The sequence below is a fragment of the Pseudomonas sp. B6(2017) genome, from assembly GCF_002112765.1.
In the GTDB taxonomy this organism is placed as follows: domain Bacteria; phylum Pseudomonadota; class Gammaproteobacteria; order Pseudomonadales; family Pseudomonadaceae; genus Aquipseudomonas; species Aquipseudomonas piscis.
Map to the genome: position 1 here is coordinate 275994 of NZ_NEIQ01000002.1, position 56579 is coordinate 332572.

A 56579-nucleotide genomic window follows, 5' to 3' on the forward strand; every position below is an offset into this window, starting at 1 on the left:
CTGAGTATAATGGCGCGCTTCCATTTTCCCGCCCGGGAGCCCCCGCGATGCTGCGTATCAGCCAAGAAGCCCTCACCTTCGACGACATCCTCTTAGTGCCCGGTTATTCCGAAGTACTGCCTAACGAAGTCAGTCTAAAGACCCGTTTGACCCGTGGCATCGAGCTGAATATCCCACTGGTTTCCGCCGCCATGGACACCGTCACTGAAGCCCGTCTGGCGATCGCCATGGCTCAGGAAGGCGGCATCGGCATCATCCACAAGAACATGACCATCGAGCAGCAAGCTGCCGAAGTGCGCAAGGTCAAGCGTTTCGAGGCCGGTGTGGTCAAGGACCCCATCACCATCGAAGCCGACGCCACTGTGCGCGACCTGCTCGACCTGACCAAGACCCACAACATCTCCGGCGTGCCGGTGCTGCACAACGGTGACCTGGTGGGCATCGTGACTTCCCGTGACGTGCGTTTCGAAAGCCGCCTGGAAGTCAGCGTCCGCGAAGTGATGACGCCTAAAGAGCGCCTGGTCACCGTCAAGGATGGGGCCGTCGCCGACAAGTCCGCCGTTCGCGAGCTGCTGCACAAGCACCGCATCGAGCGCGTGCTGATCGTCGATGATGCCTTCGTCCTCAAGGGCATGATGACCGTCAACGACATCGAGAAGGCCAAGGCCTACCCGCTGGCCAGCAAGGACGACCAGGGCCGCCTGCGCGTCGGTGCTGCCGTCGGTACCGGCAAGGACACCGGCGAGCGCGTTGCCGCCCTGGTGGCTGCCGGTGTCGACGTGGTGGTAGTGGATACCGCCCACGGCCATTCCAAGGGCGTGATCGATCGCGTTCGCTGGGTGAAAGAGAACTACCCGCAAGTGCAGGTGATCGGTGGCAACATCGCCACCGGTGCCGCCGCCAAGGCCCTGGCCGACGCTGGCGCCGACGCGGTCAAGGTTGGTATCGGCCCAGGCTCGATCTGCACCACCCGTATCGTTGCCGGTGTCGGCGTGCCGCAGATCAGCGCCATCGCCAACGTCGCAGCGGCACTGGAAGGCACGGGTGTGCCACTGATCGCCGACGGCGGTATCCGCTTCTCCGGCGACCTATCCAAGGCCATCGTCGCCGGCGCTTCCTGCGTGATGATGGGTTCGATGTTCGCCGGTACCGAAGAGGCTCCAGGTGAGGTCGAACTGTTCCAGGGCCGCTCCTACAAGGCTTACCGCGGCATGGGCTCGCTGGGTGCCATGGCACAGGCGCAAGGCTCTTCGGACCGCTACTTCCAGGACTCCTCGGCCGGTGCCGAGAAGCTGGTTCCGGAAGGTATCGAAGGTCGCGTTCCCTACAAGGGCGCACTGGCCGCGATCATCCACCAGCTGATGGGTGGCCTGCGGTCCTCCATGGGCTACACCGGCAGCGCGACCATCGACGAGATGCGCACCAAGCCGGAGTTCGTACGCATCACCGGTGCCGGCATGGCTGAATCCCACGTCCATGACGTGCAGATCACCAAGGAAGCACCCAACTATCGCGTAGGTTGATAGTGGTCGCCTTCAGGTCCAGGCCTGCAGGCGATCGACGAATCTAGTAACCGGGGCTGTGTTTTTCAGCCCCGTGTCGTTTCTGAAATTAGACGAGACTGACCATGGCCCTCGACATTCATGCTCACCGCATCCTGATCCTCGACTTCGGTTCCCAGTACACCCAGCTGATCGCCCGCCGCGTGCGCGAAATCGGCGTGTACTGCGAACTGCACCCGTTCGACATGGACGATGAAGCGATCCGCGAATTCAATCCGCGCGGCATCATCCTGGCCGGTGGCCCGGAGTCGGTCCACGAAGCCAACAGCCCGCGTGCACCGCAAGCGGTATTCGACCTGAAGGTCCCGCTGCTGGGCATCTGCTACGGCATGCAGACCATGGCCGAGCAAATGGGCGGCAAGGTCGAAGGTTCCGAGCTGCGCGAATTCGGTTATGCCCGCGTTGACGTGGTCGGCAAGAGCCGCCTGCTGGACGGTATCGAAGACCACGTCGACGACGACGGCGTACTGGGCCTGGACGTGTGGATGAGCCACGGCGACAAGGTCACCCAGATGCCGGGCAACTTCAACATCCTGGCCAGCACCCCGAGCTGCCCGATCGCCGGCATGTTCGACGACGCCCTGGGCTACTACGGCGTGCAGTTCCACCCGGAAGTGACCCACACCAAGCAAGGCGGTCGCATCCTCTCGCGCTTCGTCCAGGACATCTGCGGCTGCGAGGCCCTGTGGACTGCATCGAACATCGTCGAGGACGCCATCGCCCAGGTCCGTGCACAAGTGGGCTCGGCCAACGTCCTGCTCGGCCTGTCCGGCGGTGTCGACTCCTCGGTGGTTGCCGCGCTGTTGCACCGCGCCATCGGCGACCAGCTGACCTGCGTATTCGTCGACAACGGCCTGCTGCGCCTGCACGAAGGCGACCAGGTGATGGCCATGTTCAAGGAGAACATGGGCGTCAAGGTGATCCGTGCCGACGCCGAGAAGCAGTTCCTCGACAACCTGGCCGGTGAAGCCGACCCGGAGAAGAAGCGCAAGATCATCGGTCGCACCTTCATCGACGTGTTCGATGCCGAAGCCAGCAAGCTGGAAAACATCCAGTTCCTCGCCCAGGGCACCATCTACCCCGACGTGATCGAATCGGCTGGCGCCAAGAGCGGCAAGGCCCACGTGATCAAGTCGCACCACAACGTCGGTGGCCTGCCGGAGGAAATGAACCTCAAGCTGGTCGAGCCGCTGCGCGAACTGTTCAAGGACGAAGTGCGCAAGATCGGCCTGGAGCTGGGCCTGCCGTACGACATGGTCTATCGCCACCCGTTCCCGGGCCCGGGCCTGGGCGTGCGTATCCTCGGCGAAGTGAAGAAGGAGTACGCCGACATCCTGCGTCGCGCCGACCACATCTTCATCGAAGAACTGCGCAAGGCCGACTGGTACCACAAGACCAGCCAGGCATTCGTGGTGTTCCAGCCGGTGAAATCGGTGGGCGTCGTGGGTGACGGTCGTCGCTACGCCTGGGTCGTGGCCCTGCGCGCGGTAGAGACCGTGGACTTCATGACCGCTCGTTGGGCGCACCTGCCATACGAGCTGCTGGAGACCGTCAGCGGCCGGATCATCAACGAGATCGAAGGCATCTCCCGCGTCACCTACGACGTGTCGAGCAAGCCGCCAGCCACCATCGAGTGGGAATGACGCCCCTGCGGCTTGCCGCGACGGATAGCGTCATGGGGCGGCCAAGCCAAGGCTGACCCGCCCGAAAGGCCCCTGATTGCAAGATCAGGGGCCTTTTTCGTGGCGGCGCAATACCTGGCCAGAAGCTGGTAACGAAAAGGGTTATGGACATGAGTTGGTTGAGCAAGTTGTGCAGCGCCCTGGGTCTGGCGAGTAGGCAGGCAGCGCCCGAGCCTGCCGGGGCATTGGCAAGTCATGAGCGCCTTGCCGAAGGTAATCGCCGGGCATTCGAACGGATAGGCAAGTTGCCTGAAGCAGAGATCGTGATTGAGGAGCGTCGGCTAGCGGTCCAGGTGACGCAGATCCTCCAGTCGCTCAAGCCGCTGATCCGTGAAGGCGTATCGGGACTGGAGCTGCAGGAGCAAGTCTTGCAGCAGATGCACGAGCGCCAGTTGTTGCCCGCCCTGGTGGGCTTCCAGGGCTATCCGGCGGCGGTACCGGTTTCGGTCAACGCCCAGCTGATCAGTTGCCCGCCCACCGATAAACCACTGCCGGCCAGCGCTCTGGTCAAGGTGGAGATCGTGGTGTCTTCGGACAAGGGTTATGGGGTGCAGTCCTGGACCTTCGCCACGGCTGGAGCCTCTGCCGAGCAACGCCGTGTGCTGGCCGGTGCCAGGCTGGCCCTGGAGCAGGGGCTTGGCCAGGTGTGTGCCGGCACGCCGGTCAACGCCATCGGCGCAGCCATCCAGGAAGTGCTGGATGCCCAGGGCTTGAGTGCCGTGGCCGAATACTGCGGTTACGCCATGGGCCGCCAGCGCATCCAGCCGCCCCAGGTGTTGGGCTACCGTGTCGATGGGCCGTCGGAGCCGATGCGGGTAGGGCAGGTGCTCAACGTCCAGGTGTTGGCCAAGGCCGGGACTTCGAAGATTCGCGTGCTCTGCGGTGGTTGGCGCGTGCTGGCCCAGGATGGCAACGATGGCGTGGTACTCAGCGCCATGGTCCGGGTCACCGAGGAGGGCATGGAGCGCCTGAGTGGCCTGCCGGACTGAGCAGATTGCCGGTCAGTGCTGGCGTCGATGCCGGTAGGTGAGCATTTCGTCGTCGGGTCCAGGCGCCGCGCATGGCCAGCCCAGGGCTGCAAAGAACCGGCATGCAGGCAGGTTGTCGGGCATGACGTAGGCCATCCAGCTATCACCATGCTCCCTGGGTTCGATAGCCATCACCGCCCGAAGCGCCCGTTGGCCTATGCCTTGGCGCTTGAGTGCCGGGTCGATGGCGATATCGGTGAGTACCCAGGCCAGTTCGACGGGGTGGAAGCTGATGCCCAGCACTGCCACCAGCCGCTCATTCTCGAAATAGCTGTACTGCATGTCTTCCTTGTCTCCGAGTACGGCGGCCAGCCAGTCTTCATCCATGGGGCCCAGTTGTTCGTTGAGTGCCGGGTCTGCGTACCAGGAGCGGTACTGGACAAAGTCGTCCCGGGTAAAGCGCCGAATCCTCGGGTTCATCAGTGGGTATTCCTGTGGGCGCTCACCGTGGACGGGGCGCGGGCTGGCATTTGTGTTGCCGCAGGTTGGCAAGGGCGGTTTTTTCGCGTCCAGGCAACATCGAGAAAGACATGGGCGGCTGCTGTTCTTCTCCGGCTGTGTAACCTCGATGCCCCCCCTCTGTCATCCGTCCCGAGGAAGGTGGGCGGGGGTGCAAGCCTTGAATCGCTGAGCATACTGGAGGCCATGGATGGCTCGTGCAACACATCCCGAGCAGGAAATTGAAATGGCCCTGCGCTATGCCCAGTGGCAGGGCTGGCGGATTGAGGTCGGTGGCGAGCAGGTCTGGGGAATGATCTGCTGCCCCCAGGAGCCGCCGCTGTGCCTGTGCGGCGAGTTTCGCCGCTCCACGGTCTGGCGTTGGCCCAAGTGCCCGAGCGGGCATGCCCGGGCCCTGTGCCGGTTGATCGATAACTGCACCCTGCACCAGTTGCGCCGAACCGGGCCCCTGGCGCCAGGCCTGGAGTGAAGGATATGGAATACCTGTTCACCCTCGATTACCGCTTGCCGGCCCGGGATTGCGATCCATGGCAGGTGGCCGAGCGCCTGGGCGCCGCCGGTTGTACCGATGCCTCGTTGGGCTGCGGCGTGAGCGGGCGCCTGGCGCTGGAGTTCCGGCGCAAGGCGAGCAACGCTCAGCAGGCCCTGTTCAGCGCCCTGGGCGAGATCCGGCAGGCCCTGCCTGGGGCGCAACTGGTCGAGGCCGGACCGGATTTCGTCGGCCTCGATGAAATCGCCGGGATCGCCGGCCTGTCGCGGCAAGACATGCACAGGCTGATGCTCAACCATGACGACAGCTTTCCCCTGGCCATTCATCAGGGCCAACCCTGGTGCTGGCACCTGGCGCAGGTCCTCGACTGGCTGGATGGTCAAGGCGGTCGCTGGCGCGGACATCCGGTAACCGAGGTGGCTCGGGTGGCGCAACAGGTCAACCTCGCCCGGCAGGTGCGGTGCATCGGGCCGTTGAACGCCGAACTGCTGGCGTTGCTGGCGCTGCTGGGCTGATCGCTCGCTGGCTCAGCGCCGCGCCACGTCGGAGAAGTAGAACTTGTCCAGGGTGTGGCGTGATTCGGTGTACTCGAACTGACGGCCATCCTGGAGAAAGGTCTGGTTGCTGACCACGATCACATGGCTCTGGCCGTCCAGGTCGAGCAACTGCTGGTCGTCCTTGCTGCGCGGGCTGGCCTCGATGGTGCGCTGGGCATAGCTGATGTTCAGTTGCAGGGTCTGTTCGATATAGGCGTAGATCGAGTGCTCGGCGATTTGCCGGTCCAGCCCCGGAATCAGCTCAGCGACGAAGTGGTTGATGTCGAGGATCACCCGCTTGCCATCGATCCGCCGTACCCGCTTGATCCGGGTGACCAGGCTGCCTTCTTCTGCCTGCAGGTGCGCCCGCAGTGACCCTTCGAGAGGAAACTGGCTGAACTCCACCACCTCGGTGCTGACGTCATCCCCCAGCCGTGGATAGGTTTCCTGGAAGCTGACGATGCCACCCAACTGGAACTCGATGGGAGCGGATGAGAGCACGAAGGTGCCCTTGCCATGGACTTTCTGCGCGAAACCGCGTTCCTGCAGCAGTTCGATGGCCTTGCGCACAGTGCCGCGGCTGGCCTGGTAGCTGTCCATCAGGTCGGTTTCCGAGGGCAGGCGGGCGCCGCGTTCCAGGCGTTCGGTGGTGATGCTGGCAAGCAGATCGCTGTAGATCCGGTTGTATTTGCTCATGGGATAGCTCTGTGCCGGATGGTGCTCAAGGCAGGCACCTTAAGGGCTGGACGGGACATTTGTCCATGCGCCTGGAGGAGGCTGTAGCGAGCCGGGAAAGCGGATCTGGTGGGGTGACTCGAAGAAAAAACAAACTCGTCTGTACGAGCTGTTGATTTAACTCGTACAGACGAGTAGTTTTCCTCCCCGGCGTGCTGCCAATAACAAGAATCTCAGGTGGAAGAACGAGCATGAGCCACGACTATTCAACGATCGCCAGCGAGTTGCTGCACAGCCTCGGTGGCGCCGACAACCTCGAGCAGGCGGCCCATTGCGTGACGCGCCTGCGCCTGGCCCTGAAGGACCCGAGCCGGGTCGACAGCGCCACGCTCAACCAGATCGACCTGGTCAAGGGCTCGTTTTTCACCGGTGGCCTGTTCCAGGTCGTGATCGGCCCCGGCGAGGTGGAAAAGGTCTACGCGGCGCTGCGCGAGCAGACCGGCCTTGCCGTCTCGACCATTGCCGATGTGAAGCACAAGGGCGCGCAGAAGGCCCACGCCATGCAGCGCCTGGTGCGGGTCTTCTCCGACGTGTTCATGCCGATCCTGCCGGCCCTGATCATCGCCGGGCTGTTGATGGGGGTGAACAACCTGCTGGCCGCCAAGGGCATGTTCATCGAGGGCAAGACCTTGCTTGAGGCCCATCCGGACCTGGACGGGTTGTGGAGCCTGGTCAACCTGATGGCCAACACCTCCTTCGTGTTCCTGCCGGCCCTGGTGGGCTGGTCGGCGGCCAAGCGCTTTGGCGGCAGCGAGATCCTCGGCATCGTCCTGGGCCTGATGCTGGTCCACCCGGACCTGCTCAACGCCTGGAACTACGGCAAGGCCGTGGCCGGCCTGGATGGCCAGAGCCTGCCGTACTTCGACATCCTTGGCCTGTTCCAGATCGAGAAGGTCGGCTACCAGGGGCAGATTCTGCCGATCCTGCTGGCCGCCTACGTGATGAGCGTGATCGAGAAGTGGCTGCGGGCGAGGGTGCCCAATGCCATTACCTTGCTGGTGGTGCCCATCACCACCATCGTGGTCACCGGGGTGCTGGCCCTGGCGATCATTGGCCCGGTGACCCGCCACCTGGGGATCCTGATCACCGAGGGCGTGGTCACGCTGTTCGAGCTGGCGCCGATGGTGGGCGGGGCGATCTTCGGCCTGCTCTATGCGCCACTGGTGATCACCGGCATGCACCACATGTTCCTGGCGGTCGACCTGCAACTGATCTCTACCCAGGGCGGCACCTTCATCTGGCCGATGATCGTCATGTCCAACCTGGCCCAGGGCAGTGCCGCCCTGGCGGTATTCACCATGAGCCGTAACGCCCGGGACCGCAGCATGGCCTCGACCTCGGCGGTCTCGGCGTATTTCGGCATCACCGAGCCGGCGATGTTCGGGGTCAACCTGCGCTACAAGTTTCCGTTCTACGCCGCGCTGATCGGCTCGGCCCTGGGCAGCGTCGTTCTCTCGCTGAACAAGGTCCAGGCCTCGGCCATCGGTGTCGGCGGGCTGCCGGGATTCATCTCGATCATTCCCCAATACATCCCGATGTTCGTCGTTGGCATGGTCGTGGCCCTGGTGGTGCCCTTCGTCCTCACTTGCGGCTTGAGCCTGAAGATCATCCGTCCCGGTTACCGAGTGGCCTGACCGGCCTGGCAGGAGGCGGTGAATGCCTGTGCACTTTCCAAAGGAATCCCCCATGCAAGACTGGCAGCGCTCGGTGATCTACCAGATCTACCCGAAAAGTTTTCACAGCCACTCAGGACAGGCCACAGGCGACCTGCTGGGCGTGGTAGACAAGCTCGACTACCTGCACTGGCTGGGGGTCGACTGCCTGTGGCTGACTCCGTTCCTGCGCTCGCCGCAGCGCGACAACGGCTATGACATCAGCGACTACTACGCCATCGATCCCAGCTACGGCAGCATGGCCGACTGCGAACTGTTGATCGCGGAGGCCGGCAAGCGCGGCATCAAGCTGATGCTCGACATCGTGGTCAACCACACCTCCATCGAGCACAGCTGGTTCCAGCAGGCCCGCAGCAGCCTGGACAACCCTTACCGGGACTTCTACATCTGGCGCGACGAGCCCAACAACTGGGAGTCCAAGTTCGGCGGCTCGGCCTGGGAGTACGAGGCGCAGACCGGCCAGTACTACCTGCACCTGTTCGATCACACCCAGGCCGATCTGAACTGGGACAACCCCCAGGTGCGCGACGAAGTCTTCAAGATGATGCGCTTCTGGCGGGACAAGGGGGTCGGCGGCTTTCGCCTGGATGTGATCAACCTGATCTCCAAGCCGGCGGATTTTCCCGAAGACCAGAGCGACGGCCGACGTTTCTATACCGACGGCCCGAACGTCCATGAGTACCTGCAGGAGATGCATCGGGAGGTGTTCGCCGGCCACGACCTGGTGAATGTCGGCGAGATGTCTTCCACTCGCCTGGAGCACTGCATCCGCTACTCGAACCCGGAGTCGAAGGAGCTGTCGATGACCTTCAACTTCCATCACCTGAAGGTGGATTACCCCAACCAGCAGAAGTGGTTGCGGGCCGATTTCGACTTCCTAGAACTCAAGCGCATTCTTTCCGATTGGCAATGCGGCATGCAGGCCGGCGGCGGCTGGAACGCGTTGTTCTGGTGCAATCACGACCAGCCTCGGGTGGTATCGCGGTTCGGCGATGACGGCGAGCATCGGGTGGTGTCGGCGAAGATGCTGGCCACCGCCTTGCACCTGCTGCAGGGCACGCCCTTCGTCTACCAGGGCGAAGAGCTGGGCATGACCAATCCGCATTTCCAGCGCATCGAGCAATACCGCGACGTCGAGACCCTGAACATCTACCGCCTCAAGCGCGAGGCTGGTGAAGACCCGCAACAGATCATGGCGGCGATCCAGCAGAAGTCCCGGGACAACGGGCGTACACCCATGCAGTGGAATGCCGGGGCCAATGCCGGCTTCAGCAGCGCCGAGCCCTGGATCGAGGTCGCGGCCAATGCCGACCGGATCAATGTCGATGCGCAGCAAGAGGACCCGCAATCGGTGTTGCACCACTATCGTCGGTTGATCGCCTTGCGTCGGGAACAGGCGTTGATCCAGCACGGCATCTACCGCCAATTGCTGCCCGACCACCCACAGCTCTGGATCTACGTGCGCGAAGGGCAGGGCGAGCGCCTGCTGGTGGTGAACAACTTCTATGGCACGCCGTGCGAGGTCCAATTGCCGCAACAGATTATCGCGCCGGGTATGCAACAGCGGCAGCTGATCAGCAACTACCTGGACGATGTCGTGCGCAGCCGGCAGTTGCTGCTGCGGCCCTATGAGTCCTTCGTCCTGCACCTGGCCCACGCCTACTAGTAGCCAGGTGGCTTTTGCCGTTTGCCAGGCCTGCGCTGTACCGGAGCCCGCGCAGGGCCTCGCGCCGGCCTGCCGGCGCCTGCGGACATCACAATAAAAATAATGGGGTGGCTTATGAGAACAACGATCAATCTCGGTTTGGCGGCGTCCTGCCTGTGCCTGGCCTTGCCTTATCCGGCCCAGGCCCTGGAGTTTGCCGGCTACCTGCGCAGTGGCCTCGGCACTTCGGTCAACAGTGGCGGGCAATCGTGCTTCCAGCTTCCCGGCGCGCCATCCAAATACCGCCTGGGCAACGAGTGCGAGCAGTACGCCGAGCTGGAGCTGCGCCAGGACCTGTACACCCTCGAGGACGGTTCGGTGCTCAGCATCGATGGCATGGCCTCGCTCAACAACCGCTACGACCGCAACCTGACCTTCCAGGGGGAGAACGGCTCGGCGCGCATGCCGCAGATGTATGCCCAGTGGTCGAAGCTGCCCAGCCTCAATGGCGGTTCGCTGTGGGCCGGGCGTCGTTACTACAAGCGTAACGACATCCATATCTCCGACTTCTACTACTGGAACCAGAGCGCCACCGGCGGCGGGGTCGAGGACGTGCGCATCGGCGATCTGAAATACAGCTATGCCTTTTCCCGCAAGGACAACCTCTACCAGAAGCAGGCCGTGACCCGTCATGACTTCAACGTCGCCGGCTTCCAGAGCAACCCCGGCGGCGAATTGGAGCTGGGCCTGAGCTACCTGGAAAAGCCCGATCGCCGTGGCGCCCACAACGGTTGGGCGATCACCACCCAGCATGTGCAACAGGGCTTCCTGGGCGGCAAGAACAAGCTCGCCCTGCAATACGGCGAGGGCCCGGGCACCGGCCTGGGCTATACCGGCGACTCCTACCTGGATGACAGCAACAAGAGCTATCGCCTGGTGGAGTTTTTCGACTGGCAACTGAGCCCGGGCTTTGGCGGTCAGTTTGAGGCGGTCTATCAGAAGGACATTCGCCCCGACGGCCAGGACCAGAGCTGGATCTCCCTGGGCGTGCGCCCGGCCTATGCCATCACCGAGCAGTTCAAGCTGGTGGCCGAGTTCGGCCACGATCAGGTGGAGGCCCCCGGGGGCACGCGCAAGCTCAGCAAGTTCACCTTCGCCCCGACCTGGTCGCCCAAGGGGCCAGAGTTCTGGGCCCGTCCCGAGGTGCGCCTGTATTACACCTATGCCAGCTGGAACGAGGCGGCCCAGCGTGCGGCCAACCAACTGGCGGCCGGCTCCGCGCTGTCCGCCAGCGGTGCGTTCGGCAGCGCCCGACATGGGGCGAATGTCGGTTTGCAGGTCGAGTACTGGTGGAAATAAGCGATGCTGGCGGGGCTCGCGCTCCATCGGCACTTCAAGGAATCAACAGCAGGTGACGTCATGGCCATAACCCAACCCTTGCAATTGCTCGCGCCCCTGTCCGGGGTGCTGCTGCCCCTGGAGCAGGTGCCGGATCCGGTGTTCTCCAGCCGGGTGATCGGCGACGGCTTATGCATCGACCCAACCTCCCAGACCCTCTGCGCGCCCCTGTCCGGGGTAGTCAGCAACCTGCAGCACAGTGGCCATGCGGTGAGCATTACCGGCGAGCAGGGCCGGCAGGTATTGATGCACATTGGGCTGGACACGGTGAACCTGGCGGGCAAGGGGTTCACCTGCCTGGTCCACGAAGGCCAGCAGGTGGCGGCGGGACAGGCGCTGATCGAGTTCGACGCCGACTACCTGGCCCTGCATGCCCGCAGCCTGCTGACCCTGATGCTGGTGGTCAGCGGCGAGCCGGTGACCGCACTGGTGGACGATCGCCGGCTGGTAGAGCAAGGCCAGCCACTGCTGCAGCTCGCGCCAGCGGCCCTGGGCGCTGTCGAGGACGCTGAGGCCGAGGGCGAGGCGCTGTTTTCCAAGCCGCTGATCCTGGGCAACCCCCAGGGCCTGCATGCGCGCCCGGCGGCCTTGCTGGCCCAGGCTGCCAAGGGTTTTGCCGCGAACATCTGCCTGCACCGGCGTACCGACTCGGCCAATGCCAAGTCCCTGGTGTCGATCATGGCGTTGCAGACGATCCAGGGCGATACCTTGCAGGTCAGTGCCGTGGGCGCGGATGCCGAACAGGCGATCCAGGCCCTGGTGGCGCTGCTGGCCTCCGGCTGTGGGGAGCAGGTCGCTGCGCTGCCCAAAGCCGTATCCCCAGCTGTATCGGATGCTGCACCCGGGGCCATCCTGCGTGGGGTCTGTGCTTCACCGGGCTCGGCCTTCGGCCAGGTGCTGCAGGTGGTGCCGCAGCGTTTGCGAATCATTGAACAGGCAGCCAACCCGCAGCAGGAGCGCCAAGCCCTGGCGCGGGCCCTGCGCCAGGCCGCCAGTGCCCTGCAACAGCTGCGGGACGATGCCCCGGGTGAAGCGCAACAGAACATCTTCCGCGCGCACCAGGAGCTGCTGGACGACCCGAGCCTGCTGGAGCAGGCCGAGTCGCTGATCGCCAGCGGCAAGAGCGCCGCCTTTGCCTGGAACAGCGCCATCGAGGTCACCGCCGAGCTGTTCCAAAGCCTGGGCAGCAGCCTCTTGGCCGAGCGTGCGGTGGATCTGGCGGATGTTGGCCAGCGGGTACTGGAGCTGATTCTTGGCGTGCAGGAACAGGCCCTGGTCCTGCCGGAGCAGGCCATCCTGGTGGCCGAGCAATTGACCCCTTCGCAAACCGCGAACCTGGATACCACCAGGGTGCTGGGTTTTGTCACCGTGGGCGGCGGCGCCACCAGCCATGTGGCGATCCTGGCCCGAGCCCTGGGGCTGCCGGCGCTCTGTGGCCTGTCGCCCCAGGTGCTGTCCCTGGCCGACGGTACGCCGGTACTGCTGGATGCCGACCGTGGCGAACTGCACCGGGACCCGGATCCGCAGTTGCTGCGGCAACTGGATACCCAGCGCGAACAACAACGCCAGCGCCAGCACCGGGACCTGGCCCAGGCGGCGCTGCCGGCGGTGACCATCGATGGTCATCACCTTGAGGTCACGGCCAACATTGCCTGCCTGGCGGAGGCCGAGCAGGCCGTCAGCCTGAGGGGCGATGGTGTCGGCCTGCTGCGTTCGGAGTTCCTCTACCAGGACCGTACCCAGGCGCCAAGCCCGCAGGAACAGGCAGCCACCTATCAGGCCATCGCCCAGGCCCTGGGACCCGAACGCAACCTGGTGGTGCGGACCCTGGATGTGGGCGGCGACAAACCCCTGGCCTATGTACCGATGGACAGCGAGGCCAACCCCTTTCTCGGCCTGCGCGGCATTCGCCTGTGCCTGGCGCGTCCGGAACTGCTGCGGGAGCAATTCCGGGCGATCCTGGCCAGTGCCGGGCAGGCCCGCTTGCACATCATGTTGCCGATGGTCAGCCAGCTCGCGGAGCTGCGCCAGGCGCGCCAGTTGCTGGAGCAGGAGGTCCAGGCCCTGGGGCTCGCGCAATCGCCCAAGCTGGGAATCATGATCGAGGTACCGTCGGCGGCGTTGCTGGCGGATCGTTTTGCCCCGGAGGTGGATTTCTTCTCCATCGGTACCAACGACCTGACCCAGTACACCCTGGCCATGGACCGCGATCACCCGCGCCTGGCCAGCCAGGCCGACAGCTTCCACCCGGCGGTGCTGCGCCTGATCGCCACCACGGTCCGGGCTGCCCATGCCCACGGCAAGTGGGTCGGTGTGTGCGGTGCGCTGGCTTCTGAAACCCTGGCGGTGCCGCTGTTGCTGGGCCTGGGGGTGGATGAGTTGTCGGTGAGCGTGCCGCTGATCCCGGCCATCAAGGCCCGGGTGCGGGAGCTGGACCTGGTCCAGTGCCAGGCGCTGGCTGCGCGTATCGTCGATCTGGAGGATGCTGCCCAGGTGCGTGAATGCCTGCACCGCCAGCCGCTTGCTGCTCACTCACCGGTCCTGGAGAACTGAAGATGTTCGAGAAACTACAGCGGGCGTTCTGGAAAGCCCTGACCCCGGACCTGGTGCCCGACCAGCCGGAAGCGCCCAAGGCTGGCGGTCACGCTCTGGATGAGCCGACGCTGGCGGCATTGGGCGGACATGCCAATATCAAGAGCCAGCAATGGCTGGCCCTGACCCGGTTGCGCCTGGAGCTGCATGACCCGCAATTGCTCGACAGCACTGCCCTGCAAAGGGCAGGGGTGCCGGCGGTGATGCCCCTGGCGGGCGGCGTGGTGCACCTGTTGTTGGGGTTGCGCGACTGAGCGCAGCCACGGCCCTGCATCTGCGTCCCGTCGCCGCGCCGGCCTTACTGTTTCTCAACTGCGGGTGTATCGTATTCGCCTTTTTGCGGACCCGGGTCCGCGGCAGATACGTGAGGTAGTTGAGTCCATGTCCTTTACCCGTCGACAAATACTCGGTGGTCTGGCCGGTCTGGTGGTGGTTGGCGTGGGCGCCGGCGGTGCGTCGCGTTACTGGCTGGGCAAGGTCGCGGACGACAATGCCGGGCACGACTACGAGCTGATCGCCGCTCCGCTGGATGTCGAACTGGTAGCGGGTTTCAAGACCCAGGCCTGGGCTTTCGGGCCGTCGGCGCCGGGCACCGAATTGCGGGTCCGCCAGGGCACCTGGTTGCGGGTGCGTTTCATCAACCACCTGCCGGTGGAAACCACCATCCATTGGCACGGCATCCGCCTGCCGCTGGAAATGGACGGCGTGCCCTACGTCTCGCAGCTGCCGGTCAAGCCGGGCGAGTTCTTCGACTACAAGTTCCGCGTGCCGGATGCCGGCAGCTACTGGTACCACCCCCATGTCAGCAGCTCCGAGGAGCTGGGGCGGGGCCTGGTGGGCCCGCTGATCGTCGAGGAGCGCGAGCCGACCGGCTTCAAGCATGAGCGCACCCTGAGCCTGAAGACCTGGCATGTGGACGAGCAGGGCGCCTGGATGCCCTTCAGCGTGCCGCGCGAGGCCGCGCGCAACGGTACCGCGGGGCGCCTGATCACCATCAACGGCCAGGCCGAGGCGGTGACCGAGCTGCCGGCCGGGCAGGTGGTGCGAGTGCGCCTGCTGAACCTGGACAACACCTGGACCTATCGCCTGAACCTCAAGGGCAACTGCGAGGCGATGATCTACGCCCTCGACGGCAACCCGATCACCCCGCGCCCGCTGGACGACGATTACTGGCTGGGACCGGGCATGCGTATCTGCCTGGCCATCCGCATTCCCGAGGCGGGCGAGGAGATTTCCCTGCGCGATGGTTTCGTGCGCCTGGGCACCCTGCGCTCGGTAGCCAGCAGCGAAGCCCCCGGTGACTGGCCCAAGGCGCTGCCGGCCAATCCCATCGCCGAACCGGACCTGGAAAAGGCCGAGAAGCTCAACTTCAATTTCGAGTGGGCCGGCAAGGTCTCGGTGAATACCGAGAACGGCAAGCCGCCGAGCCTGTGGCAGATCAACGGCCAGGCCTGGGACATCACCGACAAGACCTGCGCCGATCGCCCGATCGCCACCTTGAAGAAGGGCAAGAGCTACATCTTCGAGCTCAAGAACATGACCCAGTACCAGCACCCGATCCACCTGCACGGCATGAGCTTCAAGGTGATCGCTTCCAATCGCCGCAAGATCGTCGAGCCCTGGTTCACCGACACCTATCTACTGGGCAAGAACGAACGCGCCCAGGTGGCGCTGGTGGCCGATAACCCAGGCACGTGGATGTTCCATTGCCATGTGATCGACCACATGGAAACTGGCCTGATGGCCGCGATCGAGGTGGTGTGATGCGCCAGATTCGCCCGGCGTCGATCATCGATCGCAGTCGCGACCAGGAGTTCATGCGCGAGGCCCTGGCCCTGGCCGCCCAAGGGGCCGCCCTGGGCGAGGTGCCGGTGGGCGCGGTGTTGGTGCTCGATGGGCAGGTCATCGGCCGCGGCTACAACTGCCCGATCAGCGGCAGCGACCCCAGCGCCCATGCCGAGATGGTGGCCATCCGCGCCGCTGCCCAGGCGGTGAGCAACTACCGCCTGCCAGGCAGCACCTTGTACGTCACCCTGGAACCTTGCAGCATGTGCGCCGGGCTGATCGTCCATTCGCGCATCGCGCGGGTGGTCTACGGCGCTTTGGAGCCCAAGGCGGGCATCGTGCAGAGCCAGGGGCAGTTCTTCACCCAGGGGTTTCTCAACCACCGGGTGCTGTACGAGGGCGGGGTACTGGCCGAGGAGTGCGGCACGGTGCTCAGCGAGTTCTTCAAGGCGCGGCGCGCCAGCCGCGACTGAACGCCAGCACTGGAGCGAAGCTTGCCCGCGATGACGCCAGCCCGGGCATGCTCACCTTGAATCGGACTTGATGTTCGATATCGCTATCGCGGGCCAGCCTTGCATCCTACGGATGCGGGGGATTCATTTCCTGGCGACGATCACGGCGCGCATCGGCGCCGGGAGGCCTTCGATGGTCTTGCTGTGGTCGTCGGGATCGAGGAAGTCGCTCAGGGACTGGTACTTCATCCACTCGGTAGCCCGCTGTTCCTGCACGCTGGTCAGGCTGACATCCACACAGCGCACGTCGCTGAACCCGGCGCGGCGCAGCCACAGCTCCAGGGCCGGTACCGACGGCAGGAACCACACGTTGCGCATCTGCGCGTAGCGGTCTTCCGGCACCAGTACCTGCTGCTGGTCGCCTTCGACCACCAGGGTCTCCAGCACCAGTTCCCCCCCCTTGACCAGGCAGTCCTTGAGCGCCAGCAGGTGCTCGATGGGCGAGCGGCGGTGGTAGAACACCCCCATGGAGAACACGGTGTCGAAACCCTCGAGGTTCGGCGGCAGGTCCTCGAACGGGAACGGCAGGTGCCAGGCCTTGGGTTGTTCCAGGTAGCGTTGTACGGCCTGGAACTGGCAGAAGAACAGCCAGTTCGGATCGACACCGATCACGCTGTCGGCGCCAGCGCCGAGCATGCGCCACATGTAGTAGCCGTTGCCGCAGCCGACATCGAGGATGCGCTTGCCCTGCAGGTCCAGGTGCGGCGCGACCCGCGACCATTTCCAGTCCGAGCGCCACTCGGTATCCACATGCACGCCGAACAGGTCGAACGGGCCCTTGCGCCAGGGGCTCAGGCCCATCAGGGCAGTGCGCATCCGCTCGCGGGTCGCGGCGTCGCAGTCGGTGTCCAGGAGCAGGCCGTTGAGCAAGTCGATTTCACTGGGGCGCACGTCCGGCAGGGCGTCCAGCGCACTCTGCCAGCGGGCCAGGTCGCCATGGCCCTTTTCCATCTTGGCATCGAGTTGCGCTTGCAGGCCCTGGGCCCAGACGGCCAGGGGAGTGCCCACCAGATGGCGGGCCAGGGGGGACAGATCGATCATGGCAGGGCAATCAACGAAGCGAAGTTAAGGCATTGGAACCAGGGCACGACTTTCGAGAAGCCGGCGGCCAGCAGGCGCTCGCGGTGTTCTTCGAGGCTGTCGGGCTTCATGACGTTCTCGATGGCGCTGCGCTTCTGGGCGATCTCCAGTTCGCTGTAGCCATTGGCGCGCTTGAAGGCGACGTGCAGGTCGGTGAGCAGCTCATGTTCCTGGACGTCGTTGAAGCGCAGCTTTTCCGAGAGGATCAGTGCGCCGCCGGGCAGCAGTGCCTGGCGGATGCGCGTCAACAAGGCCTGGCGCTGTTCAGGGGCGATGAACTGCAAGGTGAAGTTCATCGCCACCACCGAGGCCGGCTGGAATTCCAGGGCCAGGATATCGCCCTCCACCACTTGCACCGGCAGCAGCTCCTGGAACATCGAGTCCTGGCCGTTGAGGTACTCCCGGCAGCGCTCGACCATGGCCGCCGAGTTGTCCACCGCGATCACCCGGCAGCCATCGCTGCGCACATGCCGACGCAAGGCCTGGGTCACCGCCCCCAGGGATGCACCGAGGTCGTAGAGCACGCTGTGGGGCTGGGCGAACTGTGCAGCCAGGACCCCGAGGTTCTCGACGATGGTCGGGTAGCCGGGTACCGAGCGCTTGATCATGTCCGGGAAGACCCGCACCACGTCCTCGTTGAAGGCGAAGTCGGGCACCTGGGCCAGGGGCTGGGCGAATAGGCGGTCGGGTTCTTTGCTCACGGCGGTTCCGGCGATGGCGATAAAAAGAGGGGCGGCATTGTAGCCGCTGCGGCCGGCTGCGATAAGGCCTGGAGCAGCGAGGGCGACAACGGGTGTCGCCCATCCCGGGGCTAGCGCGGCTTCTGGCTGAAGGCCGAAGCGGCGATGCCCCACTGGCCCAGCCAGTAGAAAACGATGATCAGGTAGGGCGCGGCATCGAACGCCCCGACGAAGCGGCTCAGGCCGATCAGGCTGTCGGAGAAGGCGAAGCTCAAGGCACCGAGCGCGGCCAGGGCCGCCGAGCGCTTGGGCACCGCCGTGCCCAGCCGCGCCAGGGCCCGCCAGAGCATGGCGCTGATGGTCAGGGCATAGACGATCACCGGTACCAGCAACGGCCCCAGGCCATGGGCGATCAGCACGCTCAGCAGCGCCCCGCCGATGGCCAGGGCCAGCAGCAGTGGCAGCGGCGCCAGGCGCCGACAGTCGCTCAGATAAGCCTTGAGGTAGGCCAGGTGGGCCACCAGGAAGGCGCCCAGACCGAACACGAACAGGTCCATGGGCCAGGCCAGCAGGATGTCCCCCAGCACCGAGAACAGCAGGCCGATGATGATCCAGCGCCGGTAGTCCCCCGGTGGCGCATCGTGCAGCCAGCCCAGCAGGGCCAGCACCGGCAGGGGCTTGACCAGCAGGCAGAGCAGGGTGGCATGTATGGCAGTGCCGTAGATGAAGGTCGCGGCGCCCATCAGCGCAAGGATTAGCCAGCCCATGTCAATTGACCGTGATCGAGCAGTCGAAGGCCTTGACCGGAGCTTCCTCCGGCGCCCAGGGCTGCTGGTAGGTCAGCAGCAGGCGGCCCGTGCCGTTGGCGAAGGCCTGGAAGCGCCAGGTGGAAAAGCCGCCGCTGCCGACCAGGCCGGTGTCATCCGGATTGCTGTAGACCTCCGGGCTGACCTTGCGCAGGATGCCGCCAGCCGAATCCTGGATCGCCCAGCGATAGCCCGTGGTGGGGTTGCTCGGCAGGGTGACGATCAAGTTCTGCCCCTCGTGCAGTTGCAGCGGGCACTCACTCTGGTTTTCCACGGTGACGTTTTGCTTGGGTTGGCTGGCGCAGGCGGCCAGCAGGGCAAAGCTGAGCAGGATAAGCAGGCGGTTGGCGGGCATGGGTCAGGAAGCTCCGATCATTCACGACGAACGGCGAGCATAACTGAAGATGGAGAAATGTGTGGCGGGGCTGGGCGGTTGCAGGAGCGAAGCGTGTTCGCGATGAACGATGACGCGGTACGTGAGGTACCACGCGTCGTTTTCGTCGCGGGCAAGCCCCGCTCCTGCAGGGCCCGGGTTAGAACAGCACCTTGGCGACGTCAGAGAAGCGCTTGGCGAAATGCACGGTGAGGCCCTCCTTGAGGTAGTCCGGCAACTCTTCGAAGTGCCCGCGGTTGGGCTCCGGCAGGATCAGTTCGTGGATTTTCTGCCGGCGTGCGGCGATTACCTTCTCGCGTACCCCGCCAATGGGCAGCACGTGGCCGGTGAGGGTCAGCTCGCCGGTCATGGCCACGCCTTTCTTCGGCGGTTGGCTGCGTGCCAGGGACAGCAGGGCGCTGGCCATGGTCACCCCGGCGCTGGGGCCATCCTTGGGCGTGGCGCCCTCGGGTACGTGCAGGTGGACGAAGGCCTCGTCGAAGAACTTGCTATCGCCACCGAACTGCTTGAGGTGCGAGCTGACGTAGCTGTAGGCGATCTCCGCCGACTCCTTCATCACATCGCCCAGCTGGCCGGTGAGCTTGAAGCCGCGGTTGTGGGTGTGGATGCGCGTGGCCTCGATGGGCAAGGTGGCGCCGCCCATGCTGGTCCAGGCCAGCCCGGTGATGACCCCGACCCCGCTCAGCACCTGCTCGTTGCGGAACACCGGCATGCCCAGGGACGCTTCCAGGTCCTTGGGGCCGATCTTGATACGGGCGTCGGGTTCGTCCAGCAGCCGTACCACGGCCTTGCGCACCAGCTTGCCCAGTTGTTTTTCCAATTGGCGCACCCCGGCTTCCCGGGCGTAGCCGTCGATCACCGTGCGCAGGGCGCTGTCGCTGATGCCCAGGCTGGTCTTGGCCACGCCGGCCTTATCCAGCTGCTTGGGCCACAGGTGGCGCTTGGCGATGGCGAGTTTTTCCTCGGTGATGTAGCCCGACAGGCGAATCACTTCCATGCGGTCCAGCAGCGGCCCGGGGATGGCGTCCAGGGTGTTGGCGGTGCACACGAACAGGACCTTGGACAGGTCCATGCGCAGGTCCAGGTAATGGTCGAGGAAGTCGACGTTCTGCTCTGGGTCGAGGGTCTCCAGCAGCGCCGAGGCCGGATCGCCCTGGTAGCTCTGGCCCATCTTGTCGATCTCGTCGAGCATGATCACCGGGTTCATCACCTCCACTTCCTTCAGGGCCTGCACCAGCTTGCCCGGCTGGGCGCCGATATAGGTGCGGCGGTGGCCCTTGATCTCGGCCTCGTCACGCATGCCGCCGACGCTGAAGCGGTAGAACGGTCGGCCCAGGGACTCGGCGATGGACTTGCCGACGCTGGTCTTGCCGACGCCGGGCGGGCCCACCAACAGTACGATGGAACCGCTGATCTCGCCCTTGTAGGCACCCACGGCGAGGAACTCGAGGATGCGGTTCTTGATGTCGTCCAGGCCAGCGTGATGCTGGTCCAGCACCTTGCGCGCGTGCTTGAGGTCGAGCTTGTCCTCGCCATAGATGCCCCAAGGCACCGCGGTGGCCCATTCCAGGTAGTTGCGGGTGACCGCATATTCCGGCGAGCCGGTCTCGAGGATCGACAGCTTGCTCATTTCCTCGGTGATGCGTTTCTGCGCCTGGGGCGGCAGGACCTTGCCCTGCAGGCGCTGCTCGAACTGTTCCAGGTCGGCGCTGCGATCGTCCTTGGTCAGCCCCAGTTCCTGCTGGATCACCTTGAGCTGTTCCTTGAGGAAGAACTCGCGCTGATGCTCGCCGATCTTGCGGTTGACCTCGGCGGAAATTTCTTTCTGCAGGCGCGCGACTTCCACTTCCTTGCGCAGCATCGGCAGGACTTTCTCCATGCGCTTGAGCATGGGCACGCAGTCGAGCACTTCCTGCAACTCGTTGCCGGTGGCGGAGGTCAGGGCGGCGGCGAAATCGGTCAGTGGCGACGGGTCGTTGGGGCTGAAGCGATTGAGGTAGTTCTTCAGCTCTTCGCTGTACAGCGGGTTGAGCGGCAGCAGTTCCTTGATCGCGTTGATCAGCGCCATGCCGTAGGCCTTGACCTCGTCGGTGGGCTCGGCGGGCTGGCGCGGGTACTCGACCTCCACCAGGTAGGGCGGGCGATGGTGCTTGAGCCAGGTGCGCACGCGTACCCGGGTCAGGCCCTGGGCGACGAATTGCAGCTTGCCGTTCTCGCGGCTGGCGTGGTGGACCTTGACCAGGGTGCCGTACTCCGGCAGCGCCGAAGTGTCGAAATGCCGTGGGTCTTCCTGGGGCGTATCCATGAAGAACAGGGCCAGGGAGTGATGTTCGGATTTGCTCACCAGTTCCAGGGTCTCGGCCCAGGGCTCTTCGTTGACGATGACCGGCAACACCTGGGCCGGGAAGAACGGCCGGTTGTGGATCGGGATGATGTAGACCTTGTCCGGAAGGCTTTGCCCCGGCAGTGCCAGGTCGGTGCCATGGGCGACCGGATGTTCGGTTTCCGGATCGACGTAGTCACGCGGATCTTCGGGGAATTCTTGCTGATCGCTCATGGAGGCTCCTGCACGCTGGGCTATGCAGGGTTAGATGGGGCGGGTCATGGCGGGTTTCAATGGGGCAAGGGTTACAGCTTTTTTCCGAGCTGTGCCAGCCCGCGTTGGCGGTGCAGGTTGTCAGGTCATGGAATGTTCCAGGCCCGAATTGTCTTGGCTCATGGCGTAATTTCCTAGCCTTGTGGTGGAATCGGTGAGATAGCTTGAAGTAATTTTCTGATATCGCTTGTCAATAAAATGACTTCAAACTCACCAGTTTCATTGCGCGATCTTCTATGATTTGCGCATTGACTTGAGTGTCCGGATTATCGGAACAAAGACGCCATTTATTTGACATCCATATTCAGCTTCTCAGAGGGATGGGTATGAAGAACGGATTTTTCAGCGCCCGGCGGCACCTAGCTGCGTTGCCGTTTCCTGGATCCTGCTGCCAACCGGAGTTGCCGAGAGCGCCCTCATGAGGTGGCGCCGAACCTTCCAGGCAAGGATCGTCGGGGTGCTTGCCCTGCTGCTGTTGGTGCTGATCGCCGCGGTGTATTTCGCGGTCAAGACCGCCACCACCCAGGCGGTGGAGCGCCAGGCGCAGTTGCAGTTGAAGACCGGCACCCGGGTCTTCGAGCGCTTGCTGGATTCCCGCGGGCGCAACCTGCAATACGGCATCGACTGGCTGGTGGGGGATTCCGAGTTTCGCCGCGCGGTGATCAGCGGCAGGCCAGTGGATATCCTCGCGGCCCTGGCCCAGCACCGAGGTGGCATTCGCTCCAGCGAGATGTTCGTCCTGTCCCCGGAAGGCCGGGTCATCGCCAGTACCCTGCCAGCCATCGGTCGCGACCAGCCCTTCCCCTATGACCAGGCGTTGCGCCGGGCCCTGCGCCACGACATCCACATGCTGCTGGTGGCGATCCAGGACCGGCCCTACCTGCTGGTCCAGGGTGAAGTGCTCGAGCCCTTGCCGATCGCCCGGGTGGTCATGGGCTTTCCCATGGACGAGTCCTTCGCTCAGGAACTGCGCTCGATGAGCAATCTCGAGGTCTCGTTCCTGGCAGTGGACGGACAGCGCTCCGGCGAGTTGTTCAGCACCCAGCCGGAGGTGCTCTGGTCGGCCATCATCAACATCCTGCGCGACTCGCTGTGGCAGCCGTTGCCGCAGTTGAGCGAACTCCATGGCCAGCGCTTTCTCAACCAGGCGCTGCAATTGGCCAATACCGGCGGCGAAGGCGACCCGCGGGTCATGGCCCTCTTGCAGAGCCCCATGGAACAGGCCCTGGAAGCCTTCGCTCCGCTGGACCGGGAGTTCTTGTGGATCGCCAGCGTGGCGCTGCTGGCATCGTTGCTTTGTGCCTTGCTGATGGCGCGTTGGGTGGCCCGGCCCCTGGAAGACCTGGCCCAGGCGGCCCGACGCATAGGTTCCGGCAATTACCAGGCGCCGGTAGCGATCAAGCGCAGCGATGAGTTCGGGGTGCTGACCGATGCCTTCAACGCCATGCAGAGCGCCATCGCCACCCGCGAGCGACAACTGGCCCACAACGCCCTGCACGACCCGCTGACCGGGCTGCCCAACCGGGCCCTGGCCATCGAGCGCCTGAGCAAGGCCATTGCCGAGCGGCGCAACGTGGTGCTGCTGTACCTGGGGATCGACAATTATCGGGCGATCAACGAAGGCTTCGGGGCCGAAGGCCTGGAGCAGATGATGGGCGAGCTCAGCTGGCGCCTGCGGGAAGTCCTGTCCCAGGGCGACACGGCGGCACGCATCACCACCAGCGAGTTCCTGCTGTTGCTGGAGAACACCGAGCTTACGGGCGCCATCGCCATGGCCGACCGGCTCCATGGCCTGCTCAGCCGACCGCAGTTGATTCAGGGCGATGAAGTACGCTTGCAGATCTGCGTGGGCGTGGCGGTGTACCCGGCCGATGGCCAGTCCGCCGAAGAGCTGATCAGCCGTGCGGCCATCGCCCGCCACGACGCTGCGCTCAAGCCGGGTTACCTGCAGGTCTACCAGCAGGACCGCGACCTGGCCCATCAGCGGCAGATCAGCCTGATCCGTGACCTGCGCCGCGCCGCTGCCGAGGGCGAGCTGGTCTTGCTGTTCCAGCCCAAGCTCGACCTGCGCCGGGATTACCTGCACCAGGCCGAAGCCCTGCTGCGCTGGCAACATCCGGTGTTCGGCGTGGTGTCGCCGGCGGAGTTCATTCCCCTGGCCGAACGTACCGGCAGCATGCACAGCCTGACCACCTGGGTCATCGAGGCCTGCATGCGCCAGTTGGCCGAATGGAACCGCCGCGCCCTACCGGTGCGCCTGTCATTGAACATCTCCGCCCGGGACCTGGAGGACAGCGACTTGGTGGAGCGGGTCAGCCAAGGCCTGGATCGCTATCAGGTGGCGGCCGAGCAATTGGTCTTCGAGATCACCGAAAGCGCCATCATGCGCCACCCGGAACAATCCCTGGCGGTGCTCCAGCGCTTGCGTGGCTGTGGCATCAGCCTGTCGGTGGACGATTTCGGCACCGGCTACTCGTCCCTGGCGCAACTGCAGCGCCTGCCAGTGCAGGAGCTGAAGATCGACCAGTCGTTCATCCGCAACCTGGATGAGACCAGCGGCGATGCGGTGATCGTGCGCTCGACCATCGAGATGAGCCACAAGCTGGGGCTCAAGGTAGTGGCCGAGGGGGTGGAGTTCGAGCACTGCCTGAAGCTGCTGGAAGGCTGGGGCTGCGATACGGTGCAGGGCTACCTGATCAGCCGGCCGTTGCCCACCGAGTCCTTCGAGCGCTGGTTGCTCAAGGCCCGGGTCTCGAGTTGAAGGCCATGGCGGCGCTTCCCGCCGGTTCCCGGCCGATCAGCAGCTAGCGGCCTCGGCCTTGGCCAGCAGGCTGTGCAGCTCGGGTTCCACCTGGTCTTCGGGAAGCCGGGCCATGACCTCGCGAACCGGCAGTGCATAGCGCCGTTCGATGGCCACTTCCGCCCAGTCCAGTTCATAGATCGCCATGATCCGCACATCCAGGTAAGGCGATTGCACCAGCAGGCGCTTGAGCAGTGCAATGGCCTGCGGGCCGCGCAGTTCACCAAGGGAGACAGCGCAACGTTGCTGCCAATACTCGGGCTGGTCCAGGAGCAGCGCGTCAAGGCGCTGCCATTGCGCTGCAGTAAAGGCCTGGAGCACGCCCTTGGCCACGTGCTCGGTGATGTATTCGTTCCAGTTGGCGGCTTCGCTGTCGCCGATCCAGTGTTGCAGTTGTTCGAGCGTGTCTTGTGGTACTGCGGTGTGCATGTCTTCTCCAGCTCAGCCGCCTGGGCTGGGCGCATCGGGTCAGTAGGACAGTCGGCGGTTCAGCCGTTCCCGGCGAACTTCACTGCCGCCGCGGCTCGGGAGGGCACCTTCAGTGCGTGCAGCAGCGACGAGACGTGGATGCGCACGGTGAACGGCGAGATGTCCAGTTCACGGGCAATTTCCTTGTTGGTCTTGCCCTGGGCGATCAGGCGCAGCACTTCTTGCTGGCGGGTGGTGAGGGCGCTGAGTTCGGTGCAGGCATCCAGGGGCAGCAGCAGGCCGGAGGGTGCGTACTTGACCACCACCTCGCCCTGGCGGATGTCGAGGATCGCCTGGGCGATTTCCTCTGGGCAGATGTTCTTGCCGATGAATCCGTCGGCGCCGGCGGCCATGACTTCGCTGATCAGGTCCTGGTTGTCGACCATCGACACTACGATGATCGAGGTCCTGGGCAGTTGCCGACGCAGGTCGGCGATCATGCTCACCGAGGTCAACCCGGGAAAGCGCAGGTCGAGGATCAGCGAGTCGGGCTCCTCGCCACTGCCGGCCAGGGCCTGCACGGCCGCCAGGTCGCCGGCTTCTTCGAGGACCGCCTCGGGCAGCAGGCGCTGGACGGTGCGCAACATGCCCTCGCGAAACAGGGGATGGTCGTCGGCGACGATGATCCTGCATGTCATGTCTTGAAGCTCCTTGAAACAATCGGTCCTGGGGCCATGCTACCTTGGCAGGCCCGCACTGTACCTGCCCGCTGGTCGTATCCGATACCGCGTATTGCCAGCAAGGCAGCGTGCCGGTGTCCCGAACAAGGAGTTGTTTGCATGAAAGTCGAAAAGGACAGTGAGCTCGACCAGGCCACGTTGCGCATCATCGTCGCCAGTTGCGCGCTGGTCTACGTGATCATCACCAGTTGCCTGCCGGGGCAGGATTTCGACACCTATTTGCCGGTGATCATCTACATCATCGTCTTCACCCTGGTTTCCATCGGGCTGCGCCTGGCCATCGCCCGCTGGCCAGGCCACTACCCGGCCCGGCGGATACTGGGGATCATCTACGACTACACCGGCACCTGCTTCGGCCTGGTGATGGGCGGCGAGGGCGCGCTGCCCATCTATGCGGTGATGGTCTGGGTCAACCTGGGCAACGGCATGCGCTTCGGCTCGCGCTACCTGGCCATCGCCACCGTCCTGGCGTTGTTCGCGTTGTTCATGGTCTACCTGCTGACCCCGTACTGGCAGAGCCAGCCCTACATGGTGCTGATGCTGATGGTCACCAGCACGGTGATCCCGATCTATGCCCATATCCTGCTCAAGCGCACCCGGCTGGCCTCCGAGCAAGCCATCGCCGCCAACCTGGAGAAATCGCGCTTTTTGGCCCAGGCCAGCCATGACCTGCGCCAGCCGATCCACTCCATAGGCCTGTTCACCGCCTGCCTGCGCGAGGCCGACCTGGGCCAGGAGGAGCGGCGGCTGGTGGACAACATCGACCGTTCGCTGCTCAACGTGTCGCAGTTGTTCCGCTCGATCCTCGACCTCTACACCCTGGACAACGGGCGCGTGCAACCCAAGTACGAAACCGTGCACCTGGGACAGTTGCTGCGCGAGCTGATCCGGCAGAACGCCGAAGCGGCGCGCTGGGCCGGGGTCGAGCTGCGGCTGCGGCCCTGCAACCAGTGGGTGCGCATCGACCCAGGGCTGTTGGCGACCATGGTGCAGAACGTCTTGTCCAATTGCTTCAAGTACGCACCGCAGGGGCCCGTGCTGATTGGCGTGCGCCGCCGTGGCCAGGGCCTGGCCATCGAGATCCATGACCGTGGGCGCGGTATCGCCGAAGAGCACCTGCCGCGGATCTTCGAAGAGTTCTACCGGGTCCGCCAATTGCGCGACAAGGATGTCGAGGGCGTGGGCCTGGGGTTGTCCATCGTCAAGCGCCTGGGGCAGCTGGTGGACCTGGAAGTGCGCTTGCGCTCGCGGGTCGACCACGGCACCAGCGTGACCCTGGCGGGCCTGCAACCGGCCGCGCCGCAGCAGCTGCGGCGCCACGACGAGGCGTTGCAGAACGGCCTGCTGAGCGGTTTGCGGGTATGCCTGGTGGAGGATGACCGCAACGTACTGCTGGCCACCTCGGCGCTACTGGAGCGTTGGGGCTGCGTGGTCCAGGCCGAGGCGTCGGCGGAGGATCTGGTCACCGACTGCGACATCATCGTCGCCGATTATGACCTGGGCACCCGAGTCTCGGGCATCGAGTGCATCGACCACATACGCCAGCAGCGGGGCTGGGAAGTACCGGCGCTGATCATCACCGGCCACGACATCGAGAAGATCCATGCCGCGCTGCACGATCGCAACATCGCCATCTTGTCCAAGCCGGTGCGGCCGGTGGAGTTGCGGGCTACCTTGCGTGCCTTGCGCGAGACGCCAGTAGCGCTGGTTCACCAAGTTGGGGCGTAGCGGACGCTACCAGGTCCGGCACGGGATGAGCAGGGGGTAGTTGGTCATGGTCAGCTTCTTGTTGTCGCCGCTGGCGAGCTCGACGAAGTCATCCAGCATGCCCGAGTACGAAGAGATCGAGCTGCGCTCTGTGTAGTAGTGGGTGGTCACCGGCCCGTAGTTGGTGTTGCTCTGGCCGGTGCCCACGTACTCGTTCCAGCGGCTGGTGCCGTACACCATGTCCTGACCCTGGACGAAGTATCGGCCCGGTTGCAGGCCGGTGAACTGGAAGATGCCGTCGTCGTTGGTCCGGGTTACCCGGTGCACGGCCACGGCCTCGGGGAGCATGCTCACTGGTGCGCCTTCGGGCTGGGATGAGCGCAACTTGTGCCACGCCTGCAAGTGCGGGGTGACCGGATAGAGATAGATCTCGACGTTGCGACTGCTCTCGATGCCATCGTTGCCGACGATGCAGAACTTGCCGGTGAGGGTTGCCGTGCCCGGTTGCAGGGCCGCACGTGCGGCCTGGGTGTCGAAGGGGACGTCGGGGTATTGCACGCTGGGAACCTTCACCAGCGGGTATTCGTCCAGGGTTCGTCCCTGGCGCGGGGCGCAGGCGCTCAGGGCGCAGGCGAGCAGCACCGTACCGGAGACCAGGAGTAGGCGGGATGTCATGACGTCGGGACCTTTGCATGCAGGGAAGTAGCGTGTTCGCGCGGCACCGCCCTGCGTCGGGCAGGCGCGGTGGCTCGTCGCGAGTTTTCGGGATGGCCGCTTTATTCCTTGTTGCACTCGGCGGGCATCGAGACCAGGCCACCCATGCTGGCAAAGGCAATCATGCCGCCGGAGGGCAGCACGCAGCTGTAGCCACCGGCGCTGGTGTTGGCGGTGAAGTAGGTCTGGGTATTGTCGTTACGCACGTTCGAGACGCTGGTTACGTTCTTGCCGATGGTGAGCTGGGCGCGGTTCTTCAGGTCGTCGTTGCTGGGGCTGGCGACGGCGCAGCCGGCGAGCGCGACCACCAGGCCGCTGAGCAGGGTGAAGGAACGGACGTTGGGATGGAGTTTCATGATGACGCTTCCTTGGTGTTGTAGTTTCTTTCCACGGCGCAGCCGTCCCCCGCACCGCAGGACTGCGGTGTTGGTGGGAACGAGGTGGTTGGCCAAAACTATAGCGTCGGCGGACGGGGAGGGTCGATTAGCACAGATGGGCTAATGTCCCTTTGCAATTACGCAGTTTGGCAGGGTCAATCGGCCAGTTGTTCCAGCAGGCGGCGGCCCAATACATCCAGCAAGTCGCAGCCATCACGCAAGGGGATGACGCACAGTTGGGCGAAGTCCTGGAGTAATTGCGGATTGCCACCGAGGTGGTCCTGGCTGGCGATGCTTTCCAGCAGCTGGGTCGCGGCGCGGATACGGTGGATGGCCGCTTCGTGCAGCGCATCCAGCGGGGCCTGGGTGTCCACCAGCAGGGCGGGGATATCGTAGTCGTTGCTGGTGAGGGGCATGAAGCGCCTTGGGGGAAGTTCGGTGTCGTCGTCCATTGCCTGGGGCCTGCCCGGTGATCTTGCGGACCTTAAAGGCACACGGTCGCAGGGAACAAGGTGATGTTGTTCTCTGTGAGCTGTAGGACTTTTCTAAACCCATGGCCGCTGCCGAGCCTGCGAGGCTGCGAGGCTGCGCCAAGGCCCGTAGGGCCTTCCTGGGGCTGCATCCGCTGTGCGGCCGTACGCAGCCTGCGGCAGCGGCTATACGAAGCGGCCCTGACTCTGCGGCAACCGTTACACGAAGGTGTGTGAGGGCGAGCACAAAAAAGGCGGCTACCCGCAGGTAGCCGCCTTTTTCAGTCGCTATCGGGGTTTATTCCGACAGTTTGTAGGCAATGATGTAGTCGCCCATCTTGGTGCCCAGGGAGCCGTGGCCGCCCACGACCACCAGCACGTACTGCTTGCCATCCTTGCCGGTGTAGCTCATCGGCGTGGCCTGGCCGCCGGCTGGCAGGCGGGATTTCCATAGCTCCTTGCCGTTCTTCACGTCATAGCCGCGGATGTACTGGTCCAGGGTTCCGCTGAGGAAGCCCACGCCGCCGGCGGTGACCATGGAACCGCCCATGCTCGGTACGCCCATCGGCAGGCCGATCGGGATCGGCGAGCTGTCACGGCTGGTGCCGTTCTTGTGCTTCCACACCACCTTGTTGGTGGTCAGGTCGATACCGGCCACGTAGCCCCAGGCCGGAGCCTGGCAAGGCACGCCGAGCGGCGACATGAACGGATGCATGATCACCGCATAAGGAGCACCGGTGTTGGGTTGCACGCCCGAGGTCTCGCTTTCGCGCTTGCTGCCGGCGGCCACTTCGGCGCGCGGTACCAGCTTGGAAACGAAGGCCATGTAGTTCGGGCTGGTGAACAGCAGCTGGCGTACCGGATCCAGCGATACGCTGCCCCAGTTGAACACGCCGACGTTACCCGGATAGACCAGGCTGCCCTGCACCGATGGCGGGGTGTACTGGCCGTCGTAGCGCAGCTCCTTGAACTGGATGCGGCACAGCATCTGGTCGAACGGAGTGGCGCCCCACATGGCTTTTTCGTCCAGTGGCGGGTTCAGCAGGTTCAGGTCCGAACGGGCCTGAGTCGGTGCGGTGTGGTCGCCTTCCACGGCTCCGGTCGGGGCCGGGATCTCGCGGATCGGCACGATCGGGGTGCCGTCGCGGCGGTCCAGCACATACAGGCTGCCTTGCTTGGTCGGCTGGATCAGCGCCGGCTTGACGCCGTCCGCGGTCTTCATGTCCAGCAGGGTTGGCTGGCTGCCCACGTCCATGTCCCACAGGTCGTGGTGGGTGAACTGGTAGTTCCAGCGCAGCTTGCCGGTATCGATATCCAGGGCCACGGTGCCGGCGCTGAATTTCTCGGCGCCCGCGGTGCGGTTGCCGCCCCATTGGTCGGGCATCTGGTTGCCCAGTGGCAGGTAGACCAGGCCCAGTTTCTCGTCGACGCTGGCCAGGGACCACATGTTCGGCGAGTTGCGGGTGTAGGTCTTGCCTTCAGGCAGCGGCGTGGTTTCGTCGGGGTTGCCCGAATCCCAGTTCCAGACCAGGTGGCCGTCGTGCACGTCGAAGGCACGGATCACCCCGGACGGCTCGTTGGTCGACTCGTTATCGGTCACATGACCGCCGATGATCACCAGGTTGCGGGTGATGGCCGCCGGCGAGGTGGAGTAGTAGCCACCTGGAGTGAACGAGCCGATGCCGGCCTTGAGGTCCACGGCGCCCTTGTTGCCGAAGTCTTCGCAGACCTTGCCGGTGTCGGCGTTGATGGCGATCAGGCGCGCATCGGCGGTCGGCAGGAACAGGCGGCGCGGGCAGCTGGCGGTGATGGCCTGGCCAGCTGGGGACAGCGACGCCGGATGGCTGATGGCATCGGAGTTCTGGTAGTTGGCTTCGTCGTAGTACGACACGCCACGGCAGGTCATGTGGGCCCAGCCACGGAAGTCGTCACCGTTGGGGCCTTGGATCTGCGGGTCGAAACGCCAGATTTCCTTGCCGGTATCCGGGTCCAGCGCCAGTACCTTGCTGTGGGCGGTGCAGGCATAGAGCATGCCGTTGGCCTTGAGCGGGGTGTTCTGGTTGGTGATTTCCACCGGGTCCTTGGCGGTCGGCATGTCGCCGGTACGGATACGCCAGGCTTCCTGCAGCTTGCCCAGGTTGGCCGGAGTGATTTGCTTGAGTGGCGAGTAGCGGTCACCGAATTCGGTGCGGCCATAGGCCTGCCAGTCGCCTTCGGGCATGGTCGGGGCGGTGCTGGTCATGTCCGCGCTGTCACGGCCCAGGTCGCCGGAAATTTCCCCGGGGTTGGTGAACTGGCTGCCGATGGCGGCGCCACCAGCCAGGACCACGGCCACGCTCAGGGCGGCGGTGCCCATGGGGGCCGGGCCATCACGCAGCAGTGGGCGACGGAACCAGGGCAGCAGCAAGACCACGCCCAGGGCGAACCACAGCGACAGGCGCGGTACCAGTTGCCACCAGTCCAGGCCGATTTCCCACAGCGACCAGATGGTGCTGGCAAACAGCACCAGCGCATACAGGCCCAGTGCCGCGCGTTTGCCGGCCAGTAACAGCAGGCCGGTCAGCGTCAGGCCGATACCGGCCAGGACGTAGTACAGCGAGCCGCCGAGCATGCTCAGCTTGATCCCCCCGGCCAGCAAGGCCAGGCCCATTAGCAGCAGCAAGATCCCGAGCAGGCTTGGTAGCAAGCGGCTCGGGCTCGAAGCGCCCTCTGTGGTCATAGTGTGGTTCTCCGTGACGTTAAGAATGTACCCGCGCATGTTCACTGTAGATGACGTTCAGGCGCGGGCTTGGTTCAGCAGGAAAGTGGATGGCGCCGGCATTTTTTTGCCGGCGGGCCTCAGAACGAACTCTGCAGCTTGATGCCGCCGATCAGCGCGTCGTCCACCTGGTTCACGCCGCCGGGATGGCGGATGTATTGCAGGTTGGGGCGCACGGTCAGCCAGTTGGCCAGGTGCACGCCGTAGTACAGCTCGGCGCTGTACTCGGTGTCCTGGGGCGGCAAGTAGCCCGGGTTGTCGTAGTCGTACAGCGCGCGGGCCAGGTTGCTGGCCTGGGCGTTCTTGCGGTAGGCCGGGTTGACGTGGACACGGGCCAGGGCGAAGCCGATGTCGTCCTTGGCCCGGGCGTCGAACGGACCCTTGTAGACCAGGCCTGCCTGGACGTAGTTGTCGATGGCGTTGGTCTTCTTGTCATGGGCGGTGACGTTGGCGAACAGGCTCAGGCCCCGGGACTGGTCGCTGGCCAGGCTGGTGACCTGCTGTTGCACGCCCAGCCACAGGCCGTGCTTGCTCGAACTGCTGCGGTAGGCCTCACCGGTCAGCGCGGCGGGCTGGCCATTGCGGTCTTTATAGGTGTCGGTGGCCTTGGCGCTGCTGTAGTAGTAGCCGGCGCGGTATTCCCCGGGCAGGCCATTGAGGCGTGGAGTCCAGACCAGCTCCACCGGCAGCAAGGTGCCCTGGGTGCCGCTGCCACTGAGCTTGAAGCCGTTGTCGCGGTCCAGGTTCGAAGGGTTCTGCTCGTAGGCGCCGACCTGGGCATAGAGCTCTGGGGTCAGGTGGTACTTGATGCGCAGGGCCCATTGGCTGACCGGCCAGTTGTACCAGACGCTGCCGGCCCAGTTGCCCACTTGCGAGCCGCAGAACGCCAGGTTCTGGAAGTCGCAGGGGAAGCTGTTGAAGTCTTCGCCCTGGCCGAAGCGACCGGCCTTGATGTCCAGCTTCTGGTCGAAGAACTTCTGCTGGTACCACATCTGGGTCAGGCGCCAGGTCTGGCCGCGCCCCCAGACTTCCTGGGCCGAGGTGAACCCGCCGACCCGTGGGTCGTTGATCCGGTCGTTGCTGATGTTGTTGCCATTGCGCTTGGTCACTGTCAGCTGGAACTCGGCATCGTCCCAGCCGAGGATCTTCTGCAGGTCCAGGTGGCTGCCGAAGGCGAACTGGTCGCTGTAGCGTGCGGTGCGGTCATGGTCGTAGCCGCCGCGCAGGTTGGCGCCCATCTCGCCGACGTAGTCGATCTTGAAGTCGTAGCCCTGCCTGGCCAGTTCCGTGCGGGTGCCGTTCCAGTCGCCGAGCATCCAGGGTGAGTCGCTGTCGAAGGCCGGCGTGGCTTGGGCGCAAGCGGCAAAACCCAGGGCGCCGAGGAAGGCGGCTGGCGTCAGGACAGCGCTATCTTTTGCGCGCTGAGAAAGAGGCATAGGCATTCGAATAAGGTCTTTTTCTAGGAATAGGCAAAACAAGGGCAGGGCATGCGACCTTGACCGCTGTCGGTCGAGGGCGCCAGGCCGCTGTTTTCAAAAGGAAAGTGAAGCGTTTCAGCTTCGGGTGCGAAGAATAAAGCGCCCTCTCGGCAAGAGAAAGCGCTTTTATCGACATGAACCGTTTCGGATTCGGTAACAGTCGTTCGGGTTTTGCCGCTCAGCGTGATGGAGACGGTTGCGCCACGGCAGCCTTGTGCCGGGTATGGCCGAGGACGAAGTACGCCACCAGGCCGAAGATCAAGCCCCAGAATGCCGCGGCCAGGCCCAGGAAGCTCATGCCCGAGGCGGTGACCAGGAAGGTGATCAGCGCCGCTTCACGTTGCTGGTCGTCGGCCATGGCGCCGCTCAGGCCGGTGCTGATGGCGCCGAACAGGGCGAGGCCGGCCAGGGCGGCGATCAGCTCCTTGGGCAGGGCACCGAAGACCGAGGCCAGGGTGGCGCCGAACACCCCCATGAGCAGGTAGAACAAGCCGCAGGCGATTCCGGCGATGTAGCGCTTATTGGGCTCTTCATGGGCTTCGCGGCCGGTGCAGATCGCCGCGGTGATAGCGGCCAGGTTGATGCCGTGCGCGCCGAAGGGGGCCAGCAGCGCCGAGGTGATGGCGGTCCAGGACACGATCGAGCGGGCCGGGGTGGTATAGCCGGAACTGCGCATGACTGCCATGCCCGGCACGTATTGCCCGGTGAGGGTCACCAGGGCCAGGGGCAGGCCGATATTGACGATGGCCTGCCAATTCCACTGTGGGGCAATGAAGATCGGCTCGGCCACGGCCAGGGTGATGGCCCCCAGGTTGAACTCGCCCAGGGCCGCGGCTACGCAGCAGCCCACCAGCAACACGGCGGGGATCGCGTAGCGCGGCGACCAGCGCTTGCCCAGCAGATAGGTGGCGAGCATCGCCAGCACCAGCACCGGTTGCAGGCTGAGCGAGGTGAACAGGCCGGCGCCGAAGCGGAACAGGATGCCCGCCAGCATCGCGGCCGCGATGGCCTTGGGCAGGCGGGCCATGAGCTTGTCGAAGGCGCCGCTGAGGCCGAGCACGGCGATGATCAGCGCGGCGACGATGTACGCGCCAATGGCCTGGGGCAGCGATACCGTCGGCAGCATCGAGACCAGCAGCGCGGCACCGGGGGTCGACCAGGCGGTGATCACAGGCACCTTCAAGCGCCAGCTGAGCAGCAGGCCGGTCAGGCCGCTGCCGATGGATATGGCCCAGATCCAGGAGGACACCTGGTCGTCGGGCATATGGGCTTCGCGGGCGGCCTGGAACACGATGATCAGGGGGCCGGCGTAGGAAATGATCACGGCGATCAAGCCGGCGACCACGGCGGAGAGGGACAGGTCCTTGCTGAGGTTGTGCATGGCATCTCGACTGGCGGGTGGTGGATGATTGAGTCGATCGGTATAAGCGTGTTTCAGTGTATTCCAGAAAATTGAATCGATTCAATTTGATTGATGCAATCAACGGCTTGGCGAGGAACATTGAATGCTGATTATTTATTTTAACTAGCTGTTTATTAATGATTTTATTTATATAAGTACGTCTGGTGAAAAATCATCCGGGCGAAATCTGGCCTGGTGATTGAATCAATTTGCCGATTGATTCCATAGGCGAGTGGGCGGCGGCCCTGTGCTATGCTGCGCCGCATTTCAATGCAGCCGATGGTCACCAGCCTCCATGTGGGTTCCCCAGTTAAGCGACTTCAACCAGCCGGTCTACCTGTCCATCGCCGATGCCCTGCAGCGGGATATAGGCAGTGGCCTGCTCAAGGAGGGTGAGCGCCTGCCGACCCTGCGCGAGCTGGCGGTGACCCTGAACGTTACCCCCGGCACCATCAATCGGGCCTACGGCGAAGCCCAGCGCCGCGGCCTGGTGCAGGGTGAGGTGGGGCGTGGCACCTATGTGCTGGGGCGTGCGCCGTTGGCGTTGGTGGAAGGTGCAGCCGGGCCGTCGTTGTCCCTGGGGCAGTCCGAGGCCCTGGACCTGTCGCTGATCAAGCCCTATAGCGAAACCCTGGAGTACTGGCTGCGCGGCGCCCTGGTGGGCATGGCCCGCAGCAGCGATTTCGGTCGGGCCCTGGACTATGCCCCCGATGGCGGCCATCCGGCCCACCGCGAGGCGGGGGCGCAGTGGTTGCGGCATTCGCTGCCCGAGGCCCAGTGGCAACAAGTGGTGATCACCTCCGGCGCGCAGCACGGGCTGATGGTCGCCATCAGCGCCTTGAGCAATGCCGGTGACCTGGTGCTCTGCGAGTCCCTGGCTTACCCGGGCATCATCTCGGTGGCCCATGGTCTGGAGCGGCGCTTGCGGGGCGTGGCCATGGACGAGGAGGGGATACTGCCCGAAGCCCTGCGCGAGCAGTGCCTGCGGGAGAAACCGGCGTTGCTGGTGTGTGTCGCCAGTTGCCAGAACCCCACCACGGCGATCATGTCGCCGGGGCGTCGGGCACAGATTGCGGCATTGGCCGAAGAGTTCGATTTCCTGCTGGTCGACGACGATATCTACGGTTTTCTCGCCACCGATCCGCGGATCAAGCCGCTATCGGCCTATGCGCCGGAGCGTTCGGTGTACCTCACCAGCCTGTCCAAGGCGATCATGCCGGCCCTGCGGGTCGGCTACCTGTACAGCCCGCCCAAGCTGTTGTCGCGCTTGAGCGCGATGGTCCGCAGCAGTGTGTGGATGCCCTCGCCGCTGACCGCGCAACTGGCCAGCAATGTGCTGGTCGAGGGGCTGGACCGCAAGCTGGTAGAGACCCAGCGCAGCGAGGCGGCGGCGCGCCAGGCGATTGCCCGGGAAGTGTTCGCCGGTTTCGAGTTCCGGACCCAGCCCCACAGCTACCACCTGTGGTTGACCTTGCCGCAGCCCTGGACCGCCGATGAGTTCGCCACCCTGGCCCGGGCCAATGGCGTGCTGGTGATGAGCGGTACGCAGTTCCAGGTGGAGCGCGATGCCAGCTGCCGCCAGGTGCGAGTGGTGCTGATGTCGCCCACCACCCGCGACGAGTTGCGCTTTGCCCTGACCCAACTGGCCAGCCTGATCGACACCGACCCGCGGCGCTATCGCTGAGCGCCGGGCGGGGCGCTGGCTGGCCTGGCCTTAGAAGGTCGTGCGCAGGCCCACTTCCACACTGCGCCCGGCCGCTGGGGCGATATCCCGCAGGATCGAACTGGCGTAGCGCACGGTCTGGTTGGTCAGGTTCTCGCCCTTGACGAAGGCCAGCCACTGGCTGCTGCCGATGTCGAAGCGATATCCGGCGCTGGCTCCCAGGGTGGTGTAGCCATCGGTGCCGCTTTCGTTGTCCGGTACCCGGCCTTGGCTGGCGGCGTGTTGCACGTCCAGCCGGGCCTGCCAGCGGTCCAGTTCCCAGAGCAGGCCGCTGTTCAGGCGCAGGGGGGCGATGCGCGGCAGGTCCTGGCCGTTGTCCAGGTTCTTGGCCCGGGTGTAGTCGCCGGACAGCTCCAGGGCGAACTTGCCGTAGGCGTTCTCTCCCAGGGCCCAGCGATCCTGGGCTTCGATTCCGGTGAAGCGCGCCCGCACTCCGCTGTAGATGTATTCCGGATGCCCTGCCAGATCTTCTTCGCCTTCATCGTCGAGTGTGCGCCCCGTCCCCAGCAGGCCGATGTAGTTGGAGAAGTGGCTGTAGAACACCCCGACGCTGCCTTTATGCACGCCGTTGTCGAAGCGCAGGGCCAGGTCGCTGGAGACGGCTTTTTCCTTGGACAGCTTGGCGTTGCCCACTTCGTAGGTGCCGGTGGCGACGTGGGCGCCGTTGGCATACAGCTCGTAGAAGGTCGGCGCGCGTTCGGTGTAGCCCAGGGTGGCGGCCAGGGACCAGATCGGAGTCAGGGTGTAGACCGCGCCCGAGGACAGGCTGCCGGCGGTGAAACTGCTGGATTTGTCGGCCTGGGCGAAGCGTTCGTTGCCCTTGCCATCCGGGTCCACGACGGTGTGTTCCAGGCGCCCGCCAAGGCTGAGTTTCAGACGGTCCGTGGCTTGCAGTTCCTCGAGGATGAACAGCGCGCCGCTGTTGGTATCGGTTTTCGGGACGAAGGCTTCCTCGCCCAGGGCCGAGAATTCGTTGCGGTTGAACTGGGCCCCGACCACCCCTTCGAGCGGGCCGATGGGCAAGTGCCGAGCCTCGACCCGGGCTTCATAACCCTTGTTCTTGAAGGTGGTGCCGGTTTCGCCGCCTTCGATCTCGCGGTGTTCGTAGTCGGTATAGCCGGCATTGAACTTCAGCGAACTGAAAGGGCCTTGCAGGTTGCGCAACTCGGAAGCGAAGGCGTAGTGGTCCTGCTTCATGCGGATGCGTACGTCCTGCTCGGCGGGGGAGCCGTAGTTGGAGTCGTAGTTGCTGTAGGACAGGCCGGCGTAGCCGTCGTCCCAGGTGTAGGAACCGCCGATGGCGCCACCGTCCTGGCGGCCGTCGCTGTTGCCCAGGCGGCCTTTCTTGCCATCCCCGTCTTCGCTTGCCGGAGCATGGCGGCTGCGGGCGTAACCGGGGATCTTCAGGTCGTTGAACTGCCGTGAGTTGGCATCCAGGTGCAGGGCGAAGGTGCCGTTGCCGGCTTCCAGCTTGCCGGCGCTGCTGCGGGTGGTATCGGCACCGCCGTAGCGCAGTTCGCCGGCACCGTGGATGCCCTCGATGGCCTCGGTGGGGATGCGATTGTCGAAGCTGTTGATCACCCCGCCGATGGCGTTGCCGCCGTAGAGCAGGGCTGCCGGGCCACGGACGATCTCGATGCGCTCGACGTTGACCGGATCCAGGGGCACGGCATGGTCATAGGACAGCGACGAAGCATCCAGGGCGCCGACGCCGTTGCGCAGGATACGGATGCGATCGCCGTCCAGGCCGCGGATCACCGGGCGGCTGGCACCGGGGCCGAAGTACGACGAAGACACCCCCGGCTGCTTGTTCAGGGTCTCGCCGAGGCTGCCCTTCTGCGCCAGGGTCAGCGCATCACCTTCCACCACGGTGGTAGGGGCGGCCAGTTCGGTGTTGCCCAGGGGGTTGGCGGTGATGACCTGTTGCGGCAGTTCCATGGCGTGGGCCTGGGAGGCGATCAGCACGGCGGCGGACAGCGGCGACAGGCGCCACAGTAGCGAGCGAGAAGGGCGGTGAGCTGAGAGGGACATCGGTCGTTCCTTGGCAAGCATTGCGCGACGCGCATATGAGTCGAAAAACAGGCGGGACACGGGGCACCCGAAGCGCGGGTGAGTTGTTATGTGTTGATACAATATAACATCTCAAATGTATGAAAAAGCCAGGAACTTTTTCATCGACTCGCATCGGGGCGCCTTCGCGGCTTGGCGCAACGGCAGCCAAGCCGCCCGCGCAGCGCCGCTGCCGCAGGCTGTGAACGGGCGCGCAGCGGCCGGCAGGTAGGGGCTGGTGACGAATTTGGCCAGTCGATCATTGAAGGCCTGCGCAGCCTTGCGGGTTGCCTAGCGGCTACAGTTAATCCAGCGCACTGGCGCGGGCGCAGGCCGTCGGCTAAGGTGCGCGGCTTGTTTTCCTCATCTGCGTTCGAAGGCCTGGCATGACCGTTACCCACACCGACCCGCTGCATGGCGTGACCCTGGAACAGATCCTCAAGGCCCTGGTGGAGCACTACGAATGGTCGGGACTGGCGGAACGCATCGACATCCGCTGCTTCAAGAGCGATCCGAGCATCAAGTCGAGCCTGACGTTCTTGCGCAAGACGCCCTGGGCCCGGGAGAAGGTCGAGCGGCTCTACGTGAAATTGCAGCGCACCAAGCGTCCGCTCTGAGGCCCCGCATGGAGGACGGATCGCTGGCCCAGTGGTCCACTCGGCGTGGCCTGATCGCGATCGCGGCATTCCTGGGCTGGTTCGGCCTGGCGGTGCAGCTGTACCTGATCCTGTTGCTGCGCTGGGATGTCGGCGCCAGCTTGCTGGGCGGCCTGGTGAACTTCTTCAGTTTCTTCACCGTGCTCAGCAATACCCTGGTGGCCAGCGTGCTGACTTGCGCTCTGAACCTGCGGGTTTCCCGCGGGCAGGCGTTCATGCTCCAACCCTGGGTCAGTGGCGCGGTGGCGGCCAGCATCGTGCTGGTGGGCCTGGCCTACAACCTGCTGCTGCGCCACTTGTGGCATCCCCAAGGCTGGCAGTGGCTGGCCGATGAGCTGCTACACGATGTGATGCCGCTGCTGTTCCTGGCCTACTGGTGCTGCTGCGTACCCAAGGGCCGCCTGCGCTTGCGCCATGTCGGGCTATGGACGCTGTATCCGACCTTGTACTTCGCCTACCTGCTCCTGCGCGGTCACTTGCTCGGGCTCTATCCCTATCCCTTCATCGCCGTTGACCGGCTGGGGTATCCCCGGGCCGTGCTCAACGCCCTGGGACTGCTGGCAGGGTTCGTCCTGGTGTCGCTGCTATTGCTGGGGTTGGACCACTGGCTGGGGCGCCGGCATTGCGCGGGCCAGAAATGATTCGCCGGCGAGGTACTGGGCACCTGCGCCGGCGAGGGCTTGGCGGGTGAGCGATCAGTCTTCTTCGCTGGTATCCAGGCGCCAGTAGCCGACGGCCTTGACGAACTCGTCGTCGAGCCGGTGTTCATCGAGCAGAATCCGGCGCAGTTGCCGCGAGACCTTGCTCTCGGTGGCGATCCAGGCATACAGCCGGCCTTGGGGCACTTGCAGCCCGCGCACGCAAGCATGCAGATCCTGCTGGCCGCCATCGCGTTCGACCCAGATCACTTCCACCTCGGCGGCACTATGCAGCGCCTGGCGTTCGGCACGATCCTGGATTTCGATCACCGCCAGGACCCGGCGGCCGGCAGGCAGTTCCTCCAGGCGCCGGGCGATGGCCGGCAGGGCGGTTTCATCGCCGATCAGCAGGTAGCTGTCGAAGATATCCGGAACCACCATCGAGCCTCGTGGCCCGGCGATGTGCAGCTCCTGTCCGGGCTGGACCTGTTCGGCCCAGGTCGATGCGGGGCCGTCGCCGTGCAAGACGAAGTCGATGTCCAGCTCGCCCAACTGCGGGTCGTAGCGGCGCGGGGTGTAGTCGCGCATGGCGGGCATCGGTCCGCTGTCCTTGCCCGGGCCCATGACCAGGGTTTGCAGGGCGGCTTGCTGCTCGGCGTTCTGCGGGAACAGCAACTTCACATGGTCGTCGCTGCCCAGGCTGAGGAACCCGGCCAGTTCCGGGCCGCCGAGGGTGACCCGGCGCATGCGCGGGGTGACGTCGACCACACGCAGGACCTGCAGGCGCCGGCGCTTGATCTCGTGCATGACCCGGTGAATGGACAGTTCGGGGGTGGCAGTCATTCGGCTTTCTCCTGGCTGGAAGGGGTTGCAGGACCATCGACAATGGCCTTGGCGGTGTTGTTCAGCAGATCGCGGACCCGCAGGATTTCCTCGGGGCTCCAGCGACCGTTATGCATTTGCAGGGCATGGCGCAGGTTGTGCACCGCCTCGTGGATTTCTGCCGGGCGGTCATGCCCGCGCAGCGAGCGCTTGCTGACTTCGATGCGCATGCGCACGCCATCCAGGGCAACGGCCTGCTCCTTGAGGAACAGACGGCCGGTGTCGGTGGCGCTGTAGCGTTTTTTTCCGCCTTCGGCGTCGCCCTGGATCATTTCGCTTTCTTCCAGGAAGGTCAGGGTCGGGTAGATCACGCCCGGGCTTGGGCTGTAGACGCCATCGAACATGGTTTCGATCTGGCGGATCAGGTCGTAGCCATGGCAAGGCTCGTCGGCGATCAACGCCAGCAGCAGCAGCTTCAGGTCGCCGGGGGCGAATACCCGTGGGCCACGGCCGCCGCGCTCACGGCCGCCGCGGCGCTCGAAGCCTTCGGGGCCGTCGCCATGTCCGCGGTGATGGTGGGGATGGTGGTGCTCTCTCATTTTCGTGCTCTCCGTTTTGGTTAAGACATAACTTAAGATATATCTTAAGAATGACGCAAGCGGTTCCGCACGACCCGGGGCCACCGTTCGTCGCGAGCGCCAGTTGGCAAAGTGAGCGCTAAATGCCGTGCAGCCAGCCCTGGGGCTGGCCGCCATGGAGGGTGTCAGCGTTGCGCCAGGTTGCCCTGGCACTGGGTGCCGCTACCCGGTTGCAGGTAGGGCATGAGGATCGGCGCCATGCCCTTGAGCACCTGCACCGGCAAGGCCGAGGTGAACTTGAAGGCTTGGGCGGAGGCGCCCGGAACATAGGCGGTGAGGGTGCCGAAGTGGTGATCGCCGATGTAGAACACGAAGGTCGCGGTGCGGTTGATGGACTTGGAGCTCAACACCCGGCCTCCGGCGCCGATGGCTTCGATGCGGTTGTCGCCAGTGCCGGTCTTGCCGCCCATCGCCAGGGGCGTGCCGTCGGCCAGCTTGAAGCTGCCGGATACCCGCTTTGCCGTGCCTGCATCCACCACCTGGGACAGGGCCCCGCGCAGCGCCGTGGCCACCTGCGAAGGCATTACCCGCTGGCCCTGGTCCGGGTCGTTGAGCAAGCGGGTTTCATAGGGTGTGCCGGCGGCGAAGTGCAGGCTGTCGATGCGCAGGGTCGGCAGGCGCACACCGTCGTTGAGAATGGTCCCCACCAGCTCGGCCAGGGCCGCTGGCCGGTCGCCGGAACTGCCGATGGCGGTGGCCAGGGACGGCACCAGGTGGTCGAACGGATAGCCCACGGCCTGCCAGCGCTGGTGGATGTCGAGGAACGCCTCGATCTCCAGCATGGTGCGGATGCGGCTGTCCCGGGCGCTGCGGTGACGGCTCTTGAACAACCAGCTGTAGACCTCCTGGCGTTCGAACTCGCTGGCCTTGACCACCTGGCTGAAGCTGGCTTCGGGGTTGTTCATCAGGTAGCCGAGCAGCCACAGGTCCAGCGGGTGGACCTTGGCGATGTAGCCCTGGTCCGGCAGGTCGTAGGCTCCAGGGCCGTAGCTGGCGTAGAGCTTGTCCAGGCGCTCGTCGGTGAGCTTCTCGCCGACCTTGGCGTTTTTCATATGGGCCCGCACGAAGCGGTTGAAGCTGTCCTGGCTGGCATCCGGTAGCAGGTAGCGATGCACCGCGGCCAGGCGGATCGCCGTGGGATGCATACCGTCGAGGAAGGTTTCCAGGCGCGACTGGGTGTCCTTGTTGCGGTACTTCTTCCAGAACCGCAGGAGGAACGAGGTGCCTTCGCGGTCGGCGAAGCGCGCCAGGTATTCCTGGCGCCGTGGGTTGTCATCGTCCTTGAGCAGCTCGGCGCTGGTGCTGTCGCCACCGTAGGTGCTGTAGCGCACCAGGTCGCGCATCAGGCGGATGAACGGCAGGTTGATGGATTCGCGCAGGGCATCGCGCAGGGTCGGGCTGCGCCCGTTGTCCTCGTTGCGAAAGTTGTGGAAGTGGTGCATGCCGCCGCCAGTGAAGAACGCCTCGCCGGGGCTGGCGGAGTAGGTGCGATCCAGGGCGGCGTCGAGCATCTTGGGCAGGCTCTGGTCGCTGTTCTGCGCCAGGTAGTCCAGGGCCCAGCGGCTCAGGCGGTCCTGGTCGTCCACCGGGACTTTCTTCAACTGCGCCGGGGCCTGCCCGGCGTACTTGTCATGCAGCTCGGCGATGATCTGCAGGTAGGTGGTCAGCACCCGCAGCTTGGCGGTGGAGCCCAGTTCCAGCTTGCTGCCTTCGTTGATGTCGAAGGGCTGGTCGGTGCTGTCGGTCTGCACCCGCACCCGGGAGCCGTCGCCGGTGAGTTCGAACAGGGTGAAGCTGTAGCGGACCTGGGTGGTACTGGTGGGGGTGAGCAGGCGTTCGCCGAGCACTCCGACCTGGGCGGCGAACGCCGGGTCGGCCAGGTGCTTGAGGTACTCGGTGGCCTGGCGCTGCAGGTCGCTCTGCAGGGTGCTGGTGGCCGAGAGGTCGAGGCGATCCAGGTCGTACAGCGGGCGGTTGAGCAGGGCCGCCAGGCGGCTGCGGGCCACGCTGATGCCCTTGTTGGTCTCGATCGGCTGGATCGTCGGCTGTTGCTGCCAGTCGCGATAGGCCACCTTGCTGGCCAGGGCGGCGGCGCTCAGCGCCGGGTCTATGACATTGTTCTGCGCCAGCAGGCGGATATGGCTGTCGGTCAGGTCCGCCAGTTCCGTACGGCCCTTGGCCAGGTAATGGGAGGGGCGGCGCTGGGCGATCATCAACGACAGCACCTGGCGCAGGGCCAAGCCGCGCTGGGCCAGGCTGTGGCCATCGGTGCCGGTGCCGGCCAGGGCCTGGTTGACCTGGCTGAAGTCGGCGCCGTACCAGACCCGCAATCCTTCGGCCATGCCGTGCACCTCGCCATGGCCGGGAACGGCTGACAGCGGCACGCTGTTGAGGTAGTCGCGGACGATGCGCTTGCGCGCCTCCAGGGTCTGCGGGCCGTCTTGATAGGCGCGCACGCTGGCGGAAATCATCTGGCGGATCTTCTCCCCGCCCGACACCGTCAGGCCATCGGGGGAATGGCGGTATTTTTCCAGCTGGGTGGCCAGGGTACTGCCCCCGGCGCTCTGGCCGGGCAGGTGCAGCAGCCGGGCCACCTGGGACCAGGCGGCCTTGGCGAAGCGCGGCCAGTCCACCGCCGGATTGGCCTGGGCCAGCTGTGGATCCAGCAGGTCGCGGTTCTCGATGAACAGCAGGCTATGCACCACCAGGGGCGGGATGCTGGCGAAGCTGGCATAGAACTGCTGCGGATACTTGAACCGGTACAGCGGCGCGGCGCGGCAATCGGTGATGGATAGCCCGGCCTGGATCTTCTCGGCATAGGGCACGAAGAGGCCGTTTTCGCTGTAGTCCATCAACGCCGGGGAGAACCGTACCTGGGACTCGATCAGGTAGCCCCGCTTGAGCAGGCGCGGCAGGAACTCGCCCAGGGCGCTGTAACCCAAGCGTCGATCGAAGGGGCCGGCGCCGGGATAGACAATCGCGTCGCTGGGGCCAGGTTGCAGGGAATAGCTCAGGTCACGGGCCAGGCTGCTGAATTCCCGGGCCTGGAACCTGGAAGTACGCATTTCGCGGCTGGCGGCAACGCCCAGGGCGACCAGGGCGATCAACAACAACAGCCAGAACAGGCGCCAGAAATAACGGCGGGGCCGGGGGCGTTCGGGCAAAGGCGCTTCGTCGTCGCTGTGGCTTGGCACTGCGGTACTGCGTGGATCGGTGTGCCCCAAAGCGCCCATAGTCGATTGATCCCTCCACAGAGATTGATCGGACTTGTCTGAAGCTTAGTCGGTGGCGGCCGGTGGTGAAGAAATTGTCAAAACGACCGTTTGGCGGGTCAGCGGGGAATCAGGTCTGCGTTCTGGCTGGTTATCCGCTCACTACCAGGGCGAGTCGTACGTTGTACCCAATAGCCAGTCGAGCCCGGATCCAGGGCTGTCGTGGGCTTGTACGCAGGGCTGCCTGCCTCCCTTTGCAAACCCCTGTTATAGAGCCTTTTCCCAGGTAAATACGCCCTAGGTAGGGGCATGACGGGGCACCGGGGCTGTGCAATACTCACGCCCCTTTCCGAGTGGGGTTTGGTGGAAAAAAGCAGGGAATGCTTCTCCGTGAAAGCGGTTTTTGCCGAGATTTCTCTCTGAATTTTGCTGTTTATAGAGTGAAAAGCCCTGTGACGAGCTTTTTATACTGCGCACCCCGCTGATCTGGCAGGTTTTGTCCTACAGACGCGCCGTCCCACAAGGCCGGTCCGGTCGAGCAGGCCGCGGTTATCCGCCGCGACCTGGAAGACTCGGTGGTTCATATCCAATAACAAAATGAGGTTGTATCTCTATGCCAGTTGGCAACCAACTGCCCCACGGCGAAACCGCTCAGGGCGGCCCGCTGAAACGCGAACTCGGCGAACGGCATATTCGCTTGATGGCCCTGGGCGCCTGTATCGGCGTCGGCCTGTTCCTCGGCTCGGCCAAGGCCATCGAAATGGCCGGTCCGGCGATCATGCTGTCCTACATCATCGGCGGCCTGGCGATCCTGGTGATCATGCGCGCCCTCGGCGAGATGGCGGTGCACAACCCGGTCGCGGGTTCCTTCAGCCGCTATGCACAAGATTACCTGGGCCCGCTGGCGGGCTTCCTCACTGGCTGGAACTACTGGTTCCTGTGGCTGGTGACCTGTGTCGCGGAGATCACCGCCGTGGCGGTGTACATGGGCATCTGGTTCCCCGATGTACCGCGCTGGATCTGGGCCCTGGCGGCCCTGGTGAGCATGGGCTCGATCAACCTGATCGCGGTCAAGGCCTTCGGTGAGTTCGAGTTCTGGTTCGCCCTGATCAAGATCGTCACCATCATCGCCATGGTCATCGGCGGTGTCGGCATCATCGCCTTCGGCTTCGGCAACGATGGGGTGGCCCTGGGGATCTCCAACCTGTGGACCCACGGCGGCTTCATGCCCAACGGCGTGACTGGCGTGCTGATGTCCCTGCAAATGGTGATGTTCGCCTACCTGGGCGTGGAGATGATCGGCCTGACCGCCGGTGAAGCACGCAACCCGCAAAAAACCATTCCCAACGCCATCGGCTCGGTGTTCTGGCGCATCCTGCTGTTCTACGTGGGCGCGCTGTTCGTGATCCTGTCGATCTACCCATGGAACGAAATCGGCACCCAGGGCAGTCCCTTCGTGATGACTTTCGAGCGCCTGGGGATCAAGACCGCCGCTGGCATCATCAACTTCGTGGTGATCACCGCGGCCTTGTCGTCCTGCAACGGTGGCATCTTCAGCACCGGTCGCATGCTCTACAGCCTGGCGCAGAACGGCCAGGCGCCGGCCAGCTTCGCCAAGACCTCGGAAAGCGGCGTGCCGCGTCGCGCCTTGCTGCTGTCGATCTTCGCCTTGCTGCTGGGCGTGCTGCTCAACTACCTGGTGCCCGAGAAGGTGTTCGTCTGGGTGACCTCCATCGCCACCTTCGGCGCGATCTGGACCTGGGTGATGATCCTCCTGGCCCAGCTCAAGTTCCGCAAAGGCCTGACTGCGGCCGAGCGCGCTGGCCTCAAGTACCGCATGTGGCTGTACCCGATCAGCTCGTACCTGGCGCTGGCGTTCCTGGTACTGGTGGTGGGGCTGATGGCCTACTTCCCGGATACCCGCGTGGCGCTGTATGTCGGCCCGGCGTTCCTGGTGCTGCTGACCGCGTTGTTCTACATGCTCAACCTGCAGCCGACCAACACCCAGCAGCAGGCCCGTTCGGCCTCCTGACCCGCGTCCCGGTGCTGCTCTCGGCGTGAGCAGCCCGGCCTGATGGCCAGGCAATGAAAAATCCGGCGTCCCGCGAGGGGCGCCGGATTTTTTTTGCCGGGCTCAACCGCCCAGGGTGCCGCTGGTGTCGGCATCGAACACCGCCTTGGCCTGCTTGGCGGCCGGTACCAGCAGGCCGAACAGCGTGGCCTCGCTGTAGAGCTGCCGGGGTGCCAGGTTGGCGGGCGTGGGCTCGATGGGGATCAGCACTTCCTCGGCGTCGCCGTGCAGCCAGATCAGCGTCGCTTGCAGGGCCGGGACGAACAACAAGCGCAGTTCATAGGACTTGCCTTGCAGCTGCGGGGCTTGCTCGGCCAGGTTCAGGGCGCTGATGGTCGAGGCCGCCAGGGCTCCGTGGTTCAGCGCGCAGAACTCCAGCTGGCCGGTGGTTTCGGTCAGTTGGGCATCGGCGATCGAGACGCCACCGGCGAACACCAGGTAATGCCAATCGCCCGGCGTGGCCTGGGCCAGGTCCTGGCCGTTGGCCAGGTCTTCCAGGCTCAGGGTATAGCCACGAAAGGCCTGGGACAGGTTCAAGGTGGCCGGGCCGGCATTGGCGAAGGCGCGATTGATACCGAAGCCCTGGGTCTGCAGGGCCGCCTGCAGGACCGGACGCAGTTGCTGGACGCCACCGACGGGCGCCTTTGGATAAGTCAGTTGCATGCTGCCTCCTCAGTAGTTTTTCCGGGTGAAGTAGGTGTGGGTCCAGTTGCCGCCGCCGTTGTAGGTGCCGGGGAAGCTGTTCAGGGCGCGGGTCGAGTAGCCGAAGATCGAGTCGGCCACCAGTACGTAGCCGCCGTCGGTGCCGTAGATCGCCAGGAAATGCGCGCCACCGCCGTACCAGGCGCAGCGCAGGCCGACGGGGCGGCCCATGCCGAGCTGGTTCTCGATGGCGGCCATCTGCATGCGATCTTCGCGCATGCCGCCGTAGCTGCCGGTGGTACGCAGGGCCGAGTCCAGGTAGCCATAGACGTTGCACGGTCCGGGCTGGCTGCAGCAGGTGCTGCGGCCCAGCTCGGCGTTGGCCACGCCGCATTGGGTCCAGGAGCCGGTGTTGTAGTAATTGCCGACCGAGGCCGACAGGGCGGCCCAGCACCAGTTGGTCTGGGTTTGCTGCTGGATGTTGAAGTTCAGGCGGGCGCCGGCCAGGGGCGCGGCCTCGGCCGCTTGAGTGATCTCGTCCAGCTCCGGGTCCAGCAGGGTGCCGGCCAGGCACCGGGGCATGACTTGTGGATTGCCGATAGGGGGCAGGGTAGTGCTTAGCATGTTCATCCTCCGTGAATGAAAACCAGCCTCCGGCTGGCGTTCGTCGCCGCACGGGAGCGAGCGGCGTACCGGACCCGGATGCCAGGCATCGCGCCAGGCCAGCCTCGATGGCAGGCGCTGTCGGGTCTGTAATCAACCTTAGATGAAATATGCGTCAGCGCAATTTAAATATGCGTTTATGCAAAACTGTCGATAAAGACGTCCCCGCTAAAGGGGACATCCGTGGCGGGGCGTGGCTAAGACCGGGGTCATTGGCCGTCGAGGAAATGCTCGAGGGCGGCGTTGAAGAAACCGGGATCCTGGAGAAAGGCGAAATGGCTGGCATTGGGCAGGATCAACAGCCCGGCCCCGGGAATCGTCGCCGCCATGTATTCGGTGTGTTCACGCTTGATGGCTTCGTCGCGATCGCCATCGACGATCAGTACCGGCGCCTTGATCCTGGAAAGGTCGGCGTCGCTCCAGTTGGGCTGGCTGGCCCACATGTGGCTGATCTGCTCGACGAAGGCCTGGTACTCCCCGGGTGTTGGCGACAGCTTCGCGTATTCCTTGCCGGCGCGCTCGATGTAGGCGGCAAAGGTCGGATTGTTCTCCACCCCTGCCCTGACCCCGTCGGTGCGAGTGTTGGCGGCATAGGCGAAGACCTTGCCAACCCGTTGCGGGTAGCGCATGGCCAGGTCCAGGCCGAGGATCGCGCCATCGCTCCAGCCGACGAAATCGGCCCGGGGGATTTTCAGCTGGTCGAGCAGGGCGACCACGTCGTCGGCCATCAGGTCGTAGCCGTAGGGGCGCGCGTCGCGGGTGCTGCGTCCATGGCCACGGCTGTCGACGCTGATCACCGTGTGCCGGGCGGCCAGGGCCTTGACCTGATGGCCCCAGTAGTCGGCATTGCCCAGGCCGCCATGTAGCAGCACCACCGGCGAACCATGGCCGATCTTGCTGTAGTAGAGGCGTATGCCATTGACCTTTGCATATCCACCCTGGGCCCCGGCCACCGGGGCTGGAGTGGGCGGCAGGGTCTGCCAGCGCTCGCTGGCGAAGGTGCTGGTGAACGACAGCAGCAGGACGAGCCCTGCAAGCAAGCGATGGGACATGGCTTTCTCCGTGGCTATGGGGCCGGCCGCTACGGGCCGTGGGTGGATGCGCCGGGACGCCGTTGCGGGCGCACGGCGCTAGGTATCGATGATCACCAGGGTGCCCTGGCTGCCGGGGAGCACGCTGTGGACCTGCCCGGCCGGCACCAGGAACATCTGCCCGGCCTGCACCTGCACGGTGCCGCCGTCGATGCCCAGGTGCAGGCAGCCTTCGGTCACCAGCAGGCCTTCGTCGTAGTCGTGGACTTCGTCGCCGCTGGGCTGCTGGTCCATGCGCAGGACCTTGACGCAGGCCGGGCCGATCCGCCCCACCGGCGAGGATTGCCAGGGCTCGGGCAGTTGCTGGGACAACCGGTCGAATGACAGCAGGGGCATGGCGCTCTTCCTTGTGGGCCAAGGCCCGGGCCGCCAGGGGCAGGCCCGGGGGCCGCGATCAGGCCGCGGCCGGGGTGTTGGGCTCGAAGCTGTCGGCGCGGGCCAGTTGCCACATGCGCGAGTAGAACTCGCCGGTGACTTCGCCGGTCAGCAATTCGCCGGGCTTGAGGAATACATGCAGCTGGGAGAATAGCTTGATCTCGGTGGCCGACATGCGCCGTACCAGGTGCTTGGCTTCCAATTGCGAAGGGTGCTGCAGGCCGGCGGCGGCGAGCATCTCGGCCAGGGCCTTGAGGGTATTGCGATGGAAGCTGTACACCCGCTGGGCCTTGTCCGGTACCACCAGCGCCCGCTGGCGCAGGTTGTCCTGGGTGGCCACGCCGGTCGGGCATTTGTTGGTATGGCAGCTCTGCGACTGGATGCAGCCGATGGCGAACATGAAGCCGCGCGCCGAGTTGGCCCAGTCGGCACCGATGGCCAGTACGCTGGCGATGTCGAAGGCGCTGACGATCTTGCCGCTGGCGCCGAGCTTGATCTTGTCCCGCAGGTTCAGGCCCACCAGGGTGTTGTGCACGAACAGCAGGCCTTCGCGCATCGGCGCACCGATATGGTCGGTGAATTCCACTGGTGCGGCGCCGGTGCCGCCTTCCTTGCCGTCGACCACGATGAAGTCCGGAAGGATGCCGGTCTCCAGCATGGCCTTGGCGATGCCCATGAACTCCCACGGATGGCCCAGGCAGAACTTGAAGCCCACCGGCTTGCCACCGGACAGCTCACGCAACTGCTGGATGAAATGCATCATTTCGATAGGGGTGGAGAAGGCACTGTGGCTCGATGGCGAGATGCAGTCCTCGCCCATGCGGATACCCCGGGTATCGGCGATTTCCTGGGTCACCTTGTGCTTGGGCAGGATGCCGCCGTGGCCAGGCTTGGCGCCCTGGCTCATCTTGATCTCGATCATCCGTACCTGGGGGTTGCTGGCCTGGGCGGCGAAGCGCTCCGGGTCGAAGCGCCCATCGCTGGTGCGGCAGCCGAAATAGCCGCTGCCCAGTTCCCAGGTCAGGTCGCCGCCGTGTTCGCGGTGGTAGGGGCTGATGCTGCCTTCGCCGGTGTCATGGGCGAAGTTGCCGAGCTTGGCGCCCTGGTTCAGCGCGCGGATGGCGTTGGCGCTCAGGGAACCGAAGCTCATGGCCGAGATGTTGAACACCGAGGCCGAATAGGGCTGGGTGCACTGTGGGCCGCCGACGGTGACGCGAAAGCTGTCGGGATCGCTCAGGGGCGCCGGGCGCATGGAATGGCCGATGAACTCGAACCCCGATTGGTAGACGTCGATCAGGGTGCCGAAGGGTTTGTCCGCACTCTGGTTCTTGGCCCGCGAATAGACCAGCGAGCGCTGGGCCCGGGAGAAGGGCAGGGCGTCGCTGTCGGATTCCAGCAGGTACTGGCGGATTTCCGGGCGGATGCCTTCGACCAGGTAGCGGATATTGCCCAGGATCGGGTAGTTGCGGCGTACGGCATGGGGACTTTGCAGCAGGTCGAAGATCCCCAGCAGGCTCAGCAGGCCGGTGACCAGGGTGAAGGGCCAGACCCAGTCATATTCGACGAAGGGCAGGCTGGCGAGGGTGAATATCACGCAGGCGGCAAAGAAGGCATAGCGGCTCAGGAGTGACAGGCTCATACGGGTTCCTTGGTTCGGACTCATCAGATCGTTTGTCGGTACTCATTCTTGTTGGAGCGCGGGTTCTTATTGTTATGTCCGGGCGCGGCGCCAGGCCGGCTATCAGGCGCCATGCACCTGAAGAAAGTTCCGCGAACAGCTGGAGCCGGGACGCCATGCCCCAGCGTGCTGGCGCTGATTGTCTTATGGTTTTTCACCGTCTCGGTGGAAATTTCCAGCTTACGGGCGATCTCCTTGCTGGAGCAACCGCTGATCAGCCGCTCTGGCGCGGCACCGGCAGGCAGTCTGGGGCTTGTTGCAATCGGTTCTCGTTTTGAAGGTGATGGTATGTTATTGTATAACGTATTGAGCTCACCCAAATGCCCTGGAGGCCCCCCCATGAAACCCGGTATCCATCCCGATTACCGCACCGTGCTGTTCCACGACACCGCCGCCGACGTGTTCTTCCTCATCGGCTCCACCGTGGACACCGATCGCACCCACAAGTACAGCGACGGCCAGACCTATCCCTATGTGGCCCTGGACGTCTCCAGTGCCTCGCATCCGGTGTACACCGGCCAGCAGCGCAAGACCCAGTCCGAAGGCCGTATCGCCGGTTTCAACAAGCGCTTTGCATCCTTCGGCTCTGGCGGCAAGGCCGCCAAGTGAGTGCACCGGCAGCGCCCCTCGCCACTGGCCAGGGGCGTCGCTGAACGACAGCGGGACACTGTCGCTGGATGAATGGTGTTAAAAAGCCATCATCGCAATTGGAAATTCTTCTAATCTTCAATCAGGCAGCAAGCTCGTTGTTGCCGGCACACGCAATGATGGACGCGTGCATCAACGTTGACCCGAGGTGTCCCCATGGGTGATCCGGACGTTGTCACAGTCTCCCGCTTGCCCGGGGTCCTGCTGGTGGACGCCCAGGACCTGGTCCTGCAACGCCTGCGCCAGTTGCTCAGCCCCCATCCCTATGCACTGCATTTTGCCCGGGACGCCATCCAGGCCCTGCACGTCATGGCCCACTGCGAGGTGGACCTGGTGATCAGCGCCGCCCACCTGCCGCAGATGGATGGCCCGGCGCTGCTGGCGCGCATCCACCAGCAGTATCCGCACACCGCACGGATCCTGCTGACCGGTGACCCGGACCCCAGGCTCATCGCCCGGGCCATCAACGAGGGCGAGATCTATCGCTACCTGAACAAGCCCTGGGACGACCAGGAGTTGCTGCTGGCCCTGCGCCAGGCCCTCGACCACCAGCATGCCGAGCGTGAGCGCCAGCGCCTGGGGCTTCTGGTGCGCCAGCAGAACACTGAGCTCAAGGCGCTCAACGTCCAGTTGCAAAGACGCGTCGCGGCGCGCACCGCCGAGTTGCAGCAGACCGCCGACATGCTCGACCTGGCCTACGAGGAGCTCAAGCACAGCTATGCCACCGGTGCCGAACTGTTTTCCCTGTTGGTCAACCAGCGCCTGCCTCTGGCCAAGCAGACCAATCGGCGGATCATCGAGCTGGTGCGTGCCTACTGCACGATCCAGGGGTTGGATGCGATCTTCCAGCGCGACCTGGCCATGGCCGCGGCCTTGCACAACATCGGCAAATTGAGCTGGAGCGATCAGCTGATGACCACCCCGGCGGACCTGCTGCATCACCAGCAACGCGAGCGCTACCGGGCCTATCCGCAACAGAGCGAATCGCTGTTGATGACCCTGGAGCCGGTGCAGGATGCCGCGCGGCTGATCCGTCATCACCAGGAACACTGGGACGGCAGCGGTTTTCCCGATCGGCTCAGGGGCGAGGCTATCCCCCTGGGCTCGCGGGTGCTCAAGCTGGCGGTGGATTTCATCGAGTTGCAGTGCGGCCTGATCCTGGAGCGCCGCATGAACAGCGACGAGGCCCTGGTCTTCATTCGCAAGTACGCCGGGCGCCTGTACGACCCGCAGCTGGTGGAGGGTTTCATCCAGGTGTGCTCGGTGTACCTGTGCGACGTGACCCTGGGCGATCCGTCGGTCCGGGTCCTTGGTACCCGCGAATTGGCGCCGGGCATGATCCTGGCGCGCAACCTCAACGCCGACAACGGCATGTTGCTGCTCAATGCCGGCAAGGTGCTCAACCTGCCGTTGGTGGACAAGCTGATCGCCTTCGAAACCATGGAGGGCGCGCGTTACAGCGTGTTCGTCAAGCTGCCCCGGGAGGAAACCGTGGGCGCCTGAGCGACAGCGAAAGACCATTGCTCGATAGCCTCGGGAGGGCGGCACGTGTGATCCTTGCCCCTTCATTTCCAAGGTCACTCCATCGTCATGCCTGCTTCTTCTGCTGATCCTTCCATCATTCGTATCGCCGCCGCGCTGTTGATCGGCGCCGACGGCCACACCCTGCTGGTGCGCAAGCGCGGCACCCGCGCCTTCATGCAGCCTGGCGGCAAGATCGAGGCCGGCGAGCAGCCGGTGCATGCCCTGGCCCGCGAGCTGGAGGAGGAACTGGGCCTGCGCATCGACCCGGCCCAGGCCCGCTACCTGCAGCAGTTCTCGGCTCCCGCGGCCAATGAGCCCGGCCATGTGGTGCAGGCCGAGGTCTTCCTGATCCGTATCGATACCCCGGTGACTCCGGCAGCGGAGATCGAGGAGGTGCGCTGGATCGATCCGGCCGGCGACGCAGATTTGTTCCTGGCGCCGTTGACACGGGATCTGATCTTGCCGTTTTATCGCCAGTCTCAAGCGACCCTCGCCTGATCGATCACTTGCCAAGGACTGCCATGATTCCACTGCACGACTACCTGATTTTCGTCGCCGCTTCCCTGTTGATGGTGCTGACCCCCGGGCCGAACATGATCTACCTGATCTCCCGTTCGATCTGCCAGGGACGCAAGGCCGGCGTAACCTCGTTGCTGGGCGTGGTGGCGGGATTCTTCGTCCACCTGATGGCCGCCTCCCTGGGGCTCACCGCCGTGTTCATGGCGGTGCCCATGGCTTATGAGGTCCTCAAGTGGGCAGGTGCCCTGTACTTGCTGTGGCTGGCCTGGCAGGCGCTCAAGCCCGGTGCCCGGTCGCCCTTCGAGGCCCAGCAACTACCGGCCGATTCGCCGCGCAAGCTGATGACCATGGGCTTCCTGACCAGTGCCCTGAATCCCAAGATCGCCGTGTTCTACCTGTCGATCTTCCCGCAGTTCATCCACCCCGAATACGGTTCGGTATTCACCCAGAGCATCATCCTCGGCCTGACCCAGATCAGCGTGAGTTTCTCGGTGAACCTGCTGATCGCCCTGTTCGCCGCCGGTATCGCCTCCTGGTTCGCCAGCAATCCGACCTGGTTGTCGGTCCAGCGCTATTTCATGGGCTTCGTGCTGGCAGGATTGGCGGTGCGCTTGATGTTCGAACAACGTCGTGCCAACTGAACTGAACACAGGAGTAGTGCCATGACAGAGTTTTCCAGCCCCGAGGCCGTGGTCGAGGAGCAACTGCAAGCCTATAACCGCAAGGACCTGGAGGCCTGGCTGGCGACCTATGCCAGGGACGCCCGGCAATACGAGCATCCGGCGACCTTGCTGGCCCGTGGTCACGAAGAGATCCGGGCCCGGGCGCAACTGCGCTTCCAGGAGCCCAACCTGCACGCCCGGCTGCTGCAGCGCTCGGTGATGGGCAATGTGGTCATCGATCATGAACTGATCAGCCGCACCTTCAGCGACGGCACCGGAACCCTGGAAACCGTAGCCATCTATGAAGTGCAGGACGGCAAGATAAAGTCCGCCTCATTCATCACCGGACAGAAGAGCCTCGATTGAACATGCAGATCCAGCGCCTGGTCCCGGAGGATGTCGAGCAGTACCGGGCCTTGATGCTCGAAGCCTACGACCGCCATCCCGAGGCATTCACCTCCAGTGTCCGCGAGCGGGAAAAACTGCCCCTGACCTGGTGGGCCGCGCGCCTGGATGGCGAGTTGGACGTGCTACTGGGGGCCTTCTGCGATGGGCGCCTGGTGGGGGTCGTTGGCCTGGCCTTCGAGCTGCGCGAAAAAGCCCAGCACAAGGCGACGCTCTTTGGCTTGTACGTCACCGCCCAACAGCGCAGCAGCGGCCTGGGCCTGCGCCTGGTGCAGGAGCTGCTGGCCGAAGCCGCGGAATACGAAGGCGTGCGCCTGGTGCAACTGACGGTGACGGCGGGCAACGACTCGGCGCTGGCCCTGTACCAGCGCTGCGGCTTCGTCCAGTACGGCCTCGAACCCCTGGCTGTGCGAGTGGGGGATGACTACTTCGACAAGATCCACATGTGGTATCGACTGCCGGAGCAAGGCTGAGCCGCCGCCGGCAGTTTCGGGCAATCAACGCACCGCGCTGACCCCGTCGAGGGTCGAGAACGAAGTGTCCTTGGCGGTCAGCAGGAAATCACGCATATAGGGCGCGTCCAGCATATCGGCGCGAATCGCCGCGTACAGGGTGGCGAACAGGCCCTTTTCCCCCAGCCGCTTGGCCTTCACATAGCCCCGCGAGCTGTATTCGTGCAGCGCCCAATGGGGCATGCCGCACACGCCGCGACCGCTGGCCACCAGCTGCATCATCATCACCGTCAGTTCCGAGGTGCGCACCTGCGCCGGCTCGATGTCCGCCGGCTCCAGGAAGCGGGTGAAGATGTCCAGGCGATCGCGCTCCACCGGATAGGTGATCAGGGTTTCGCTTCGCAGGTCTTCGGGAACTACGTAGGGCTTGCCCGCCAGCGGGTGCTGGTTGGCGACCGCCAGCATGGCCTCGTAGGTGAACAGCGGCACGTAGGTGATCCCCGCCAGGTCCACCGGGTCGGAGGTTACCACCAGGTCCAGGTCGCCACGGGCCAGGGCCGGCAGCGGGGCGAAGGAAAAGCCCGAAGCCAGGTCCAGCTCCACCTCCGGCCAGGCGTCGCGAAACTGGTCGATGGTCGGCATCAGCCACTGGAAGCAGCTGTGGCATTCGATGGCCATGTGCAGGCGCCCGGCGGTGCCGCCGGCCAGTCGCGACAGGTCGCGTTCGGCGCCGCGCAGCAGTGGCAGGGTCGCGTCCGCCAGTTGCAAGAGGCGCAGGCCGGCGCTGGTGAAGCGCACCGGCTTGGTCTTGCGCACGAACAGCGGCATGCCCAGGCGCTCTTCCAGCTCCTTGAACTGGTGGGACAGGGCGGACTGGGTCAGGTGCAGGCGTTCGGCGGCTTCGACCAGGCTGTCGGCTTCGCGCAAGGCGTGCAGGGTCTTCAGGTGACGGATCTCGAGCACCGGGCTCTCCATGAATGAATTTACTGATAAGTGCGAAGGCTGGTGAGTTTGTCTCATGTTCAAGGGGCTGTCGACCACTGGCGCCGCTTTATCCGGGGTTTTGCCCCATGCCGTTCCGGCGGGCACGACCGTCGGGGCAATCTTCATCAAATTGTCACGCAACTGTGGCAGCGCGAATCATCGAACTTCATCAGACTCGCGCTCCACTGGGCACCTCTAAAAACGTAGGCGAGGCCGCCAGCGCAAGGCAAAAACCGGCGAAAAAGCGCAGTTTACGAGGAGTAAATGAGCATTTTGACCGGGCTGGCGCACCAGCCGGTTTTTAACGCCGCGCTGGCAACGCAGGTAGTTTTTCGAGGTGCCCAACTGGGGTTCTACGTTTCGGTGTTTCCTATGCGGGCAAGATTTCTTTCAGGTTGTCTCTTGCTGGCCGGGCTATTGCTCGGCCAGTTTGTTTTTGCGTCCGGGCGTTGCGACGTCGATGTGGCGACCCAGCGGGTCGACCTGCCACAGGTGAGCCTGGCGTACCAGAGCATCGGCCGGGCTTCGGATCCGGCCCTGCTGCTGGTCATGGGCCTGGGCGGGCAGTTGATCCATTGGCCGGATGAGGTGGTGGTCGCCCTGTGCCAGCAAGGCTTCCG

Annotated in this window: 50 protein-coding genes and 1 pseudogene (1 of these 51 only partly in view); 25 read left to right on the forward strand and 26 right to left on the reverse strand. The window is 64.6% G+C overall.

The features are described from left to right. Positions 1-47: 47 nt before the first annotated feature. The 3 genes from guaB to CAG11_RS04625 all read left to right on the forward strand — a co-directional run bounded on the left by guaB (position 48) and on the right by CAG11_RS04625 (position 4233). Positions 48-1523 (forward strand): IMP dehydrogenase, encoded by a 1476-nt coding sequence (guaB, locus tag CAG11_RS04615; protein WP_022640682.1) that lies wholly within the window; start codon positions 48-50, stop codon positions 1521-1523. A gap of 104 nt (positions 1524-1627) precedes the next feature. Continuing rightward, entirely contained in the window at positions 1628-3205 is a 1578-nt protein-coding gene (guaA, locus tag CAG11_RS04620; RefSeq protein ID WP_022640681.1) for a glutamine-hydrolyzing GMP synthase, read from the forward strand. A gap of 302 nt (positions 3206-3507) precedes the next feature. After that, positions 3508-4233, forward strand: a complete 726-nt coding sequence (locus CAG11_RS04625; RefSeq protein ID WP_158091408.1) for a M24 family metallopeptidase — start codon at positions 3508-3510, stop codon at positions 4231-4233. 12 nt (positions 4234-4245) lie between these two features. Here CAG11_RS04625 and CAG11_RS04630 read toward each other — a convergent pair whose 3' ends face one another. Further along, complete coding sequence (locus CAG11_RS04630) at positions 4246-4692, reverse strand: GNAT family N-acetyltransferase (protein WP_085595026.1); 447 nt, start codon at positions 4690-4692, stop codon at positions 4246-4248. A 229-nt stretch (positions 4693-4921) separates the two neighbouring features. Between CAG11_RS04630 and CAG11_RS04635 the strand changes: the two genes are divergently transcribed. After that, the gene (locus CAG11_RS04635) at positions 4922-5200 is read left to right on the forward strand and encodes a hypothetical protein (RefSeq protein WP_085595028.1); all 279 of its coding nucleotides are present in this window, start codon (positions 4922-4924) and stop codon (positions 5198-5200) included. 5 nt (positions 5201-5205) lie between these two features. Further along, complete coding sequence (locus tag CAG11_RS04640; RefSeq protein ID WP_085595030.1) at positions 5206-5736, forward strand: AlpA family transcriptional regulator; 531 nt, start codon at positions 5206-5208, stop codon at positions 5734-5736. 12 nt (positions 5737-5748) lie between these two features. Here CAG11_RS04640 and treR read toward each other — a convergent pair whose 3' ends face one another. Further along, positions 5749-6453: a trehalose operon repressor gene (treR, locus tag CAG11_RS04645; RefSeq protein WP_085595032.1), complete on the reverse strand. Its 705-nt coding sequence runs from the start codon at positions 6451-6453 to the stop codon at positions 5749-5751. 230 nt (positions 6454-6683) lie between these two features. Here treR and treP point away from each other — a divergent pair, with 230 nt between their 5' ends. The 7 genes from treP (at position 6684) to tadA (ending at position 16058) form a co-directional block, all read left to right on the forward strand. Further along, complete coding sequence (treP, locus tag CAG11_RS04650; RefSeq protein ID WP_085595034.1) at positions 6684-8126, forward strand: PTS system trehalose-specific EIIBC component; 1443 nt, start codon at positions 6684-6686, stop codon at positions 8124-8126. A gap of 52 nt (positions 8127-8178) precedes the next feature. Continuing rightward, on the forward strand, positions 8179-9831 hold the full coding sequence (gene treC, locus CAG11_RS04655; protein WP_085595036.1) for an alpha,alpha-phosphotrehalase: 1653 nt from the start codon (positions 8179-8181) through the stop codon (positions 9829-9831). Positions 9832-9945: 114 nt separating this feature from the next. Continuing rightward, positions 9946-11169, forward strand: coding sequence for a carbohydrate porin (locus tag CAG11_RS04660; RefSeq protein WP_085595038.1), 1224 nt, complete (start codon positions 9946-9948; stop codon positions 11167-11169). A 60-nt stretch (positions 11170-11229) separates the two neighbouring features. After that, entirely contained in the window at positions 11230-13761 is a 2532-nt protein-coding gene (gene ptsP, locus CAG11_RS04665; protein WP_085595040.1) for a phosphoenolpyruvate--protein phosphotransferase, read from the forward strand. A gap of 2 nt (positions 13762-13763) precedes the next feature. Continuing rightward, complete coding sequence (locus CAG11_RS04670) at positions 13764-14054, forward strand: PTS transporter subunit EIIB (protein ID WP_085595042.1); 291 nt, start codon at positions 13764-13766, stop codon at positions 14052-14054. 127 nt (positions 14055-14181) lie between these two features. Next, positions 14182-15564: a multicopper oxidase family protein gene (locus CAG11_RS04675; RefSeq protein WP_068584812.1), complete on the forward strand. Its 1383-nt coding sequence runs from the start codon at positions 14182-14184 to the stop codon at positions 15562-15564. Beyond that, positions 15564-16058 carry a tRNA adenosine(34) deaminase TadA gene (tadA, locus tag CAG11_RS04680; RefSeq protein WP_085595044.1) on the forward strand — a complete coding sequence of 165 codons (495 nt, stop codon included), beginning with the start codon at positions 15564-15566 and terminating at the stop codon, positions 16056-16058. The genes CAG11_RS04675 and tadA overlap by 1 nt, the downstream gene beginning before the upstream one ends. 123 nt (positions 16059-16181) lie before the next feature. Here the strand turns inward: tadA and cmoB are convergent, their stop codons facing one another. The 5 genes from cmoB to lon form a co-directional block, all read right to left on the reverse strand. After that, positions 16182-17138, reverse strand: a complete 957-nt coding sequence (gene cmoB / locus CAG11_RS04685) for a tRNA 5-methoxyuridine(34)/uridine 5-oxyacetic acid(34) synthase CmoB (RefSeq protein ID WP_022640668.1) — start codon at positions 17136-17138, stop codon at positions 16182-16184. Continuing rightward, positions 17135-17878 (reverse strand): carboxy-S-adenosyl-L-methionine synthase CmoA, encoded by a 744-nt coding sequence (gene cmoA, locus CAG11_RS04690; protein ID WP_022640667.1) that lies wholly within the window; start codon positions 17876-17878, stop codon positions 17135-17137. Before cmoA ends, cmoB begins: the two co-directional genes overlap by 4 nt. A gap of 110 nt (positions 17879-17988) precedes the next feature. After that, positions 17989-18624, reverse strand: coding sequence for a lysoplasmalogenase (locus CAG11_RS04695; RefSeq protein ID WP_031320428.1), 636 nt, complete (start codon positions 18622-18624; stop codon positions 17989-17991). Between the two features lies 1 nt (position 18625). Next, the gene (locus CAG11_RS04700; protein WP_085595046.1) at positions 18626-19018 is read right to left on the reverse strand and encodes a protease inhibitor I42 family protein; all 393 of its coding nucleotides are present in this window, start codon (positions 19016-19018) and stop codon (positions 18626-18628) included. A gap of 178 nt (positions 19019-19196) precedes the next feature. Beyond that, positions 19197-21614, reverse strand: a complete 2418-nt coding sequence (gene lon, locus CAG11_RS04705; protein ID WP_085595048.1) for an endopeptidase La — start codon at positions 21612-21614, stop codon at positions 19197-19199. Positions 21615-22071: 457 nt separating this feature from the next. Between lon and CAG11_RS04710 the strand changes: the two genes are divergently transcribed. Next, complete coding sequence (locus tag CAG11_RS04710; RefSeq protein ID WP_085595050.1) at positions 22072-24414, forward strand: bifunctional diguanylate cyclase/phosphodiesterase; 2343 nt, start codon at positions 22072-22074, stop codon at positions 24412-24414. A 36-nt stretch (positions 24415-24450) separates the two neighbouring features. Here CAG11_RS04710 and CAG11_RS04715 read toward each other — a convergent pair whose 3' ends face one another. Both CAG11_RS04715 and CAG11_RS04720 read right to left on the reverse strand, forming a co-directional pair. After that, positions 24451-24882, reverse strand: coding sequence for a hypothetical protein (locus tag CAG11_RS04715; RefSeq protein ID WP_085595052.1), 432 nt, complete (start codon positions 24880-24882; stop codon positions 24451-24453). A 59-nt stretch (positions 24883-24941) separates the two neighbouring features. Continuing rightward, complete coding sequence (locus CAG11_RS04720; RefSeq protein WP_085595054.1) at positions 24942-25559, reverse strand: response regulator transcription factor; 618 nt, start codon at positions 25557-25559, stop codon at positions 24942-24944. 141 nt (positions 25560-25700) lie between these two features. Here CAG11_RS04720 and CAG11_RS04725 point away from each other — a divergent pair, with 141 nt between their 5' ends. After that, entirely contained in the window at positions 25701-27329 is a 1629-nt protein-coding gene (locus tag CAG11_RS04725) for a hybrid sensor histidine kinase/response regulator (RefSeq protein ID WP_085595056.1), read from the forward strand. A gap of 6 nt (positions 27330-27335) precedes the next feature. Here CAG11_RS04725 and CAG11_RS04730 read toward each other — a convergent pair whose 3' ends face one another. The 6 genes from CAG11_RS04730 to CAG11_RS04755 all read right to left on the reverse strand — a co-directional run bounded on the left by CAG11_RS04730 (position 27336) and on the right by CAG11_RS04755 (position 34486). Continuing rightward, on the reverse strand, positions 27336-27983 hold the full coding sequence (locus CAG11_RS04730) for a carboxypeptidase-like regulatory domain-containing protein (protein ID WP_085595059.1): 648 nt from the start codon (positions 27981-27983) through the stop codon (positions 27336-27338). Positions 27984-28084: 101 nt separating this feature from the next. Beyond that, complete coding sequence (locus CAG11_RS04735) at positions 28085-28378, reverse strand: hypothetical protein (RefSeq protein WP_085595061.1); 294 nt, start codon at positions 28376-28378, stop codon at positions 28085-28087. 176 nt (positions 28379-28554) lie between these two features. Beyond that, positions 28555-28815, reverse strand: a complete 261-nt coding sequence (locus CAG11_RS04740; protein ID WP_256578543.1) for a hypothetical protein — start codon at positions 28813-28815, stop codon at positions 28555-28557. Positions 28816-29167: 352 nt separating this feature from the next. Continuing rightward, entirely contained in the window at positions 29168-31588 is a 2421-nt protein-coding gene (locus CAG11_RS04745) for a glucose/quinate/shikimate family membrane-bound PQQ-dependent dehydrogenase (RefSeq protein ID WP_085595065.1), read from the reverse strand. A 119-nt stretch (positions 31589-31707) separates the two neighbouring features. Next, positions 31708-33063, reverse strand: a complete 1356-nt coding sequence (locus tag CAG11_RS04750; RefSeq protein WP_085595067.1) for a carbohydrate porin — start codon at positions 33061-33063, stop codon at positions 31708-31710. A gap of 220 nt (positions 33064-33283) precedes the next feature. After that, complete coding sequence (locus tag CAG11_RS04755) at positions 33284-34486, reverse strand: benzoate/H(+) symporter BenE family transporter (protein ID WP_085595069.1); 1203 nt, start codon at positions 34484-34486, stop codon at positions 33284-33286. Positions 34487-34802: 316 nt separating this feature from the next. Here CAG11_RS04755 and CAG11_RS04760 point away from each other — a divergent pair, with 316 nt between their 5' ends. Beyond that, positions 34803-36191, forward strand: a complete 1389-nt coding sequence (locus tag CAG11_RS04760; RefSeq protein ID WP_085595071.1) for a PLP-dependent aminotransferase family protein — start codon at positions 34803-34805, stop codon at positions 36189-36191. A gap of 30 nt (positions 36192-36221) precedes the next feature. On the opposite strand, the gene CAG11_RS04765 is transcribed toward CAG11_RS04760, so the two are convergent. Then, positions 36222-38261: a TonB-dependent receptor gene (locus CAG11_RS04765; protein WP_085595073.1), complete on the reverse strand. Its 2040-nt coding sequence runs from the start codon at positions 38259-38261 to the stop codon at positions 36222-36224. Between the two features lie 404 nt (positions 38262-38665). Here CAG11_RS04765 and CAG11_RS04770 point away from each other — a divergent pair, with 404 nt between their 5' ends. Next, entirely contained in the window at positions 38666-38896 is a 231-nt protein-coding gene (locus CAG11_RS04770) for a VF530 family DNA-binding protein (protein ID WP_022640650.1), read from the forward strand. Positions 38897-38904: 8 nt separating this feature from the next. Continuing rightward, on the forward strand, positions 38905-39576 hold the full coding sequence (locus CAG11_RS04775) for a Pr6Pr family membrane protein (protein ID WP_085595075.1): 672 nt from the start codon (positions 38905-38907) through the stop codon (positions 39574-39576). Between the two features lie 54 nt (positions 39577-39630). Here CAG11_RS04775 and CAG11_RS04780 read toward each other — a convergent pair whose 3' ends face one another. From CAG11_RS04780 to CAG11_RS04790, 3 genes are all read right to left on the reverse strand, one after another. Continuing rightward, a complete protein-coding gene (locus tag CAG11_RS04780) occupies positions 39631-40416 on the reverse strand; it encodes a siderophore-interacting protein (protein WP_022640648.1) in 786 nt (261 codons plus the stop codon). After that, on the reverse strand, positions 40413-40994 hold the full coding sequence (locus CAG11_RS04785) for a PadR family transcriptional regulator (protein WP_022640647.1): 582 nt from the start codon (positions 40992-40994) through the stop codon (positions 40413-40415). Before CAG11_RS04785 ends, CAG11_RS04780 begins: the two co-directional genes overlap by 4 nt. 164 nt (positions 40995-41158) lie before the next feature. Then, positions 41159-44266 (reverse strand): transglycosylase domain-containing protein, encoded by a 3108-nt coding sequence (locus CAG11_RS04790; RefSeq protein ID WP_085595077.1) that lies wholly within the window; start codon positions 44264-44266, stop codon positions 41159-41161. A 592-nt stretch (positions 44267-44858) separates the two neighbouring features. Here CAG11_RS04790 and CAG11_RS04795 point away from each other — a divergent pair. After that, positions 44859-46277 carry an amino acid permease gene (locus CAG11_RS04795; protein WP_022643468.1) on the forward strand — a complete coding sequence of 473 codons (1419 nt, stop codon included), beginning with the start codon at positions 44859-44861 and terminating at the stop codon, positions 46275-46277. 102 nt (positions 46278-46379) lie between these two features. On the opposite strand, the gene CAG11_RS04800 is transcribed toward CAG11_RS04795, so the two are convergent. The 6 genes and pseudogenes from CAG11_RS04800 to CAG11_RS33990 all read right to left on the reverse strand — a co-directional run. Beyond that, a complete protein-coding gene (locus CAG11_RS04800; protein ID WP_085595079.1) occupies positions 46380-46979 on the reverse strand; it encodes a hypothetical protein in 600 nt (199 codons plus the stop codon). A gap of 9 nt (positions 46980-46988) precedes the next feature. Next, on the reverse strand, positions 46989-47582 hold the full coding sequence (locus CAG11_RS04805; RefSeq protein ID WP_022643466.1) for a papain-like cysteine protease family protein: 594 nt from the start codon (positions 47580-47582) through the stop codon (positions 46989-46991). 248 nt (positions 47583-47830) lie between these two features. After that, the gene (locus CAG11_RS04810) at positions 47831-48673 is read right to left on the reverse strand and encodes an alpha/beta fold hydrolase (RefSeq protein WP_085595081.1); all 843 of its coding nucleotides are present in this window, start codon (positions 48671-48673) and stop codon (positions 47831-47833) included. A 78-nt stretch (positions 48674-48751) separates the two neighbouring features. Continuing rightward, on the reverse strand, positions 48752-49048 hold the full coding sequence (locus CAG11_RS04815; RefSeq protein WP_085595083.1) for a cupin domain-containing protein: 297 nt from the start codon (positions 49046-49048) through the stop codon (positions 48752-48754). Between the two features lie 58 nt (positions 49049-49106). Next, positions 49107-50726 (reverse strand): FMN-binding glutamate synthase family protein, encoded by a 1620-nt coding sequence (locus CAG11_RS04820; RefSeq protein WP_022643463.1) that lies wholly within the window; start codon positions 50724-50726, stop codon positions 49107-49109. Positions 50727-50884: 158 nt separating this feature from the next. Then, positions 50885-50983, reverse strand: a pseudogene (locus tag CAG11_RS33990) (LuxR C-terminal-related transcriptional regulator); the annotation flags it as partial. 121 nt (positions 50984-51104) lie between these two features. Between CAG11_RS33990 and CAG11_RS04830 the strand changes: the two are divergent. From CAG11_RS04830 to CAG11_RS04855, 6 genes are all read left to right on the forward strand, one after another. Next, the gene (locus tag CAG11_RS04830) at positions 51105-51374 is read left to right on the forward strand and encodes a type B 50S ribosomal protein L31 (protein WP_022643462.1); all 270 of its coding nucleotides are present in this window, start codon (positions 51105-51107) and stop codon (positions 51372-51374) included. Between the two features lie 195 nt (positions 51375-51569). Beyond that, complete coding sequence (locus CAG11_RS04835; RefSeq protein WP_085595087.1) at positions 51570-52916, forward strand: HD domain-containing phosphohydrolase; 1347 nt, start codon at positions 51570-51572, stop codon at positions 52914-52916. Between the two features lie 87 nt (positions 52917-53003). Continuing rightward, entirely contained in the window at positions 53004-53435 is a 432-nt protein-coding gene (locus tag CAG11_RS04840) for an NUDIX domain-containing protein (RefSeq protein ID WP_085595089.1), read from the forward strand. Between the two features lie 23 nt (positions 53436-53458). Continuing rightward, a complete protein-coding gene (locus CAG11_RS04845; protein WP_022643459.1) occupies positions 53459-54097 on the forward strand; it encodes a LysE family translocator in 639 nt (212 codons plus the stop codon). Between the two features lie 21 nt (positions 54098-54118). Then, positions 54119-54484: a nuclear transport factor 2 family protein gene (locus tag CAG11_RS04850; protein ID WP_022643458.1), complete on the forward strand. Its 366-nt coding sequence runs from the start codon at positions 54119-54121 to the stop codon at positions 54482-54484. A 2-nt stretch (positions 54485-54486) separates the two neighbouring features. Next, positions 54487-54996 carry a GNAT family N-acetyltransferase gene (locus tag CAG11_RS04855; protein WP_031321378.1) on the forward strand — a complete coding sequence of 170 codons (510 nt, stop codon included), beginning with the start codon at positions 54487-54489 and terminating at the stop codon, positions 54994-54996. A 24-nt stretch (positions 54997-55020) separates the two neighbouring features. Here CAG11_RS04855 and metR read toward each other — a convergent pair whose 3' ends face one another. Further along, a complete protein-coding gene (gene metR, locus CAG11_RS04860) occupies positions 55021-55938 on the reverse strand; it encodes a transcriptional regulator MetR (protein ID WP_085595091.1) in 918 nt (305 codons plus the stop codon). Positions 55939-56331: 393 nt separating this feature from the next. On the opposite strand from metR, the gene CAG11_RS04865 reads away from it, so the two are divergent. Continuing rightward, on the forward strand, positions 56332-56579 hold the 5' portion of the coding sequence (locus CAG11_RS04865) for an alpha/beta fold hydrolase (RefSeq protein WP_053131711.1). The gene runs 787 nt beyond the window's last position; only the first 248 of its 1035 coding nucleotides appear in the window; its start codon is at positions 56332-56334; its stop codon lies beyond the right edge, outside the window.

Coding starts and splice junctions, on each gene's coding strand:
- CAG11_RS04810 (WP_085595081.1), bottom strand. CDS start 48,673: ATGTCCCATCGCTTGCTTGCAGGGCTCGTCCTGCTGCTGTCGTTCACC.
- guaA (WP_022640681.1), top strand. CDS start 1,628: ATGGCCCTCGACATTCATGCTCACCGCATCCTGATCCTCGACTTCGGT.
- CAG11_RS04815 (WP_085595083.1), bottom strand. CDS start 49,048: ATGCCCCTGCTGTCATTCGACCGGTTGTCCCAGCAACTGCCCGAGCCC.
- CAG11_RS04735 (WP_085595061.1), bottom strand. CDS start 28,378: ATGAAACTCCATCCCAACGTCCGTTCCTTCACCCTGCTCAGCGGCCTG.
- CAG11_RS04830 (WP_022643462.1), top strand. CDS start 51,105: ATGAAACCCGGTATCCATCCCGATTACCGCACCGTGCTGTTCCACGAC.
- CAG11_RS04710 (WP_085595050.1), top strand. CDS start 22,072: ATGAGGTGGCGCCGAACCTTCCAGGCAAGGATCGTCGGGGTGCTTGCC.
- CAG11_RS04855 (WP_031321378.1), top strand. CDS start 54,487: ATGCAGATCCAGCGCCTGGTCCCGGAGGATGTCGAGCAGTACCGGGCC.
- CAG11_RS04670 (WP_085595042.1), top strand. CDS start 13,764: ATGTTCGAGAAACTACAGCGGGCGTTCTGGAAAGCCCTGACCCCGGAC.
- CAG11_RS04760 (WP_085595071.1), top strand. CDS start 34,803: ATGTGGGTTCCCCAGTTAAGCGACTTCAACCAGCCGGTCTACCTGTCC.
- guaB (WP_022640682.1), top strand. CDS start 48: ATGCTGCGTATCAGCCAAGAAGCCCTCACCTTCGACGACATCCTCTTA.
- CAG11_RS04715 (WP_085595052.1), bottom strand. CDS start 24,882: ATGCACACCGCAGTACCACAAGACACGCTCGAACAACTGCAACACTGG.
- CAG11_RS04720 (WP_085595054.1), bottom strand. CDS start 25,559: ATGACATGCAGGATCATCGTCGCCGACGACCATCCCCTGTTTCGCGAG.
- CAG11_RS04805 (WP_022643466.1), bottom strand. CDS start 47,582: ATGCTAAGCACTACCCTGCCCCCTATCGGCAATCCACAAGTCATGCCC.
- CAG11_RS04755 (WP_085595069.1), bottom strand. CDS start 34,486: ATGCACAACCTCAGCAAGGACCTGTCCCTCTCCGCCGTGGTCGCCGGC.
- CAG11_RS04725 (WP_085595056.1), top strand. CDS start 25,701: ATGAAAGTCGAAAAGGACAGTGAGCTCGACCAGGCCACGTTGCGCATC.
- CAG11_RS04640 (WP_085595030.1), top strand. CDS start 5,206: ATGGAATACCTGTTCACCCTCGATTACCGCTTGCCGGCCCGGGATTGC.
- CAG11_RS04790 (WP_085595077.1), bottom strand. CDS start 44,266: ATGGGCGCTTTGGGGCACACCGATCCACGCAGTACCGCAGTGCCAAGC.
- CAG11_RS04635 (WP_085595028.1), top strand. CDS start 4,922: ATGGCTCGTGCAACACATCCCGAGCAGGAAATTGAAATGGCCCTGCGC.
- lon (WP_085595048.1), bottom strand. CDS start 21,614: ATGAGCGATCAGCAAGAATTCCCCGAAGATCCGCGTGACTACGTCGAT.
- CAG11_RS04795 (WP_022643468.1), top strand. CDS start 44,859: ATGCCAGTTGGCAACCAACTGCCCCACGGCGAAACCGCTCAGGGCGGC.
- CAG11_RS04800 (WP_085595079.1), bottom strand. CDS start 46,979: ATGCAACTGACTTATCCAAAGGCGCCCGTCGGTGGCGTCCAGCAACTG.
- CAG11_RS04675 (WP_068584812.1), top strand. CDS start 14,182: ATGTCCTTTACCCGTCGACAAATACTCGGTGGTCTGGCCGGTCTGGTG.
- CAG11_RS04845 (WP_022643459.1), top strand. CDS start 53,459: ATGATTCCACTGCACGACTACCTGATTTTCGTCGCCGCTTCCCTGTTG.
- CAG11_RS04750 (WP_085595067.1), bottom strand. CDS start 33,063: ATGCCTCTTTCTCAGCGCGCAAAAGATAGCGCTGTCCTGACGCCAGCC.
- CAG11_RS04660 (WP_085595038.1), top strand. CDS start 9,946: ATGAGAACAACGATCAATCTCGGTTTGGCGGCGTCCTGCCTGTGCCTG.
- CAG11_RS04835 (WP_085595087.1), top strand. CDS start 51,570: ATGGGTGATCCGGACGTTGTCACAGTCTCCCGCTTGCCCGGGGTCCTG.
- CAG11_RS04780 (WP_022640648.1), bottom strand. CDS start 40,416: ATGACTGCCACCCCCGAACTGTCCATTCACCGGGTCATGCACGAGATC.
- CAG11_RS04820 (WP_022643463.1), bottom strand. CDS start 50,726: ATGAGCCTGTCACTCCTGAGCCGCTATGCCTTCTTTGCCGCCTGCGTG.
- CAG11_RS04630 (WP_085595026.1), bottom strand. CDS start 4,692: ATGAACCCGAGGATTCGGCGCTTTACCCGGGACGACTTTGTCCAGTAC.
- CAG11_RS04775 (WP_085595075.1), top strand. CDS start 38,905: ATGGAGGACGGATCGCTGGCCCAGTGGTCCACTCGGCGTGGCCTGATC.
- tadA (WP_085595044.1), top strand. CDS start 15,564: ATGCGCCAGATTCGCCCGGCGTCGATCATCGATCGCAGTCGCGACCAG.
- CAG11_RS04740 (WP_256578543.1), bottom strand. CDS start 28,815: ATGCCCCTCACCAGCAACGACTACGATATCCCCGCCCTGCTGGTGGAC.
- cmoB (WP_022640668.1), bottom strand. CDS start 17,138: ATGATCGATCTGTCCCCCCTGGCCCGCCATCTGGTGGGCACTCCCCTG.
- CAG11_RS04745 (WP_085595065.1), bottom strand. CDS start 31,588: ATGACCACAGAGGGCGCTTCGAGCCCGAGCCGCTTGCTACCAAGCCTG.
- CAG11_RS04850 (WP_022643458.1), top strand. CDS start 54,119: ATGACAGAGTTTTCCAGCCCCGAGGCCGTGGTCGAGGAGCAACTGCAA.
- treR (WP_085595032.1), bottom strand. CDS start 6,453: ATGAGCAAATACAACCGGATCTACAGCGATCTGCTTGCCAGCATCACC.
- CAG11_RS04695 (WP_031320428.1), bottom strand. CDS start 18,624: ATGGGCTGGCTAATCCTTGCGCTGATGGGCGCCGCGACCTTCATCTAC.
- CAG11_RS04765 (WP_085595073.1), bottom strand. CDS start 38,261: ATGTCCCTCTCAGCTCACCGCCCTTCTCGCTCGCTACTGTGGCGCCTG.
- CAG11_RS04700 (WP_085595046.1), bottom strand. CDS start 19,018: ATGCCCGCCAACCGCCTGCTTATCCTGCTCAGCTTTGCCCTGCTGGCC.
- CAG11_RS04730 (WP_085595059.1), bottom strand. CDS start 27,983: ATGACATCCCGCCTACTCCTGGTCTCCGGTACGGTGCTGCTCGCCTGC.
- ptsP (WP_085595040.1), top strand. CDS start 11,230: ATGGCCATAACCCAACCCTTGCAATTGCTCGCGCCCCTGTCCGGGGTG.
- treC (WP_085595036.1), top strand. CDS start 8,179: ATGCAAGACTGGCAGCGCTCGGTGATCTACCAGATCTACCCGAAAAGT.
- CAG11_RS04785 (WP_022640647.1), bottom strand. CDS start 40,994: ATGAGAGAGCACCACCATCCCCACCATCACCGCGGACATGGCGACGGC.
- CAG11_RS04770 (WP_022640650.1), top strand. CDS start 38,666: ATGACCGTTACCCACACCGACCCGCTGCATGGCGTGACCCTGGAACAG.
- CAG11_RS04840 (WP_085595089.1), top strand. CDS start 53,004: ATGCCTGCTTCTTCTGCTGATCCTTCCATCATTCGTATCGCCGCCGCG.
- treP (WP_085595034.1), top strand. CDS start 6,684: ATGAGCCACGACTATTCAACGATCGCCAGCGAGTTGCTGCACAGCCTC.